53 protein-coding genes (1 of these 53 running past the window's edge) are annotated in these 55400 nt (G+C 60.7%); 20 read left to right on the forward strand and 33 right to left on the reverse strand.

The features are described from left to right. The first annotated feature begins 641 nt into the window (after positions 1-641). The 6 genes from AC1ROR_RS16265 (at position 642) to AC1ROR_RS16290 (ending at position 8422) form a co-directional block, all read left to right on the forward strand. Positions 642-2021 carry a GH1 family beta-glucosidase gene (locus AC1ROR_RS16265; RefSeq protein ID WP_498590046.1) on the forward strand — a complete coding sequence of 460 codons (1380 nt, stop codon included), beginning with the start codon at positions 642-644 and terminating at the stop codon, positions 2019-2021. Positions 2022-2436: 415 nt separating this feature from the next. After that, positions 2437-3066, forward strand: a complete 630-nt coding sequence (locus tag AC1ROR_RS16270) for an NAD(P)H-dependent oxidoreductase (protein WP_498590047.1) — start codon at positions 2437-2439, stop codon at positions 3064-3066. Between the two features lie 309 nt (positions 3067-3375). After that, the gene (locus AC1ROR_RS16275) at positions 3376-4491 is read left to right on the forward strand and encodes a methionine ABC transporter ATP-binding protein (protein ID WP_208612416.1); all 1116 of its coding nucleotides are present in this window, start codon (positions 3376-3378) and stop codon (positions 4489-4491) included. Then, positions 4481-5149, forward strand: coding sequence for a methionine ABC transporter permease (locus tag AC1ROR_RS16280; RefSeq protein ID WP_035226075.1), 669 nt, complete (start codon positions 4481-4483; stop codon positions 5147-5149). Before AC1ROR_RS16275 ends, AC1ROR_RS16280 begins: the two co-directional genes overlap by 11 nt. A 53-nt stretch (positions 5150-5202) precedes the next feature. Beyond that, on the forward strand, positions 5203-5982 hold the full coding sequence (locus AC1ROR_RS16285) for a MetQ/NlpA family ABC transporter substrate-binding protein (protein ID WP_142170202.1): 780 nt from the start codon (positions 5203-5205) through the stop codon (positions 5980-5982). A gap of 196 nt (positions 5983-6178) precedes the next feature. Continuing rightward, positions 6179-8422: a putative bifunctional diguanylate cyclase/phosphodiesterase gene (locus AC1ROR_RS16290; RefSeq protein WP_498590048.1), complete on the forward strand. Its 2244-nt coding sequence runs from the start codon at positions 6179-6181 to the stop codon at positions 8420-8422. Between the two features lie 118 nt (positions 8423-8540). Here AC1ROR_RS16290 and AC1ROR_RS16295 read toward each other — a convergent pair whose 3' ends face one another. Next, positions 8541-10052, reverse strand: a complete 1512-nt coding sequence (locus tag AC1ROR_RS16295; RefSeq protein ID WP_035226082.1) for an aldehyde dehydrogenase (NADP(+)) — start codon at positions 10050-10052, stop codon at positions 8541-8543. A gap of 244 nt (positions 10053-10296) precedes the next feature. On the opposite strand from AC1ROR_RS16295, the gene AC1ROR_RS16300 reads away from it, so the two are divergent. Next, the gene (locus AC1ROR_RS16300) at positions 10297-10683 is read left to right on the forward strand and encodes an antibiotic resistance protein VanZ (RefSeq protein WP_498590049.1); all 387 of its coding nucleotides are present in this window, start codon (positions 10297-10299) and stop codon (positions 10681-10683) included. A 46-nt stretch (positions 10684-10729) separates the two neighbouring features. On the opposite strand, the gene AC1ROR_RS16305 is transcribed toward AC1ROR_RS16300, so the two are convergent. Both AC1ROR_RS16305 and AC1ROR_RS16310 read right to left on the reverse strand, forming a co-directional pair. Further along, positions 10730-11638, reverse strand: a complete 909-nt coding sequence (locus AC1ROR_RS16305; protein ID WP_498590050.1) for a CHAD domain-containing protein — start codon at positions 11636-11638, stop codon at positions 10730-10732. Continuing rightward, positions 11622-12110, reverse strand: coding sequence for a CYTH domain-containing protein (locus AC1ROR_RS16310; RefSeq protein WP_035226088.1), 489 nt, complete (start codon positions 12108-12110; stop codon positions 11622-11624). The genes AC1ROR_RS16305 and AC1ROR_RS16310 overlap by 17 nt, the downstream gene beginning before the upstream one ends. Before the next feature lie 172 nt (positions 12111-12282). Here AC1ROR_RS16310 and AC1ROR_RS16315 point away from each other — a divergent pair, with 172 nt between their 5' ends. The 4 genes from AC1ROR_RS16315 to AC1ROR_RS16330 all read left to right on the forward strand — a co-directional run bounded on the left by AC1ROR_RS16315 (position 12283) and on the right by AC1ROR_RS16330 (position 14928). Beyond that, positions 12283-12921 (forward strand): 2-dehydro-3-deoxy-phosphogluconate aldolase, encoded by a 639-nt coding sequence (locus AC1ROR_RS16315; RefSeq protein WP_035226090.1) that lies wholly within the window; start codon positions 12283-12285, stop codon positions 12919-12921. 108 nt (positions 12922-13029) lie between these two features. Then, positions 13030-13725 carry a tellurite resistance TerB family protein gene (locus AC1ROR_RS16320; protein WP_443406372.1) on the forward strand — a complete coding sequence of 232 codons (696 nt, stop codon included), beginning with the start codon at positions 13030-13032 and terminating at the stop codon, positions 13723-13725. A 278-nt stretch (positions 13726-14003) separates the two neighbouring features. Continuing rightward, entirely contained in the window at positions 14004-14696 is a 693-nt protein-coding gene (locus AC1ROR_RS16325; protein ID WP_498590051.1) for a GNAT family N-acetyltransferase, read from the forward strand. Continuing rightward, the gene (locus AC1ROR_RS16330; protein WP_498590052.1) at positions 14683-14928 is read left to right on the forward strand and encodes a hypothetical protein; all 246 of its coding nucleotides are present in this window, start codon (positions 14683-14685) and stop codon (positions 14926-14928) included. Before AC1ROR_RS16325 ends, AC1ROR_RS16330 begins: the two co-directional genes overlap by 14 nt. On the opposite strand, the gene AC1ROR_RS16335 is transcribed toward AC1ROR_RS16330, so the two are convergent. From AC1ROR_RS16335 to AC1ROR_RS16345, 3 genes are all read right to left on the reverse strand, one after another. Further along, positions 14925-15974, reverse strand: a complete 1050-nt coding sequence (locus tag AC1ROR_RS16335) for a nickel/cobalt transporter (RefSeq protein WP_142170213.1) — start codon at positions 15972-15974, stop codon at positions 14925-14927. The genes AC1ROR_RS16330 and AC1ROR_RS16335 overlap by 4 nt on opposite strands. Beyond that, a complete protein-coding gene (locus AC1ROR_RS16340) occupies positions 15968-16609 on the reverse strand; it encodes a DUF1007 family protein (RefSeq protein ID WP_035226100.1) in 642 nt (213 codons plus the stop codon). Before AC1ROR_RS16340 ends, AC1ROR_RS16335 begins: the two co-directional genes overlap by 7 nt. A gap of 107 nt (positions 16610-16716) precedes the next feature. Beyond that, positions 16717-17895, reverse strand: coding sequence for a hypothetical protein (locus AC1ROR_RS16345; protein WP_498590053.1), 1179 nt, complete (start codon positions 17893-17895; stop codon positions 16717-16719). Positions 17896-18166: 271 nt separating this feature from the next. Here AC1ROR_RS16345 and AC1ROR_RS16350 point away from each other — a divergent pair, with 271 nt between their 5' ends. After that, on the forward strand, positions 18167-18454 hold the full coding sequence (locus tag AC1ROR_RS16350; protein WP_004433441.1) for a hypothetical protein: 288 nt from the start codon (positions 18167-18169) through the stop codon (positions 18452-18454). Positions 18455-18719: 265 nt separating this feature from the next. After that, positions 18720-19901 (forward strand): MFS transporter, encoded by a 1182-nt coding sequence (locus tag AC1ROR_RS16355; protein ID WP_498590054.1) that lies wholly within the window; start codon positions 18720-18722, stop codon positions 19899-19901. Between the two features lie 133 nt (positions 19902-20034). On the opposite strand, the gene AC1ROR_RS16360 is transcribed toward AC1ROR_RS16355, so the two are convergent. From AC1ROR_RS16360 to AC1ROR_RS16370, 3 genes are all read right to left on the reverse strand, one after another. After that, positions 20035-21027: a WD40 repeat domain-containing protein gene (locus tag AC1ROR_RS16360; protein WP_498590055.1), complete on the reverse strand. Its 993-nt coding sequence runs from the start codon at positions 21025-21027 to the stop codon at positions 20035-20037. A gap of 280 nt (positions 21028-21307) precedes the next feature. Next, a complete protein-coding gene (locus AC1ROR_RS16365; RefSeq protein ID WP_498590056.1) occupies positions 21308-22426 on the reverse strand; it encodes a CobW family GTP-binding protein in 1119 nt (372 codons plus the stop codon). A 113-nt stretch (positions 22427-22539) separates the two neighbouring features. Beyond that, the gene (locus AC1ROR_RS16370; RefSeq protein WP_498590057.1) at positions 22540-23340 is read right to left on the reverse strand and encodes a creatininase family protein; all 801 of its coding nucleotides are present in this window, start codon (positions 23338-23340) and stop codon (positions 22540-22542) included. A gap of 79 nt (positions 23341-23419) precedes the next feature. Between AC1ROR_RS16370 and AC1ROR_RS16375 the strand changes: the two genes are divergently transcribed. The 3 genes from AC1ROR_RS16375 to AC1ROR_RS16385 all read left to right on the forward strand — a co-directional run bounded on the left by AC1ROR_RS16375 (position 23420) and on the right by AC1ROR_RS16385 (position 26385). Then, on the forward strand, positions 23420-23929 hold the full coding sequence (locus tag AC1ROR_RS16375) for a MarR family winged helix-turn-helix transcriptional regulator (protein WP_498590058.1): 510 nt from the start codon (positions 23420-23422) through the stop codon (positions 23927-23929). Positions 23930-24060: 131 nt separating this feature from the next. Beyond that, positions 24061-25083, forward strand: a complete 1023-nt coding sequence (locus AC1ROR_RS16380) for a LacI family DNA-binding transcriptional regulator (RefSeq protein WP_003499171.1) — start codon at positions 24061-24063, stop codon at positions 25081-25083. Between the two features lie 339 nt (positions 25084-25422). After that, the gene (locus tag AC1ROR_RS16385) at positions 25423-26385 is read left to right on the forward strand and encodes a 2-hydroxyacid dehydrogenase (protein WP_498590059.1); all 963 of its coding nucleotides are present in this window, start codon (positions 25423-25425) and stop codon (positions 26383-26385) included. 162 nt (positions 26386-26547) lie between these two features. On the opposite strand, the gene AC1ROR_RS16390 is transcribed toward AC1ROR_RS16385, so the two are convergent. The 6 genes from AC1ROR_RS16390 to AC1ROR_RS16415 all read right to left on the reverse strand — a co-directional run bounded on the left by AC1ROR_RS16390 (position 26548) and on the right by AC1ROR_RS16415 (position 34612). Further along, positions 26548-27675 (reverse strand): Gfo/Idh/MocA family protein, encoded by a 1128-nt coding sequence (locus tag AC1ROR_RS16390; RefSeq protein ID WP_498590060.1) that lies wholly within the window; start codon positions 27673-27675, stop codon positions 26548-26550. Positions 27676-27890: 215 nt separating this feature from the next. Continuing rightward, the gene (gene iolB, locus AC1ROR_RS16395) at positions 27891-28703 is read right to left on the reverse strand and encodes a 5-deoxy-glucuronate isomerase (RefSeq protein WP_498590061.1); all 813 of its coding nucleotides are present in this window, start codon (positions 28701-28703) and stop codon (positions 27891-27893) included. 235 nt (positions 28704-28938) lie between these two features. After that, complete coding sequence (iolE, locus tag AC1ROR_RS16400) at positions 28939-29847, reverse strand: myo-inosose-2 dehydratase (RefSeq protein ID WP_498590062.1); 909 nt, start codon at positions 29845-29847, stop codon at positions 28939-28941. Position 29848: 1 nt separating this feature from the next. After that, complete coding sequence (gene iolD / locus AC1ROR_RS16405) at positions 29849-31675, reverse strand: 3D-(3,5/4)-trihydroxycyclohexane-1,2-dione acylhydrolase (decyclizing) (RefSeq protein WP_498590063.1); 1827 nt, start codon at positions 31673-31675, stop codon at positions 29849-29851. Beyond that, positions 31672-33588, reverse strand: a complete 1917-nt coding sequence (locus AC1ROR_RS16410; protein ID WP_498590064.1) for a bifunctional 5-dehydro-2-deoxygluconokinase/5-dehydro-2-deoxyphosphogluconate aldolase — start codon at positions 33586-33588, stop codon at positions 31672-31674. The genes iolD and AC1ROR_RS16410 overlap by 4 nt, the downstream gene beginning before the upstream one ends. 208 nt (positions 33589-33796) lie before the next feature. Next, a complete protein-coding gene (locus AC1ROR_RS16415) occupies positions 33797-34612 on the reverse strand; it encodes a MurR/RpiR family transcriptional regulator (RefSeq protein ID WP_003519830.1) in 816 nt (271 codons plus the stop codon). 310 nt (positions 34613-34922) lie between these two features. Between AC1ROR_RS16415 and AC1ROR_RS16420 the strand changes: the two genes are divergently transcribed. Next, complete coding sequence (locus AC1ROR_RS16420) at positions 34923-35213, forward strand: GIY-YIG nuclease family protein (RefSeq protein WP_035226125.1); 291 nt, start codon at positions 34923-34925, stop codon at positions 35211-35213. 170 nt (positions 35214-35383) lie between these two features. Here the strand turns inward: AC1ROR_RS16420 and AC1ROR_RS16425 are convergent, their stop codons facing one another. From AC1ROR_RS16425 to AC1ROR_RS16445, 5 genes are all read right to left on the reverse strand, one after another. After that, positions 35384-36100, reverse strand: coding sequence for an ABC transporter ATP-binding protein (locus AC1ROR_RS16425; protein ID WP_003519829.1), 717 nt, complete (start codon positions 36098-36100; stop codon positions 35384-35386). After that, the gene (locus AC1ROR_RS16430; protein WP_295984793.1) at positions 36081-36845 is read right to left on the reverse strand and encodes an ABC transporter ATP-binding protein; all 765 of its coding nucleotides are present in this window, start codon (positions 36843-36845) and stop codon (positions 36081-36083) included. Before AC1ROR_RS16430 ends, AC1ROR_RS16425 begins: the two co-directional genes overlap by 20 nt. After that, positions 36842-37849 carry a branched-chain amino acid ABC transporter permease gene (locus tag AC1ROR_RS16435; protein WP_498590065.1) on the reverse strand — a complete coding sequence of 336 codons (1008 nt, stop codon included), beginning with the start codon at positions 37847-37849 and terminating at the stop codon, positions 36842-36844. Before AC1ROR_RS16435 ends, AC1ROR_RS16430 begins: the two co-directional genes overlap by 4 nt. A gap of 1 nt (position 37850) precedes the next feature. Then, positions 37851-38714 carry a branched-chain amino acid ABC transporter permease gene (locus tag AC1ROR_RS16440; RefSeq protein WP_003519826.1) on the reverse strand — a complete coding sequence of 288 codons (864 nt, stop codon included), beginning with the start codon at positions 38712-38714 and terminating at the stop codon, positions 37851-37853. A 90-nt stretch (positions 38715-38804) separates the two neighbouring features. After that, entirely contained in the window at positions 38805-39977 is a 1173-nt protein-coding gene (locus AC1ROR_RS16445; protein ID WP_498590066.1) for an ABC transporter substrate-binding protein, read from the reverse strand. 377 nt (positions 39978-40354) lie between these two features. Between AC1ROR_RS16445 and AC1ROR_RS16450 the strand changes: the two genes are divergently transcribed. Next, a complete protein-coding gene (locus AC1ROR_RS16450; RefSeq protein ID WP_035226135.1) occupies positions 40355-40726 on the forward strand; it encodes a hypothetical protein in 372 nt (123 codons plus the stop codon). Between the two features lie 27 nt (positions 40727-40753). On the opposite strand, the gene AC1ROR_RS16455 is transcribed toward AC1ROR_RS16450, so the two are convergent. The 6 genes from AC1ROR_RS16455 to AC1ROR_RS16480 form a co-directional block, all read right to left on the reverse strand. Further along, positions 40754-42487, reverse strand: a complete 1734-nt coding sequence (locus tag AC1ROR_RS16455) for a M14 family metallopeptidase (RefSeq protein WP_498590067.1) — start codon at positions 42485-42487, stop codon at positions 40754-40756. A gap of 5 nt (positions 42488-42492) precedes the next feature. Continuing rightward, positions 42493-43341: an ABC transporter permease gene (locus tag AC1ROR_RS16460; protein ID WP_059758452.1), complete on the reverse strand. Its 849-nt coding sequence runs from the start codon at positions 43339-43341 to the stop codon at positions 42493-42495. A 6-nt stretch (positions 43342-43347) separates the two neighbouring features. Continuing rightward, positions 43348-44271: an ABC transporter permease gene (locus AC1ROR_RS16465; RefSeq protein WP_279658277.1), complete on the reverse strand. Its 924-nt coding sequence runs from the start codon at positions 44269-44271 to the stop codon at positions 43348-43350. An 89-nt stretch (positions 44272-44360) separates the two neighbouring features. Further along, entirely contained in the window at positions 44361-45896 is a 1536-nt protein-coding gene (locus AC1ROR_RS16470) for an ABC transporter substrate-binding protein (RefSeq protein WP_498590068.1), read from the reverse strand. Positions 45897-45937: 41 nt separating this feature from the next. Next, complete coding sequence (locus tag AC1ROR_RS16475) at positions 45938-47758, reverse strand: ABC transporter ATP-binding protein (protein ID WP_498590069.1); 1821 nt, start codon at positions 47756-47758, stop codon at positions 45938-45940. Positions 47759-47897: 139 nt separating this feature from the next. Then, complete coding sequence (locus tag AC1ROR_RS16480; RefSeq protein WP_498590070.1) at positions 47898-48035, reverse strand: hypothetical protein; 138 nt, start codon at positions 48033-48035, stop codon at positions 47898-47900. Positions 48036-48332: 297 nt separating this feature from the next. On the opposite strand from AC1ROR_RS16480, the gene AC1ROR_RS16485 reads away from it, so the two are divergent. Continuing rightward, a complete protein-coding gene (locus AC1ROR_RS16485) occupies positions 48333-48626 on the forward strand; it encodes a putative quinol monooxygenase (protein ID WP_498590071.1) in 294 nt (97 codons plus the stop codon). Positions 48627-48705: 79 nt separating this feature from the next. Here the strand turns inward: AC1ROR_RS16485 and AC1ROR_RS16490 are convergent, their stop codons facing one another. After that, positions 48706-50607: a bifunctional sugar phosphate isomerase/epimerase/4-hydroxyphenylpyruvate dioxygenase family protein gene (locus tag AC1ROR_RS16490; protein WP_035226319.1), complete on the reverse strand. Its 1902-nt coding sequence runs from the start codon at positions 50605-50607 to the stop codon at positions 48706-48708. A gap of 122 nt (positions 50608-50729) precedes the next feature. Here AC1ROR_RS16490 and AC1ROR_RS16495 point away from each other — a divergent pair, with 122 nt between their 5' ends. Beyond that, complete coding sequence (locus AC1ROR_RS16495) at positions 50730-51422, forward strand: TetR/AcrR family transcriptional regulator (RefSeq protein ID WP_080840446.1); 693 nt, start codon at positions 50730-50732, stop codon at positions 51420-51422. On the opposite strand, the gene aroQ is transcribed toward AC1ROR_RS16495, so the two are convergent. From aroQ to AC1ROR_RS16525, 6 genes are all read right to left on the reverse strand, one after another. Further along, complete coding sequence (aroQ, locus tag AC1ROR_RS16500) at positions 51397-51840, reverse strand: type II 3-dehydroquinate dehydratase (protein WP_035226151.1); 444 nt, start codon at positions 51838-51840, stop codon at positions 51397-51399. The genes AC1ROR_RS16495 and aroQ overlap by 26 nt on opposite strands. Further along, on the reverse strand, positions 51837-52706 hold the full coding sequence (locus tag AC1ROR_RS16505) for a shikimate dehydrogenase (RefSeq protein WP_498590072.1): 870 nt from the start codon (positions 52704-52706) through the stop codon (positions 51837-51839). The genes aroQ and AC1ROR_RS16505 overlap by 4 nt, the downstream gene beginning before the upstream one ends. Positions 52707-52915: 209 nt before the next feature. Beyond that, positions 52916-53677, reverse strand: coding sequence for an amino acid ABC transporter ATP-binding protein (locus AC1ROR_RS16510; protein ID WP_003499216.1), 762 nt, complete (start codon positions 53675-53677; stop codon positions 52916-52918). A 13-nt stretch (positions 53678-53690) separates the two neighbouring features. Next, entirely contained in the window at positions 53691-54530 is an 840-nt protein-coding gene (locus tag AC1ROR_RS16515; protein WP_035226158.1) for a transporter substrate-binding domain-containing protein, read from the reverse strand. Between the two features lie 42 nt (positions 54531-54572). Beyond that, entirely contained in the window at positions 54573-55223 is a 651-nt protein-coding gene (locus AC1ROR_RS16520) for an amino acid ABC transporter permease (protein ID WP_498590073.1), read from the reverse strand. 10 nt (positions 55224-55233) lie between these two features. Further along, positions 55234-55400, reverse strand: partial view of an amino acid ABC transporter permease gene (locus AC1ROR_RS16525; protein WP_003499222.1) — the 3' end only. It continues 502 nt past the right edge of the window; only the last 167 of its 669 coding nucleotides appear in the window; its start codon lies beyond the right edge, outside the window; it ends in the stop codon at positions 55234-55236.

The raw sequence follows: 55400 nt of genomic DNA on the forward strand, positions 1-55400 counted from the left end.
TGCATCAGCCGGGCTTGCGCTGCCAGGCTGATGCATCCAGTAAACCACAAATCGTCCACACAAGCCCGAGGATGACGTCGAGGTTGCGGGTCAAGTTGAGCGTCATCTCTGTCAGGCGCGGACAGTCTCGCTCCGCACATCCTTTCTCTCCAGTCACTTACCGCAAAATATCTCCCCTTCCATTCCCACCCACCCATTCCGTCGCATCATTCCCCTGCAACCGGAACGGAAGGGCGATACGCGCGGCGCCTTTTGCGGACCGGCGGCCGGCATCGACAAGCATGGTTCTGGCAGACCGTGTTCCGGAAAGGCATCCCGCCGGGCCAGAGGCGGGAGGGGCTGAACCGGTAGGTGCCGTGAAAAGGCTGAAACCAACGGGCCGGCGACGGTCCGAAGATACGGCCCGGCAATTGCACGACTTTCACCACACTGATTTGCACCCGCATTTGCCGGGCCATTTCCCTTCTGCCGCCACGGCGGCGCCGTTGTGGCGCCCGTGCATCTAAAGCGCTTTGGATTGACGGCGACGCGCTGCTGAAACGTTGCAGATTTTGCTCATTCGCTTCTGTACCTATTTCCCCACATGGTCTAAACCGCTGCTGATCTTTTCCCGCTCGATGGATGATGAAAGGGCCTCTCCGATGACCGATCCCAAAGCGCTAGCAGCCCGTTTCCCCGGTGATTTCCTGTTTGGAGTCGCAACCGCCTCCTTTCAGATCGAAGGCTCGACTAGGGCAGATGGCCGCAAACCTTCCATATGGGATGCCTTCTGCAACATGCCGGGTCACGTCTTCGAGCGGCACAATGGCGATATAGCCTGCGATCACTATAATCGCTGGGAGCAGGATCTCGATCTCATCAAGGACATGGGCGTCGAGGCCTATCGTTTTTCCATCGCCTGGCCGCGCATCATTCCGGATGGCTTCGGGCCGATCAACGAGAAGGGGCTGGATTTTTACGACCGCCTCGTCGATGGCTGCAAGGCGCGCGGTATCAAGACCTATGCGACACTTTACCATTGGGACCTGCCGCTGACGCTGATGGGCGATGGCGGCTGGGCCTCGCGTTCCACCGCGCACGCCTTCCAGCGATACGCCAAGACGGTCATGGCTAGGCTCGGCGACCGGCTGGATGCGGTGGCGACCTTCAACGAGCCCTGGTGCGCGGTCTGGCTCAGCCATCTCTACGGCATTCACGCGCCGGGCGAGCGCAACATGGAGGCCGCCCTTGCCGCCATGCATCACATCAATCTCGCCCATGGTTTCGGTGTCGAGGCATCCCGCCATGTGGCGCCGAAAGTGCCTGTGGGGCTGGTTCTCAACGCCCATTCCGTCATTCCCGCCTCCGACAGCGAGGCCGATCTCAAGGCCGCTGAGCGGGCATTCCAGTTCCACAATGGCGCCTTCTTCGATCCGGTCTTCAAGGGTGAATATCCGGCCGAGATGATGGAAGCACTGGGTGGCCGCATGCCGGTGGTGGAGGCGGAAGACCTTTCCATCATCAGCCAGAAGCTAGACTGGTGGGGCCTGAATTATTATACGCCGATGCGCGTCGCCGACGACGCTACCGAAGGTGCGGAATTCCCTGCCACCACACCGGCCCCGGCTATCAGCGACGTGAAGACCGATATCGGATGGGAGGTCTATGCCCCGGCGCTCAAGTCGCTGGTGGAAGACCTCTACAAGCGCTATGAGCTGCCGGATTGCTACATCACCGAAAACGGCGCCTGCTATAATATGGGTGTCGAAAATGGCGTGGTGGATGACCAGCCGCGGCTGGATTATTATGCCGAACACCTCGGCATCGTCGCCGATCTGGTGAAGGACGGCTACCCGATGCGCGGTTATTTCGCCTGGAGCCTGATGGACAATTTCGAATGGGCCGAGGGATATCGCATGCGCTTCGGCCTCGTGCATGTGGATTATGATACGCAGGTGCGGACGCTGAAGAACAGCGGCAAATGGTACAGCGCCTTGGCGTCGGGCTTTCCGAAGGGAAACCATGGGGTGGCCAAGGGGTGAGGCGACGCCCTAGGGCACCGGTCTCTCGCCATGGTCAGCATTCGAACAATGCGCCTCCTCATCCCTGTGCTCGTCACAGGGATCCAGTCAGCCCAAGTCCTTGGGCTGAGAGAAGTCTTTCCGCCACGCAGACGCGTGTCGGCTGGATTCCTGTGACGAGCACAGGAATGAGGGTTGGGGGGGCGGCCGTGCATGAACTTTACGCCCCGCATCCGGTAGCAGGCGACGTGCCAGCGCCCGCCGCCATAAAGTTCTTTCCCCTTATTATAAGTTTTCCAAACTTTTTTATCGGTTACCCCGCGGTGCCTGCTTGCGTCCGCCATCCCGCCTCCTATGTCAGACGGGCTACGAAGGCGTAGCACCCGTTCTGGCATCCAAGGGGCAGGGCGGGTTGGTCCTCCCAGGGAAAACGAACATGCTTATCGAAAAACTCAACTGGCGTTACGCCACCAAGAAAATGGACCCTTCCAAGACTGTTAAGGAAGACAAGGTCGAGCGCATCGTCGAGGCGGCGCGGCTTGCGCCCACGTCCAGCGGTCTGCAGCCGTTCGAAGTGATCGTCGTCACCGATCCGGAAGTGCGCGCAAAGATCCGCGAGATCGCCTGGAACCAGGCGCAGGTTACCGAGGGTTCGCATCTTCTGGTGTTTGCGGCGTGGGATAATTACACCGAAGAGCGGATCAACCACATGTTCGATCTGGTCAATGAGGAACGCGGTATCCGGAATGAGGGATGGGAATCCTATCGCCAGATGCTGCTCTCTTCCTATCCGCAGCGTGACGAACAGGTGAATTTCGAACATGCCGCCCGTCAGGCCTATATTGGTTTCGGCATGGCGGTGGCTCAGGCCGCTTTCGAGGGCGTCGATTCCACCCCGATGGAAGGTTTCGATCCGGCAAAGCTGGATGAAATCCTTGGTCTTCGTGCAAAGGGCCTGCGCTCCGTCACCATCCTGCCGCTCGGATATCGCCAGCCGGAAGGCGACTGGCTGGTGAACCTGAAGAAGGTCCGCCGCCCGATCGAGGAATTTGCGAGCCGCGTCTGATTTCCAAGGCACTCGCAAAGTCTTGACCGCCGCAAGGCCGCAATGACGGCTTTGCGGTAGATTTTTCCTCTGATTTCAGATAATTGAAAAATCATCCCTGTTAAAAGATGGCGCCTGCGGGCAAGTATGCGCCATCGAAATGCCGATCCCCGGCATCTCTTGAGTGAAAGCCTGACGAAATGACCCGGACAGTCACCCGGAAAATCAGCTGTCATCGAATGTGCCATCCGGCCGCATGAAGAGAGCGGCTGTCTGCCGCAACAGGATTTTTTGAGACCCGATCCGTCACGCGTTTTCCCAGAGTTTTCAATGAGTTTTCAATCCAGCGCGGCATCGCCCGCGACCCCGCCGAAGGCGGTTTCAGAACTGGCGGTCAAGGACCCGATGGTCGCGTTCGAAGGCGTGACCAAGACATTTGGCGGTGCTGATGGCAAGCCGGGCTTCGCAGCCCTTGCCGGCATCGACTATGTTGTGCCGAAGGGCTCCATCACCGGCATCATCGGCCGTTCCGGTGCGGGTAAATCCACCCTTATCCGTCTTGCCAACGGTCTTGAGAAACCCTCTTCCGGCCGCGTCATCGTTGATGGCGTCGATGTTGCGGCCCTTGATGAGAAGAGCCTGCGGACGCTGCGCCGTTCCGTCGGCATGATCTTCCAGCATTTCAATCTCCTGTCGTCGCGCACCGCTTTCGACAATGTGGCGCTGCCGCTCGAAATCGCCGGTCTCGGCAAGAGGGAGATAGAAACCAGGGTTGCACCGCTGCTCGATCTCGTCGGCCTTTCCGACAAGGCCAAGCGTTATCCGGCGGAACTTTCCGGTGGTCAGAAGCAGCGTGTCGGCATCGCCCGCGCGCTTGCCACGCAACCCAAGCTGCTCCTGTCCGACGAGGCGACGTCGGCGCTCGACCCGGAGACGACCCAGTCCATCCTCGAGCTTCTGAAGCGCATCAATGCCGAACTGGGGCTCACCGTTCTGCTCATCACTCATGAGATGGAGGTGGTGAAGACCATCGCCTCGCAGGTGGCGGTCATCGACAGGGGCCTGATCGTCGAGCAAGGCCGTACCTTCGACATCTTCACCGCACCGAAACACGAGACGACCCGCAGCCTGCTGTCGTCCTCGGTCGGCGTGAAGCTGCCGCATTGGGTGACTTCGGGCTTAAAGCCGGAAGCTGCGGAAGGTGACCGCGTTCTCGTGCGGCTGGTGTTCTTCGGCGAAACGGCTTTCCAGCCGCTGACCGCCCGGCTTGTGGCCGAGATCGGCCCCGATGTGAACATCCTTGCCGGCACCATCGAGGAAATTTCCGGCGAACCCTTCGGCTCGCTGGTTGTCTCCTATCCGGCCACAGCGGAAATCACCGCCCGCGCCAGCCGCTTTTATACTGAGACCGGTCTTCACACGGAGGTGCTCGGTTATGTCGCCTGATATGATTTTCAACCTTCTATTGAAGGGCCTTCTGCAAACGCTGCACATGGTCGCGGTCGCCGGCATCGTCGGCTCGATCATCGGTGTGCCGATGGGCGTTTTCCTCGCCACCAGCGGCAAGGGCGAACTGTTCCCCGCGCCGATGACGAACCGCATTCTCGGCCTCGTCGTCAACGCGGCGCGCTCCACGCCCTTCATCATTCTGGTGGTGGCGATCATTCCCTTCACCCGTCTCGTGGCCGGCACTTCCATCGGCACCAGCGCCGCCATCGTGCCGCTCACGGTCGCCACCGTGCCTTTCATTGCAAGGCTGGTGGAGGCGGCGATCCGCGAGGTGGACAAGGGCCTGATCGAGGCCGCCCGCGCCATGGGCGCGACACCGTTGCAGATCGTCACGAAAGTCCTGCTGGCCGAAGCCAAGCCCGGCATCACGCTGGCGCTGACACTCACGCTCGTCAGCCTTATCGGTTATTCGGCGATGGTCGGCGCTGTCGGCGGCGGCGGGTTGGGAGACCTCGGCATTCGCTACGGTTACCAGCGTTTCATGCCTGACGTGATGCTGGCCGTGGTTCTGGTGCTCATCGTGCTGGTGCAGCTGGTGCAGAGCGCCGGTGACCGGCTCGCCCGCAGCTTCGACAAGCGGACCCGCAAAAACTGATAAAGCCGTTCAAGAACAACAATCCCAAGAATAACAAACCCAAGGAGACACCCATGAAGAAAATCATCCTCGCGGCTTCGCTCGCCGCTCTCTTCACCGCCGGTCAGGCGCTGGCCGAGACCATCAAGATCGGCGTAACCCCCGCCGAGCACGCGCAGATCATGGAGCAGGTCAAGAAGATCGCGGCGACCAAGGGTCTGGACATCGACATCGTCGAATTCTCCGATTATGTCGTGCCGAACCAAGCGCTGAACGATGGCGAACTTCAGGCCAACTCCTTCCAGCACCAGCCTTACCTCGACAACCAGATCGCCGACCGCAAGTTCGATCTCGTCAGCGTCGGCACCACCATCACCACCCCGATGGGCGTTTATTCGAAGAAGGTGAAGAACCTTGACGAGCTGAAGGACGGCGCGACCGTCGGTATTCCGAACGACCCGACCAATGGCGGCCGCGCGCTGCTGGTTCTCGCTTCCAAGGGCGTGATCAAGGTCAAGGAAGAAGCCGGCCTGAAGGTAACACCTGCCGACATCACCGAAAACCCGAAGAACATCCAGATCGTCGAGCTTGATGCTGCCCAGCTGCCGCGCTCGCTTGACGACACCGATGCTTCGGTCATCAACACCAACTATGCGACGGCTGCCGGCCTGAACCCGAAGAAGGACGCCATCGCCATCGAAAGCGAAAAGTCCCCTTACGCCAACATCATCGCCGTACGCGCGCAGGACAAGGACAAGCCCTGGGTGAAGACGCTGGTGGAATCCTACCACAGCCCGGAAGTGAAGGCCTTCATTCTGGAGAAGTACAACGGCACGGTCATCCCGTCCTGGTAATCCTGTCGGTTACGGCAAAAATGACGACCTCTCCCGGTTACGGGGGAGGTTTTTTGTTTTTGGGCCCGTGTGCAACCACGTTTTCTGAAAACCCCCCATGATTTCGGGGAAGGATTTTTCAGGTTTTTACCCTGACTGTCGTTTTATACCCGTTGTTTTTTGGGGCTGCGTCACAATCCGGTTTAACGGCTTCTGAATGTTTCCTTCGCAAGATGATGCTTTCGAAGGGGATTTTATGCGGATTGCGCCGCGAAACATTGGGGAATACCTGCCGGTCGGGCGTAGAACGGCCGTGGGCGTCGTATTGTCCACATTCGCGCTCGTGCTTCTCATCGTCACCGCGCTCGTCCTGTCCGCCTTGAGCCAGGTCAGGGAAAAGGCGAATTTGCTCGACAACGCCCGTTCGCGCGAGACGACGGCCGGCGCGCTCGTCACCTTCCGCGAACAGCTCGGCGCGACCCTGAACGACTATGCCGCCTGGGACGATGCGGCGGAATATGTGTATGCCCCTGACCGCTTCGACTGGGTGGCCAGTAATTATGGCGACATGACGGTCAACAACGATCTTTTCGATACCGCCGTCGTTCTTGATGAAGACCGCAAGGTCCGCATGGCCTATCAGAACGGCAAGCCGGTCTCGTGGACGCCGGATGTCTATTTCGCAAGGGGCCTGAAGGAAATGATCGAGCGTGTGCAGTCCATGCGCGCCGATATCACCTCTCAGGTTACCGGTTTCGTGAAAACCAGCGATGGCATCGCCGCTGCGGGCGTGGCGCTGGTGCGGCTCAAATCCGGCGCATTGCCGCCGGTCGGGGCCGAGCGGCGCTATCTGATCTTCGCCCGTCATCTCAGGCAGGCGACCGTGGACAAGCTTGCCCGCAACTACGTCATTGACGGGCTGGAGCTGCAATATGGCGATGGGCCTGCCGAAAACCACGTGGACATCGTCAACCCGCTGGGCGATGTGCTTGCGCGGCTCACCTGGCGCTCGCATCTGCCGGGAGACGTCAGTTTTCACGATGCGCGGCCGGTCGTCTTTACTGCGCTGGGCATTGCCGGCACCTTCTTTCTCGTCCTTCTCATCATCGGCTCGGCCACACTTGACCGGCTGAAGGCCGACGAGGCGGCGGCAAGGGAAGAGGCCCTGCGTGATCGCCTGAGCGGGCTCAATAACCGCGCCGGCCTGTTTGCCAAGCTGAACCGCATGGTCGGCAAGGCCCGCCATGACAAGACGGATATCAAGCTGCTCTATCTCGATCTCGACGGTTTCAAGGAGATCAACGATTCCTACGGCCACGCCGCGGGCGACAGGCTGATCAAGGGTGTGGCGGCCGCGCTCAGGGTGCTGATGCCGGAAGGCGCCGTGCTGGCGCGGCTTGGCGGCGACGAATTCGCCATCGCCATTCAGGGCAATGACGTGTGGTCGGAAGGCCGCAAGCTCTGTCAGGCGCTGCTGGAACTTTTCACCGAGCCCTTCAGCATCGGGGAGCGGGTGGCGAGCATCGGTTGCAGCATCGGCACATCCGTTTCCAGGTCTGGCGATATCAATGGCGAAGAACTGCTGCGCCGCGCCGACATGGCCATGTATCAGGCCAAGGAAAACGGCCGCGGCCGTTACGTGTCCTACGAGCTGAAAATGGATGCGCTGCGCGAGGAAAAGCTGCAGCTTGAGGCGGATCTGCGCCACGCCATTCTGAATGACGAAATAACGGTGGTCTACCAGCCGGTCGTCAGCGCCGCCACGCGCTGCATCACCGGGGTGGAGGCCCTTGCCCGCTGGCAGAGGCCGGGATACGGCTTTGTACCGCCGGATATCTTCATCGCCGCCGCCGAGACCAGCGGCCTTATCGACCGGCTCGGCCTTGTTGTCCTGCACAAGGCCTGCGAGACGGCGGCACAATGGCCTTCGATCAAGCTTTCGGTGAATATCTCACCCGTGCAGTTCCGCAATCCCGCCTTCTCCCGTCACGTGGCGGATATTCTCGCGGCCACCCAGACGCCGACCGAGAGGCTGCGGCTGGAGATGACGGAAGGGTATTTCATCCAGCATCCGGAACGGGCAAGTGCCGCGATCGACAAGCTGAAACAGCTTGGCCTGCATATAGCGCTCGATGATTTCGGTGCCGGTTTCGCAAGTGTGGGATATCTGCGCCGCTTCGGTTTCGACCGGATGAAGATCGACCGGTCGCTGATCATGGCCCTCGATAAGGGCGGGCGTTCGCTGGAAATGCTGCAGGCGACGGTGGCGCTGGCGAAATCGCTCGATATTCCGGTCACGGCGGAGGGTGTCGAGACCGAGGAGCAGGCGGCCATACTGCATCTGTGCGGCTGTGACGAATTGCAGGGTTACCTGTTCTCAAAACCTGTCGCTGCCGAGGTGATTACGATCATGCTGGACGAGCAGACTGCACCGCTCTTCGCGCTTCGGGCTGGGGCCTGAGCGCCCTCGACGGTCATCAATACCCGACGCTGATATCGCCCACGGAAGACCGAGGAATGTGCCGGAAAATTGCGGGCCGTCGAAGGCAGGCGCGTTGCCGCGCCTGCCTTGTCGGTGATTAGCGGATGTCCTCAGGCAGAACGTCCGAAGGAATGTTCTGGTAGGAAACCGGGCGCATGAAGCGGCGGATCGACATGGTGCCGACCGAGGTTGCGCCGAAGTTGGTCGACGCCGGGTAGGGGCCGCCATGAACCATGGCCTCGGAGACTTCCACGCCGGTCGGGAAACCGTTGGCGAGAACGCGGCCGGCCTTGCGCTCCAGGATCGGCAGCAGCTTGCGGCCGAGTTCCGCGTCGCCGGCATCCAGATGCAGGGTGGCGGTCAGCTGGCCTTCGAAGCTCTTGGCCACTTCCAGCATTTCGTCTGCACTGTCGACCGTCACGATCAGGCCGAGCGGTCCGAAGACCTCTTCGGCAAGCGCGTGGTTCGCCACCCAGTCCTTGCCCGCAACGCGGAACAGGTAAGGCGTTGCGTTACGCAGATCGCAGGTGGTGGTCAGCACGTCGCGCACGCCATTGCCGGCGGCGATACGGTCGCGGCCGTCACGATAGGCAGAAGCGATACCGTCCGTCAGCATGACCTGCGGACCGACTTCGGAGAGAGCCGCACGTGCGGTTTCAGCGACAGCATCCGCCTGCGAGGCGAGAATGACGGCAATGCCCGGATTGGTGCAGAACTGGCCCGCACCCATGGTGAGCGAACCTGCCCAGCCCTTGGCGATGGCCTCGCCACGGGCGGCAACGGCTTCCGGCAGCAGGAACATCGGGTTGACGGAACCGAGTTCGCCAAAGAAGGGGATCGGCTCGGGGCGCTGGGCGCAGAGATCGAACAGCGCGCGGCCGCCGGCGAGCGAACCGGTAAAACCGACTGCCTTGATGCGCGGATGCTGCACGAGCGCGGAGCCGACATCGCGGCGGCCGCCCTGGATCAGCGAGAAGACGCCGGGATGCAGATTGTGCTTCTTGACGGCGGCGAGAACCGCTTCGGCGACGATTTCGCCGGTGCCGGGATGGGCGGAATGGCCCTTGACGACGACGGGGCAGCCGGCTGCCAGAGCGGCGGCGGTGTCACCACCGGCTGTCGAGAAGGCGAGCGGGAAGTTGGAGGCGCCGAAGACCGCAACGGGACCGATCGGACGCTGCATCAGGCGGATATCCGGGCGCGGCAGCGGCTGGCGATCCGGCAGCGCTTCGTCGTGGCGGCGGTCGAGGTAATCACCCTTGCGGATATGCGATGCGAAAAGGCGCAGCTGGCCAACGGTGCGGCCGCGTTCCCCCTGCAGGCGTCCTGCGGGCAGGCCGGTCTCGGACGAGCCGATTTCGGTGATGGCGTCGGCGCGGGCTTCGATCTCATCGGCGATGGTGTCGAGGAACGCGGCGCGCTCTTCGCGGGTGGTGTAACCATAGCTCCAGAAGGCGTCTTCGGCTGCTTCACAGGCCGCATTCACCAGATCGACGGTGCCGACCGAAAAATCGAAAGCTTCGCCATGTGCAGGCTCGCTGCGGAATTTTGCTTCCGTTGCGACCCATTCTCCTGCAACCAGATGTTTGCCATGCGGCTTGAAACTCATTGTGCTCTTCCCTGAAAATCTGATCCTGTGTGGACAATCCACCCGACACCGTGACATTGCACCGAAAGGCGACAGCGCAAACGCCATCAGCCGCGATCCGCGCCCGGTTGCCCTCTGCCTTAGCCCGTGTGCGGCCTGAGCGAAAGCCGGTTTTTCAACTATCTGACCAAAAAGTGTGATTAATCGGGCGAGGCGTGAAAAAGACGCGCTTCCGTTTACATGCCGCACGCTCTATTGTGACGCCATGATGACAAATAGACTTCCGAAATACGTCGCCTGGTCGGTTTTTCTGCTGATCGTGATCGTTACAGTTTGCCCCATCGGCTTTCGTCCACACACGCTGACGACGGTGGGCATAGACCGCGCCGCCGCCTTCGCCTTCTGTTCGGCCGCCTTCGTGCTGGCCTATCCGCGTTACTGGCTCGTGGTCATCGTTGCCGGTGTTGCGGCGGCTTTCGGCATCGAGGCGCTGCAATTCCTGTCCCCCACGCGCCATCCGCATTTGACGGATGCCGTGGTGAAAGCCGCCGGCGCTATCACCGGCGGGCTTGTCACTTTTTCTTATCTTCAGTTCAGGACGCGGTTGGCCGCAGCTTCTCTCATCCGTCAGCCCGGCTTAAGGTCGGAATGACGGAAACCGGCGCGTAAAGGCCCAGGAAACTTCTTTACCTGCCATGCTACTTCCCCGCATGCCGCCACAAAAGGCCGACGATGCGGCTTTCCGTGCTGGCGGATTCGGAAAAGACCTCGTTTGCCAGTTGCAGGCCTTCTGCGCGCAGCGCCTGCTGCCGCTGGATAATGGCGTCGAGAAGCAGGGCCAGCCGTTCGCCATTGCCGAAACGGTCCGGCTCCCGGTCGGCGACGGCGGCAAGGACCGAAAGATCGTGCTCGTGACCGAGTATGTCGACCAGCCGCTTGGTATCGGCCCTTTTCGCGCGCATGGCGGAGGGCCAGATGCGGCGCAGGAGACCGAGATGCATCCAGTAGGCTTGCCCGGCCTTGCGCAATTCGTGAAAATGTTCGACGTCGGCATGGTCGTGGCAGTCGGTGAGCGCCTGGCGCGCACGCTTCCGCTGCTTTGACCAGCCGGTTCTCACCAGCCGCGCTGTTTGCTTCAGGTCATCGGGCAGCGACAGCGCCTCCAGCCTCTCGCGTGCATCCTCGCAGCCGGCAATGGCTGCCGAAATGGCGTCGTTCAGACCCGCTTCGTGTTCAATGGCGTAATCGCGGCGTTCGCGCAGCATGGCCGCGATGGAGCGCAGCGCCTCGCCCTGAGCGTCGGAGAGCGCGAAAGGCTCGAGATAATCCGCCGTCTCCACCAGCGCCGTCGCATCGCGAGCGAAGGCAAGCGAGCGGGCAATGTCGCGGAAGCGGGCATTTTCACGATTGCTGAAATCGGGCGCGGCCTTCCTGATCAGGCGATAGAGCGCGCGCAGCCGCTTGAACCGCTTGCGGGCGTCGTGCACCGCTTCGTGCGGGCCGGACGGCTGGTCGCGAAGGATTGTTATCGCATCGTCAATCAGTTCCAGCCCGGCGCGACGAATTTCGTCGTCAAAGGGCTTTTTCGGATCAATTCTGAAAGGCATCCGACAATTCTCCATGCGGATTGTCCATGGCGAGCGACTGGTTGGAAAAGCGGCGGTCACCCGTGACCTCCCTGCCCAGCCAGGACGGCAGATCGGGATCGGCATTTTCGTCGTCCATCTCCACTTCCGCCACGACCAGTCCCTGATATCGGCCCTCAAAAACATCCACTTCCCAGGTGAAACCGTTGTGATCGACCGTATGGCGCGTTTTTTCGATCACCACGCCCGGCGCGCTCGCCATCAGCTCTTCGGCGTCCTTGAGGGGTATGGAATATTCATATTCGTCGCGGACAAGCGCGCTTGCACCGATCTTGATGGTCAAGGTCGCATCGCGCTGGTCGACGATCCTGACCCGGACCGAGCGATTTTCCATCGAGGCGACATATGCCTGCCGGAAAGCCATGCTATGCGTGACCTCATTGCGCCATTCACCGCCTGCAACAAGAAACTTCCGTTCAATTTCCTTGGCCATGCTGTCTCCGCGAACTGGGGCGTCAGATTATCGCAAGAGGGCTCCATGAAGAAGCGAATTGATTGAAGTATCTGGATAAAAAATGGCCCTGCCATGCCTCGACATGAAAGCCGAGGCAGGCTAATCGGTAGACGGAATTTCAATCGTTTCAATTGCGCAAGGGAGGCTCATCTTGGCCCAGGACTCCGAAAAACTGCTCTCCATCCTCAAGCTCCAGCCGGTCGTGCCGGTGCTGATCGTGGATGACGCCGCTTCCGCCGTGCCGCTCGCACGCGCTTTGGTCGCAGGTGGCCTGAAGGCAATCGAGATCACCATGCGCACGCCGGCAGCATTGGATGCCATCCGCGCGGTTGCAGCCGAAGTGGAGGGCGCCAATGTCGGCGCCGGCACCATTCTCAATGCCCGGGATTTCGAAGCGGCGGCGGAAGCCGGCTCCACCTTCATCGTCAGCCCCGGTATCAATAAAAGCGTGCTGGAAGCCGCGCGCGGTTCCAAAGTGCCGCTGCTTCCGGGTGCGGCCACCGCCAGCGAAGTCATGGCGCTGCGCGACGAGGGGTACAAGGTGCTGAAGTTCTTCCCGGCCGAACAGGCCGGCGGCGCGCCTTACCTCAAGGCGCTGTCCTCGCCGCTCGCCGGCACGGTCTTCTGCCCGACCGGCAGCGTCTCGCTCAAGAACGCCAATGATTATCTCTCCCTGCCGAACGTCGTCTGCGTCGGCGGCTCCTGGGTTGCCCCGCGCGAACTGGTGGCGACGGGTGACTGGGCGGGCATCACCAAGCTTGCCGCCGAAGCCGCCGCACTGCGCGGCTGATTTGCATCCTGTCAAACCCGTTCACGAAGGCGTGAGCGGGTTTGACATTTGTTTTCGGCCCACGGCTTCCTATCTCCCCTGTAGATTTGACCTCTACAGGAGATTTTGATGTTCGACGCCAAGAAGCTTCTTGAACAATTCCTCGGCTCGCAGGTGCCGGGCCTTTCGGGAAGCGTCCGTGACAGAGCCGGGCAGGCCGCCGATATCGCAAAGAATAATCCGCTCAAGGCCGGCGCGCTCGCCGCCGCCATTCTGGGCACCAAGACCGGCCGCAAGCTCGCTGGCAATGTCGCCACCATCGGCGGCGTGGCCGCCATCGCCGGCCTCGGTTACCTCGCCTACAAGAATTACAAGTCCGGCCAGGCGCCTGAAGTTGCGCCGAAACCCGAGCCGGAGCTTCTCGCCCCGCCCGCCGATTCCGCCTTCCACCCGCAATCGCCAGCCCTTTCCAATGATTTTGCGCTGAAGCTTATCCAGGCGATGATCGCCGCCGCCAAGGCGGACGGCCATATCGACGAGAAGGAGCGCGCCAATATCATGGACAAGGTGCAGGTCTCCGGCCTCGATGACGAAGCCGAAAGGTTCCTGGAAAAGGAGCTGGCCGATCCGCTCGACATCGACGCGCTGGTGGCTGCTGCCCGCACGGAAGAGCAGAAGGTAGAGCTTTACACCGCCTCGCGGCTTGCCATCGAGGCCGATACGCGGGCGGAGCGGGGCTATCTCGACCTTCTGGCCGGGCGGCTTGGGCTACCGGATGCGCTGGTCGATCATATCGAGGCGACGGTGGTGGCGGCGAAGGTTTGAGGTTAGCCTCGGCGGGCGTGGTTAACCCCCCTCTGCCCTGCCGGGCATCTCCCCCTCAAGGGGGGAGATCAGCCAGAAGGAAACACTCGCTCACTCGCAACGTTGAAGATGGCCGAGAGGTCGCCGCAGGTCGATCTCCCCCCTTGAGGGGGAGATGCCCGGCAGGGCAGAGGGGGGGTGAACCGCACCCACCAGGGCCACCGCATCCCACCCCCACATGCACTGTTGTCATCCCGCCCCGCTTGCCCTAATCCTTCTCCCAGCAAATGGGGAAGAGAATGCGCGATCTGAGTGATTTTAGGGGATGTCCGCCGCCGCAGCCGGTAGTGTTGAAGGGCCGTTACGTGACGGCGGAGCCGTTCGATCGCGAAAAACATCTCGCAAGGCTCTGGGCCGCACTTGGCGGCGAGGGCGTGAATGCGCTGCTCAAATATTTCCCGCAAAGCGCCTTTCCCGATGCCGACGCTTTCGGTGACTGGCTCATTGGCGCGGGGCAGAAGCTCAACTGGGTCACGCTGGTCTTCGTTGAAAACGCCACCGGCGATATCGTCGGCATGGCGAGCTATATGCGGCCCGATCCCGCCAATGGCGTGGTCGAGGTGGGCTCCGTCGCCCATGGCGCGAAGATGAAGCGCTCGCCTCTTTCTACCGAGGCGCATTACCTGATGGCAAAACATGTTTTCGAGGATCTGGGGTATCGCCGTTACGAGTGGAAATGCCACAATGAAAACGAGCCCTCCAAGATAACGGCGAAGCGTTATGGCTTCACCTTCGAGGGTGTCTTCCGCCAGCATATGATCTCGAAGGGCCAGAACCGCGATACGGCGTGGTTTTCCATGATCGACGGCGAATGGCCGCTGATCGGCAAGGCCTTCGAAGCCTGGCTTGCGCCGGAGAATTTTGCGGCCGACGGCGCGCAGAAGCGCAAGCTTGAGGATATCCGTGCGGAGTTTGCCGATGCCATTGCCTGAAAACCCGGCGTCTGAAAACCCGAGCCCGGACAAGAAGGATTGGTCGCCGGCCATCGCCGCCGCCCTCATCATTGTCGGTTTCGGGCTGGTCTTCTTCGTCATGCCGAAGATCATGCTGTGGCTGGGCGATTATTCACCCTGGCTCGCCGCTGCCTTCGGCACCGTGGCGGTGCTGTGTTTCTTCCTGCTGTTCTGGCTGCGCGCGCGTTACCAGCGTCGCCGTGACGGTTAGAGCTTAAGCGACGCGCCGAGCAGCAACAGCCCCATGATGAGCACGAACAGCGCACCGGCGATCTCGATCGCATGGCTGATGCCGGCTGCCCTGCGGCTGCCGGGGCCGGCGAAACGCACGGCGAGGCCTTTTGCCGAGACGGCCATGATGGCGAGCAGCGATACCGTTATCGCCGTGCCGAGCGACATGGCGAGGACGGAGAGCACACCGCCGAGATAAAGCCCGTTCAGAAGCGCGAAGCTCATGACGATGATCGCGCCAGAGCAGGGCCTGAGCCCGACCGCGATGATGGCGGACCATGCCTCGTGCAGGCTGAAGTTCTTGCCCTTCAGCAACATGGGATCCGGTGCATGGGATTTACCGCAGGCGGTGCAGAGATCGCCGGTGCCGTCATGGTCGTGATCTGCAAAGACCGGCTTGCCCTGGAACCGCAGCCCTGTGCCCATGCCGCTGGTTCGGGCCACCGATGCCTCGCCCGCCGTGGCGAAGACGGGAACGGGTTCCCGCCGGATGCGCAGTGACCAGAGCTTTCGCACCAGCAGCCAGGCGCCGAACAGCGCCACCATGGCGAAGCTGGCGATCTCCATCGCCTGCGTCGCCTTCGTCATGGTGATGGAGGTGCCGCGCAGTACCAGCCAGGCCGCACCGACAAGGCCGATGGCGACCGCACCCTGAAGGAGCGCCGAGACGAAGGAAATGAGAATGCCGCGTTTCAGCTGCGTCTCATTGGCGATCATATAGGACGAAATGACCGCCTTGCCGTGGCCGGGGCCGGCGGCGTGGAAAACGCCATAAGCAAAAGAGAGGCCGATCAGCGAGCTGAGCGCCCAGCCATCCTCGCGCATGGCCTTCAACGCGCCGGTCAGCGCACGGTAGAACATCTGCTGGTGCACATTGATCCATTGCATCAGCGGCGCGAAGGGGCCGCCGACGGAAAAGGAAGGTTCGGCCGAGCCGATGCCGAGCGGCGACTGCGCATGGGCGGCACCGGCCACGGCAATAAGGCCGATGGCGACGGCGAAGAGGCCGGCCCTGCGGCTCAGCATGTCACCTCCAGCCGGGTGGCGAAGAGCTTGGTCATGTCGGTGCCGGTCGGATCGTTGAAGAAGGCGTCGGTCAGCGAACTCTGGTTCTGCGAGATCACCTCGTCGGGATCGGGGCGCACCACGTGGTGCTTGCAGGCATTCAGATCCTTACCCTGCGTGGCGATATCGCCGTCCTTGGCGAAATCGATCGCCGTATACATGGTTGGATCCCAGGCGCCGAAGCTGAGCTTGCCCTTGACGGCCAGAGGCTTGGCCGGCTTCACGGAGAAGAACATCAGGATCTGCTGGTCCTTGTAGTCCACGTGAATGGCCTCGGGCTTGGAAAATTCCACCGGTTTTCCATTGGCGGTGATAAAGGTGTAGTAGGAATATTCGGCGAGCGATTCCAGGACGGTATTGCCAATCTCGGCCAGCTCGTCCTTGTCGAGCTTCAGATCGCTGTTCTTGTCGTAATCCATCACCACGCTTGCCGAGAACATCTCGTCGAAACGCCAGATATTGCGTACTTCCTGAACGGTGCCGTTCGGCCCCTCGACGATTTCCATGCGGGCTTCGGCAAAGATATGCGGGTGCGCCGCCGCGGCGACGGGAACGCAGGCAAGGCCGGCCGCGAGGAGCAAAAAGCGTCTGTTCATTATCCGGTCTGTCCTGCCTTCGAATCTGGAAGGCCTGACTCTAGCAGAAATTGGGACCGAATTTCGACCTGATGCGTCCGATCCTTCGCGCGGGCTGACACTAAATTTCAGAAGGTGCCGCTGAAACGCGAGGTGATGCTGGAGCCGCTATAGGCAAGATCGGTATCGCGCTCGCCATGCAGCAGGCGGTTGAACTCCACCTCCAGCTTGCTGTTCTTGCCGGTATCGAAGGAAAGCGTCGCGACCAGCCGGCGCTCGCTGGTGTCGTAATTATAATAGATCCAGTCCTTGTGGATCCGGTGCAGCGCAAGATCGAGCCCCACCTTTTCGGTGAGCCTGCTTTTCATGACGAATTGAAAGCGGCGATGGAATTCGGCAATCGGGTCATCCGGGTCGAAAAGCGCATAGTCCTGCGAAAAGCCCACGCCGAAGGCGATGCGATCGGTGGCCTTCACCTCGGCCTCGGCCCGCAGATAGGGGCGGGTGCGTTTTACCTTGTCGCTGATTTCATCGCCGGAAATGGAGGTGAAGCCCGCTTCGGCCAGAACTGCGAAACGGTCGGAGAACCTGTAACCATAGGCCAGAGAACCTCGCAGCGTGTTGGCCGGGAAACGTTCATATTTTTCCTGCTGCCCCTCAGGCACGGCGATGCGGTCGTAAGCAAGCGTCAGCCCCGCCTCGCCGCCGCCGAGCGATCGTGCATGTTCCGCCTTCAGCGATAAAAGCGCCTCGTTCGCTTCCAGTCGGGTGGGCAGGAAATAGGCCGGGCGGAACCGCGCCTTGCCTTTCATCAGGCTGGCGAGGCTTGCCGTCAGCGTGTTCTTGCCGCCAAGGGCGAGGATGCCGAGCTGGGAGGACGCCTCGAGCTTGTGATCCAGCTGCCGGTAACCAATGTCTTCTTCCGGCAGGTGCAGGAATATATCGCCGGCATCGCTGCGAGTGCCGCGCAGCTCAAGGGCCCATTCCAGCTTTTCGGAAAATCGTTTCGTCAGCCCCAGGGCCGCGATGGTGTTATGTTCATTGGCGAAACGATAACGGGGCAGGCGAACCTCTTCCTGCTCGAGCGAATAACGCAGCTCTGCCCCTTCCAGCGCGATCTTGCCATTGAGCCCGAAGCCGGCGCGCAGCGAAATCGCGCTCAGCCGGTTGGTGTCGGCGAAATAATTGCTGTCATAAGCAATGCCGGATTTATAGGTGACATTGTGCTTATCGGCCTTTTCCCCCGCCCGTGCGCCATAGGCGCAGGCAAGCCCGAGAACAAGCGCGATATATCCCCCCACCCGCATTCGCATCTCCGGTCTCTAATTAAGCAATATCTTATATTTGGATGGTTAACAAAGTTTCCTGCGCCGCTTTTACTGTCGCAGCACAGGTGGTGACCGGCATTGTTTGAGCAAGGGACGGGTGCGCGAAGTCGCGATATGTAAAATTTGATTAAAATCACAAGTATTAGTGTTAATCGTTTATTGTAATATTAGCCTTTGCTTGAATTAGAATCCTCTAAATATACAGTTCGGTTACGCCAGAGGGCGTGATCAAACAAAAGAGGAGAGAGAAATGATTGCAAAGTTCGCTTGTGTAGCCGCTATTCTTACTGTCGCTTCCGTTGGTCAGGCCAATGCGGGCGGTCTTCTGGGAGGCATCCTGTCCGGCAACAGCAACAAGGGCGGCGCCCTTGTCGTCGTCTCGCCCAGCATCGATCTCGGTGTCAGCGGCATCCTGTCCAATAACGGGATTCTGAATGGCAACAAGACCGGCATCCTGAACGGTGTGCTGAACGGCAACAAGACGTCCGTCGATGTCATCGACAACAAGAATGACGGCGGCAAGAAGCGCCGGCACTAGACAATCCAGATCGAAAATCGACAGGGATTTTCGACGAAAACGATGCGCACAGGACATAAGCCGGGAACAAGCCTTGAGTTGCGTGTGTATGACGCATGCTGCTTCCGGCAAGAACAAACGGCGCATCGCACGACTGGAAGGGGGCCTTGCGGCCCCCTTTTTTTGTCTCCGCTCCCTGGAAATGAAACTGTGAACGGGCTTGAATGGCGGGACGTTTTGGTGTGAAGGTGAGTTTCACGACCTCCAGGCTTCCAGTCGATTCTCCATGCTACAGAAACGCGCTTCGCCGGACGCATTTGATCGTCAGGCCTATTTGATCGCGCTACTGGTCTTTCTCGCCGGCAGCACGAATGCGGCTGTCGTGCCGTTTATCGGTTTTTATATCATCCAGGTGCTTGGCCATGCACCGGCGACGCTCGGTCTTTACAGCGTCGCGGCAATGGTTGCCTCTATTGTTGCCAGCCGCATTTATGGCGAGCGTGTCGATGCCGGCGTGCGGGTGCGGCCTTTGCTGCTTCTCTCCGTCCTGGGTGCCTTTGTCGCGGCGGCGGCGGCGACCTTCGGGAACCTGGCGCTGCTGGTGGCGATAACGGCAACTGGCATGGGGCTTTCCAATGCCGCCAGCACCCTCGTTTTCAGCTACGGCCGTTATCACGGACGGGTAAAGTCACTCGATACGGCGTCCTATAACGCCTTTCTGCGAATGATGGTGTCGCTGGCCTGGATGCTGCTTCCCGCTGCCGCCTATCTGATCGTCGATCTGGCCGGCGCGAAAGCGGTGTTCATCAACGCCATGCTGATGGCCACCATCTGGGGCGGGCTTGCGCTTGCCATCGTGCCGCGCGGCCAGACATGCCCGATGGAGCGGCGCGAGGAGGGGCAAACCGACACCGGACGCAACCTGCCGCTGCTTCTGGCGGCCACGGCGAGCTTCTGCATGTCCTTTGCCCATTCCCTGTGCGCTTCCGCCCTGCCGGTGTTTCTGGTGCGGGAAGTGGGCCTGCCAGACTATGCGCCTGGTCTGTCGCTCAGCGTGAAATGCGCGATGGAGGTTCTGCTGATCCTGCTTGCGCCAAGGATCATGCGGCGGGTCAGCGCCCGTATCCTTCTCTGCATCGCGGCGGTGATGGCGATCATTGCCTTCAACATCATTGCCTCGGTCGAAACCCTGCCTGCCATGATCGTCGGCGCGGCGATGGAGGGGGCCTATTACGGCCTTTTCGCCGGTACAAGCCTGACTTTCATTCAGGGTTTTGCGCGTGGCCGCACGGCGCGGGCGACGGCGCTTTACATGAATTCCATCTTCCTTGCCGCATTGTTTGCTGTGCCGCTGATGGGGTTTGTGGCGCAATATGCCAGCTTCGGCGTATCGATCCGGCTTGCCTCGGTGGGTGCCGGTGCGGGGTTGCTGCTGCTGTTCCTCACGCGCCGTCAGGTGGGTGAGTAGAGGGCTAACGAAGCCCAACATCTCTCTTCCGTCATGCCGGCCTTTAGCCGGCATCCAGCCACGGCGCATCTGCGCCATGAAGGGACTCTTTCACGGTCAGGGACCTGATGACGGGTGCTTTACCCGTCATCCCTCAAGCCGAAATATCGATGATCCCGCAATCGCCCGCTTCGGAGGCGAAGGCAAGCAGCTTGCCGGTGGCGCTCCAGTCCATGCTGGTGATGGCGCCCTTGCCGGGGCGGCGCAGCAGGGCTTCCTTGCCGTCCGCGAGCCTCACACCGAGGATCATGCCGTCGATGAAGCCGATGGCGAGCACATCTTCCACAGGGTGGAAGGCGACATTGGTGACCATGATGTTGGCGCGGCTGCCCAGTTCTTCCGGGGCTTTGCCCATCGGGCCGTCCTTGCCGGCAAACGGCCAGACGATGGCGGCCGGCGCGCCGGAAGAGGCGAGCCATTTGCCCTTTGCCGACCAGGAAATCGATTTGACCTTGGCGGGATAACCCGTCATGCGCATGTGGCGGGCTTCCATGCCGCCCTTGGTGGCTTCCATCTTCCAGCCGTGCAGGGCGTTTTCCTGCATGGTGGTGACCAGGAACTTGCCATCGGGCGAGAAGGTGACGCCGGTATGCGCACCCTTCCATTCCAGATCAACGGGGTCGCCGGCGGTTGCCACCCAGTGCAGCGTCACACCGTTATAACGGGCCACCGCAATGCGCAGGCCCTTTGGCGCGAAGGCGATCGCCTCCACCGTGCGCTCTTCCTTGAATTCCTTGACCGTGCCGTCCGACAGCCGGACGAAACTGGATTTGCCGACGCCATAAGCGACAGCCTTCTGCGGCCCGCCGGCAACAACGCCCACCCATTTGCGCGGCACGTTGGCGATCTCGCTGATGCTGCCATCATGACCGATGCGCAGCACACGGCCGTCCTCGCCACCCGAAAGCAGCGTGGCGCTATAGGGATCGCGCACGCAGGTCAGAAGCCCGTCATGCGCCTCAGTCACCTTCTCGCCGCCATCCAGCCGATGAATGGTGCCGGCGGCGGTGGCAAACAGGGGAATGTCGCCGAGAAAATGGGTCGAGACCACGTGGCCTTCGATATCAAGCGGGGCAACAGTCGGCATGGGGCATCGGTCTTTCGTATGTGTGTCGGATTGGCGGGGGCGTTTCTCCCGCTCGCTGGCATGGTTCTAGAGCATTTCCGGCAAAAGCGGAACCGCTTTACATCCATTCAACCTCATTCCTGTGCTTGTCACAGAGATCCAGCCGACGCGCGTCTGCGCGGCGAGAAAAGTTCCTTCAGCCCAAGGACTTGGGCTGGCTGGATCTCTGTGACAAGCACAGAGATGAGGGAAGGAAACGGTGACACCCCGGCTCAGGGCCGGGGTGAAAGAGGGAGAGCGATCAGGCCGTCGCGAGGCAGGCGTTGAAGCTCTTTTCGAGCTTCTCACGATCCAGTTCGCGGCCGATGAAGACGAGGCGGCTTTCGCGTTTTTCGTCTTCCTTCCACGGGCGCTGGTGATCGCCCTCGATGATCATGTGCACGCCCTGCACCACGTAACGTTCCGCATCGCCCTTGAAGGCGATGATGCCCTTGAGGCGCAGAATGTTCGGGCCGTCGGTCTGGGTGACCTTCTGGATCCATGGGAAGAACCGCTCGGGGTTCATCTCGCCGCCGCGCAGCGAGACCGACTGCACCGTCACGTCATGGATCGGCGAAACCGCGCCATGGTGGTGATGATCGTGGCCATGATCATGCCCATGGTCGTGGTGATGATGCCCGTGATCGTGGTCGTGATGATGGTGATCATGATCGTGGTGGTGATGGTCGCAATCGGGGCCGCAGACGTGGTCGTCATGGCCGTGCTCGAGGAAATGCGGATCGTTTTCGAGCGCGCGCTCCAGATTGAAGGCGCCCTGATCGAGAACCCGGGCAAGATCGACACCGGAACGGGTGGTCTTGTAGATGCGCGCGGAAGGATTGATGGCGCGCACGATATCCTCGATGCGGGCCACTTCCTCCGGCGAAACGAGATCGGTCTTGTTGACGACGACGACATCGGCAAAGGCGATCTGGTCTTCGGCCTCGCGGCTGTCCTTCAGGCGCAGCGGCAGGTGCTTGGCGTCAACGAGGGCAACGACGGCGTCAAGCTCGGTCTTGGCGCGCACGTCGTCATCCATGAAGAAGGTCTGGGCGACGGGAACCGGATCGGCAAGACCTGTCGTCTCGACGATGATGCCGTCGAAACGACCGGGGCGGCGCATCAGGCCTTCCACGACGCGGATCAGGTCGCCGCGCACCGTGCAGCACACGCAGCCATTGTTCATTTCGTAGATTTCTTCATCAGACTCGACGATCAGATCGTTGTCGATGCCGATCTCGCCGAATTCATTGACGATGACAGCGTATTTCTTGCCGTGGTTCTCGGAGAGAATGCGGTTGAGAAGCGTCGTTTTGCCGGCGCCGAGATATCCCGTCAGGACGGTGACTGGAATGGGCTTGGTTATAGCTGTTTCGGTCATGGAAAACCCCGCGTGGAGAGAGGCCGTCAGGCCTCAGGAAGATGTGTCGTCGTCCATATAGGCGCGACGTCCTGGCAGTTCAAAGAGATTTTGGCCGAATTCGGCCATGGCACTCAAATTTTGTTATGAAATAACGTTATGTCAAAAGCGTGGATATCTTCAAGCAGTTCGACAAGGCCTTTTACGGCGTGGGAAATCAGCCTTTCGCCCTTTTCCACGGTGGCGGCGGCAGCGTTTCCGGCAACGCCGTCGGGGTTCAGATCGCTCATCAGCCAGCCGAAGGCATGTGGACCATAGGCGCGCAGGTGTTTGAAGCGGCTGGCGAAATCGCTCTGGCGGGAGGGGAAGTTTTCGGCCTTCTGCATCGCCACCCGTTCGGGATGAAGCGCCAGCATGACCGATGTTTCGATATCGCCGCCATGGATGTCGATCGCCTTGTCCTCGGGTTTCACGATATCCGCCGGCACGCCGAAACGGGTCCAGCTTGTGGCGACCGCCAGCATGCCGAAACGGGCGCGGGCCTCGGTGGCGACGACGGTCATCAGCGGTGAATTGCCGCCATGGGCATTCAGCATCACGAATTTGCGCACGCCCTTTTTATATTCCGCCTCGGCGATGCCGAGCCAGCGCTCGATGGCCTCATCGTAACGCAGCGTTTTCGTACCCGGCACATTCATGTGTTCGATGGAATAGCCGACCGGTTCCACCGGCAGGAAGGAGACGGGCAGGTAAGCGGGCAGGGCGGCGGCGAGACGGGCGGCGACACCTTCGGCAATCAGCGTATCGGTCTCGAACGGCAGGTGCGGCCCATGCTGTTCATGTGCGCCGAGCGGCAGCACGGAAATTGCAGCTGTTGCGCGAAGATGCGGGTCTGTTACGTTTTCGTCGTGATAATGCGTGTATGAGTTTGGCATCTGGCAGTCCGCGCGTGCATTCGGTAAGGATTTCCAGCAACATATATCGGTTCCGCCACAGGGTAAAAGGCACTCGCATATGAGCAAGGATAAAACTGGGCATAAGGACAAGGGCGCCAAGAAGGAAAAGAGTGGCAAGAAAATAAAGGACGCCAAAAAAAGGGATGAGAATTTCAACCCTGAGGAACTGGCGCAATCCATTACCCAGGCCGCCCGCTCCATGCGCACGGCGCTGAGCCACAGCCTTGCCGAAAGCGGGCTTTATGCCGGGCAGGACGGCGTTATTCTGGCGCTGGCGCAGGAAGGCAGCCTGACGCCGGGGCAGATCGCCCAGAAACTCGGCGTCAAGGCGCCCACCATGACGCGCACCATCGGCCGCATGGAGGCCCAGGGCTTCGTGGAACGCAGCGGTGACGACGAGGATGGCCGCGTGACGCTTGTGAAGCTGACGGAAGCCGGCCTGAAAAGCGTCGAACATATCAATGTCTCGATTGCCAATTGCGGCGCCCGTGCCATTGAGGGGCTTTCGGCCAAGGATGTGCGCACCGTGGTTAAACTTCTCAAGGTGATCGACACCAATCTTCAATAATTTGTTGAAATTTTTAAAAATAAAACTCTGTTTTGTGGGTATCTCTTAAACGGGTTGCGGATTTTGTTTAAATTGTTTAATTGCAATTTAAACAGATACGTCGTCAACGACATGCGTTTGGGAGGAATGCCGTGGCCCAAAAGGTCAAACTGTCCACGATTGCCGAAAGTCTCGGCCTTTCGACCGCCACCATTTCCCTCGCTTTGCGTGACAGTCCGCTGGTTGCCTCCGACACGCGCGACAAGATCAAGGAACAGGCGCGGGCGCTGGGTTACATCTACAACCGCCGGGCGGCCAGCCTGCGCACCTCGCGTTCCGGCATTGTCGGCGTGGTGTTCCATGATGTGATGAACCCCTTCTATGGCGAAATTCTCAAAGCCATCGAAAGCGAGCTGGACCGCAGCCGGCAGACCTTCATTCTTTCCAACCACTACGATTCGGTGGAAAAGCAGCGCACCTTCATCGAAACGCTGCTGCAGCTCGGCTCGGACGGCATCATCATGTCGCCCGCCATCGGCACGCCGATCGAGGATATGACGCTGGCCGAGGAAAACGGCATGCCCGCCATTCTGGTGGCCCGTTCCCTGGATGGCGTCGACATGCCGACCTATCGCGGCGACGACAGCTATGGCATTTCGCTCGCCACCAATCACCTTATCAGCCTCGGCCACCGCACCATCGCCATGGTTGGCGGCACCGACCAGACCTCGACCGGCCGTGACCGTTATCAGGGGTATGTCAATGCGCTGCGCAAGGCCGGCATCGAGGTCGACCCGAACCTGCGCATCCCCGGCCCTCGCTCCAAACAGGGCGGTTTCGAGGCTGCGGTGCATTTCCTCTCCCTGCCGCAGAAGCCGACGGCGGCCGTCTGCTGGAACGATCTCGTCGCCATCGGTCTCATGAACGGCATTTCCCGCGCCGGTCTGGTGCCGGGTGTCGATATTTCCGTCACTGGCTACGACGATCTGGAAGAGGCGGCGATTGCCACGCCGGCGCTGACCACCGTGTCCAACGGCCAGGCCGAGGTGGGGCGTCTCGCTGCGCGCGCGCTGCTGGACAGGCTGGCGGGCAGCCACGAGCCTGACGGGATTCACCTCATCAAGCCGGAAATGCGCATCCGGCAATCGACCGGGCCGGTGCGGCCGCGGGTGTGAGGCTTCTGACGATGGGAAATGGTGCGCGTTCTGTGCATTGCACCTTTCCGTCATTCCGGCCTTGAGCCGGAATCCAGCCACCGCGTGTCCACGCGGTGAAAAAGACCTTCTCAGCCCAAGGACTTGGGCTGGCTGGATGCCGGATCAAGTCCGGCATGACGGGGAGGGCGCTTAAAAAAATCGGCATGAAACTTCCGTCTGCCCCCATAGCATCCCCTTATTGCCCTTTTCACGGCCGTCTTTGTTTGAAAGGATCGCCGCCCAGAGGAGTGGGATGGCGAAAGGTTCGCCTGAAGCCCGCTCCGGCTATCGGAATGTTATCAGGAGGAATATCCGCTCATGTCTGACAAAAAGGCCGTCGTTCTCGTTCCCGGCAAGATAAACCCGCGCGTTCTCGAACGCCTCGAAGGCAAGGTCGAGATCGTGACTGTGCCTGCCGGTGCCGAGCCGGTTCTGCCTGAGGGTGCAGCCGAGCGCGTCAATGCCATCGCTGTTTCCGGCGTCGTCAACGCCAAATGGATCGATGCGCTGCCGAAGCTCGAGATCATCGCCAATTTCGGCGTGGGTTATGACGGCGTCGACGCCAAACATGCCGCCACGCGCGGCATTGTGGTGACGAATACGCCTGACGTGCTGAACGACGAGGTTGCCGATACGACGATTGCGCTTTTGATCAACACCGTGCGCCGGCTCTATCAGGCCGAGACCTGGTTGCGCGATGGCAAATGGGTTGGCGAAGGTCCGTTCGCGCTGTCGCCGTTTTCTCTGCGCGGCCGCAAGGTGGGTCTCTTTGGCATGGGCCGCATCGGGCAGGAAATCGCCAAGCGGCTGGAGCCCTTCAAGGTGGAGATCGGATACCACACCCGCAGCAAGCGGGATGGCCTCCCTTACACCTATTACGGCTCGCTGAAGGAGATGGCGGAAGCGGTCGATATATTGATCTGCATCGTGCCCGGTACGCCGGAAACGCATAAGGCGATCAATGCGGAAATCCTCTCCGCGCTTGGGCCGCAGGGCGTGTTCATCAATGTCGGTCGCGGCTCCAGCGTCGATGAGGATGCGCTTTTGCAGGCGCTTAAGAGCGGTGCTGTGGGTGCTGCCGGTCTTGATGTGTTTTATGCCGAGCCGAAGGTGCCGGAGGCCTTCCTGTCGCTGCCGAATGTCTCCCTGCTGCCGCATGTTGCCTCCGCCTCGGTTCCGACGCGCAATGCCATGGCCGATCTGGTGGCCGATAATATTCTCGGCTGGTTCAGGGATGGCAAGGTGCTGACGCCGGTGCCGGAAACGCCGGTCAAGGGGTGAGGCCGGAACCTCCACGCACCGTCACCCCGGACTTGATCCGGGGTCCAGCATGATCAAGTCTTTGATCATAAAAGACTCCAGCCACGGCGCAGACGCGCCGTGGCTGGATGCCGGATCAAGTCCGGCATGACGGAGGAGACGTTTTCGCCCTTTGTGGGCGTTCTATTCCGCAATCTCCGCGCTTCCCACCCAGCGCCCTTCGGCGAAAGACCGGGCCATGGCGTGGATGCTGCGCTCGATCTTCAGCCCTTCCTCGAAATCGATGATATGGGCCTTCTTCCCCTCGATAGCCGCGATCAGTTCCCGGCATTCGATCACCTTCAGATCGTTGAAGCCGAGGCCGTGGCCGGGGGCGGGGATGAAGCGGTCATAGGGCTTGTGGTGCGGCGCGGTGAGGATTGTTCTGAAACCCTGCTCCTCCGGGCGTCCATCCGTGGTGTAAAGCTGGAACTCGTTCATCCGCTCCTGATCGAACAGGATCGAGCCGGTGGAGCCGTAGATCTGGATGGCGATGCGGCCCTTGCGGCCCCAGGCGGAACGGTTGGCGATGAGCACGGCGGAAATGCCGCCTTCGAGCTTCAAGAGCATGCTGGCAAGATCATGTGTCTCGACGGCGCGCTCGCCACCGCCGGCAAGCGGGCGGGTTTCGTAAGGTTTCACCATGTCGGTGATGGCGCTTTCGGCATGACCGAAGAGGGCGAAGAGCAGCGATAGCGGGTGCACGGCAAAATCATCCAGCGCGCCATAACCGGATGAAGCTTCGCTCTTCCAGTAGAAGGGCTGGGTGGCATCGGCCATGAAGTCCTCGTCCATTTCGGCGCGAACATGATAGACCTTGCCGATGGCGCCTTCGTCGATCAGGCGGCGGATGTGGCGGATGACGGGGTTCTGGATGTAATTGTAGCCCATCGCCGCGGCCTTGCCGGAACGGCGGGCCGCATCGCGCATCTTCACCGCATCTGCAAAGGCGGGCGCCATCGGCTTTTCACACCAGACATGTTTGCCGGCCTCAAGGGCGGCAATCGCCATTTCCGGGTGGAAGGCGTTGGGCGTGGTGACTGAGATGACGTCGATCTCGGGGTCGGACAGCAGGTCGCGCCAGTTGCCTGTCGAGCGGGCAAAACCGAACTCGGCGGCTTTCTTCGCGGCAAGCTCGGGATTGACTTCCGCGAGTGTCACGAGGCGGGGGCGTTCCACATCACCGAAGACGCTGGTGACATTGTTCCACGCCAGCGCGTGGCATTTGCCCATGTAACCGGTGCCGATAAGGCCCACGCCAAGAGCGGCCATGGTATTCTCCTCCCGAGAGTTTTAGAATGAAATCAATGTATTGAGCGCTTATTGAAATGTGACAGGCGAAACAAAGCCCCTCCGCCCTCATCCCTGTGCTTGTCACAGGGACCCAGCCAGCCCAAGTCCTTGGGCTGGGAAGACTCTCCCCGTCGCGCAGACGCGCGCCGGCTGGATTCCTGTGACAAGCACAGGAATGAGGACAGGTGAGTGAATTACGGATTATCCCGTTTGAAAATCCAGTCGTGAGCCGGGTGGTTCTTGAAGCGCCATTTGCGCATCGGTCCCGCCATCACGTTCAGATAATACATCTCATAGCCATAGGGCGCGCCGCAGGGGTGGTGGCCCTTGGGCACCAGCACGACATCGCCGTCCGACACCGCCATGGTCTCATCCAGCGAACCGTCTTCGGTAAAGACGCGCTGGAAGCCGAAACCCTGCGCCGGGTTGAGGCGATGATAATAGGTCTCCTCCAGATAGGTCATGTCGGGATAATTATCCTCATCATGCCGGTGCGGCGGATAGGAGGACCAGTTGCCCGACGGCGTGAAGACTTCCGTTACCAGCAGGCTGTCGGCCACATCGCGCTCTTCCATGGCGATGGGGAAGATGTAACGCGTATTGGCGCCCTTGCCACGCTCCGTCAGCTGCACGCCATTGGGACCGATCTGCTGCGCCTCGCGGCTGCCTTTTTCGCCGGGTGCGGTGCAGACGCCGATGGTGCAGTCGGTCGTGGCGGTCAGCGACCATTCGGAGCCTGCGGGCACGTAGACGCAGTGCGGCGGCTTACGTTCGAACACATTCATGCGGTCGCCGAGTTCCCCGAAATCCTTCCCGCCGGCGGAAATCGTCGCCTTGCCTTCGACCAGCACGAGGATGACTTCGGTATCGCCGGTGTTTTCCGCCGCCGTTTCGCCCGGCTTCAGGCGGTAGAGGCCGAAACCGACATAACCCCAATCCGCGCTTTGGGGCGTGATGTCGTGCACCTTGCCGCTGGTCGCGATCGGCTTGCGCAGAAGTGAGGTCATGGTGGTGTTCCTTTTTGGTCAGTCGTTCAATTTATCGGGCGGCTATTCCCGCGTTTCCCTCATCCCTGTGCTCGTCACAGGGATCCAGCCAGCCCAAGTCCTTGGGCTGAGAGGAGTCTTCCCGCCGCGCCGACGCGCGTCGGCTGGATTCCTGTGACAAGCACAGGAATGAGGGAGGAGGGGGTGCACCGGAACATACGATTCTGGATATATGGACGAATGCCCCCCTCTCAGCTCAAGCAGCCTGAGCCTTGTCCAGCCCTGCTTCGCGCGCAAAAGCCTTCAGCGATTTAAGCCCGAGGCTCTGATATTCGAACGGGTTGCGGACATCCGGGTCCTGTTCCGCCTCGATCACCAGCCAGCCGCTGTAACCATGCTCGGCCGCCACCTTCAGCACCGGCTGGAAGTTCACGCCGCCTTCGCTGTCGCCCGGCACGGTGAAGACGCCGCGGCGAACGCCTTCGAGGAAGGAGAGCCGCTCATTGCGCACCTGATCGGCAATGACCGGACGCACATTCTTGGCGTGGATATGGCCGACACGACCCATGTATTTCTGCGCAACGCGCACGGGATCGCCGCCGCCGAACAGGCAATGGCCGGTATCGAGCAGCAGATGCGTCTTCGGGCCGGTATGCTTCATCAGGAGATCGATTTCCTCTTCGCTCTCGACCACCGTTCCCATGTGGTGGTGATAAACGAGGGTGATGCCCTGTTCTGCGGCAAAAGCGGCCAGTGCTTCGACACCCGCACCGAATTTCGCCCAGTCCTCGGCCGCAAGGCGCGGACGGTCAACCAGCGCCTTGTCATCGGCACCATGGATGGCATTGGAGGTTTCGCAGACGATGATGACCTTCGAGCCCATGGCTTTCAGCAGGTCAAGCGCCGGCTGCATCGCCTTCTTTTCGGATTCGATGTCGTCGGTCAGAAGGTTCAGCGAATGCCAGCCGGAGACGAAGGAGAGGCCGCGCGGCGAAAGCACGCCCTTCAGGCCTTCCGGCTCCGTCGGGAACTTGTGGCCTTTTTCGATGCCGTCGAAACCGATCTTGGCGGTTTCATCGAGGCATTGTTCCAGGCTGATATGTGCGCCCAGCGTACGGTCGTCGTCGTTGGACCAGGCAATCGGGTTGGTACCGTAACGGATCATCTTATTGTCTTTCCTTGAGATGGTTTTCATAACGAGCGCGCGCATCGGCGACTTCAGCGCGATCAGAGGTTTCAGGCACCGCGACATCCCACCAGTGACCGCCGGCCTGCGGCGTCGGGTAAGGATCGGTATCGATGACGATGACGGTGGTGCGGCTGGAGGCGCGGGCTGCGGCAAGCGCCTCTTCCAGCTCGCTTATGGTGGAAACCTTGCGCGCATCCGCCCCCATCGAGCCGGCATGGGCCACGAAATCGATGGCGATCGGGTTGACGTTGGTATGGGCGTAGAGATTGTTGAACTCCGCGCCGCCGGTTTCCATCTGCAGCCGATTGATGCAGCCGTAACCCCTGTTGTCGGTGATGACGAGCGTGATCTTGACGCCCATGGCAACCGAGGTCGCAAGCTCGGAATTCATCATCATGTATGAGCCGTCGCCGACCATGACGATCACGTCGCGGTCCGGTTCCGCCATCTTGATGCCGAGGCCGCCGGCCACTTCATAACCCATGCAGGAGAAGCCGTATTCCATGTGATAGGAAAGCGGCAGCTTGGATTTCCACAGCTGGTGAAGCTCGCCCGGCATGGTGCCTGCGGCGCACATGACGACGGTATTGTCACGCGACTGGCGCTGCACCGCGCCGATGACCTGCATGTCGGTGGGCAGGCTGTTGGCATTGTCTTCGCCCGGCGCTGCCGTATCGGCATCGGCCTTTTTAAACCATGCAGCCTTGAGACCGGCATCCGGCGCCGCAAAACGGTGGCTGCCAAGCGCTGCGGAAAGTTTCTCAAGTCCGATCTTCGCATCCGCCGTCAGGCTGATGGCATCGTGCTTGGCGCTGTCATAGGGCTGAACGTTAAGCGCCAGGATTTTGCGGTTCGGGTTCTTGAACAGCGCCCAGGAGCCAGTGGTGAAATCCTGAAAACGGGTGCCGACACCGAAGACCAGGTCGGCCTTTTCGCTGACGATATTGGCGCTTTCAGCACCGGTGACACCGACCGGGCCGAAATTCAGATCATGATCCCAGGCGAGGGCCGATTTACCGGCCTGCGTTTCGACGACGGGAATGGAATGGGTTTCGGCAAAGCGCTTCAGGGTTTCGGTTGCGCCGGCAAAATGCACGCCGCCACCGGCAACGATGATCGGGTTCTTCGCCGCCTTCAGCGCAGCGACGGCTTCATCGAATTCCACCACGTCCGGCTCGGGGCGGCGCTGACGCCAGACACGCTTTTCGAAGAAGCTCTCGGGGTAATCATAGGCTTCCGCCTGCACATCCTGGCAGAAGGCGAGCGTGACGGGGCCGCAATCGGCCGGGTCCGTCATGGTGCGCATGGCGCGAGGAAGCGCTGTCAGCAACTGTTCCGGCCGCATGATGCGGTCGAAATAACGGCTGACAGGGCGGAAGCAGTCATTGACCGTCATCGTGCCATCGCCGAAATCTTCCAGCTGCTGCAGCACAGGGTCCGGGCCGCGATTGGCGAAGACATCGCCGGGGATCAACAGCACCGGCAGGCGGTTGACATGCGCGAGCGCCGCAGCCGTCACCATATTGGCCGCACCGGGGCCGATGGAGGAGGTGACCGCCATGGCGCGGCGGCGGCGCAGCTGCTTCGAATAGGCAATGGCCGCATGGGCCATGGACTGCTCGTTCTGGCCACGATAGGTCGGCAGTTCGTCGCGGATGCCATAAAGCGCTTCGCCGATGCCGGCGACATTGCCATGGCCGAAAATGGCCCACATGCCGGCGATATAGGTTTCGCCGTGTTCATTCATCTGCGCTGCCAGGTAACGAACCATGGCCTGCGCAGCCGTCATTCTGATTGTCTTCACGCTGCCTCTCCCTTTTTGGCGCGCGCCTCATCCCAAATGCGGCACAGGCTGGTATAGCGCTGCGCCATATCCTTTACCGCTTCCTCATCGGTCATCTTGCCACCGAGCCAACTGCGGGCGGCATCCGCGAAAATCGTGCGGCCAACGGCGAAACCTTTGACCAGATCGAAACCGGCGGCAAGGCGGAAGCTCTCCTCCAGTTCGCTTTGCGGTGCGTCGAGACCGAGAACGACGATGCCCCGAACGTAAGGATCGTTGCGATGCACGGCGTCGCAGGCGTTTTTCCACGCAGCACGGGTCTTCATTGGCTCCAGCTTCCACCAGTCGGGATAGACCCCGATCTCGTAAAAGCGCTCGATGATTCGGGCGGCGGTCAAATCGTCGGTCGGGCCTACCTTGGAGGGAATGACCTCCAGCAGCATTTCCAGCCGGTTGCGGCGTGTCGCCTGGAACAGACGCATGACCGTCTCTTCCTGCGCGGTGCGCATCTCATCCGTATCGTCGGGATGATAGAAACACAGAACCTTGACGACATTTTCAAGCGGCCATTCGGAAAGACCGCCGAAATCCTTGCCGAGATCGGGTTCCAGCGTCAGCGGGCGCGAACCTGGCCATTCCACCGGGCGGCCGATCCACAGGCCCGAGCCGCTGGCGGCAAAAAGGGCGTCACGGCCAAGGCGGCCATCGCAGAGAATGCCGTAACCCGGCCTGTCGCCGGCAACCTGCTGCGCGGCCTGAAGGCAGAGCTTCTTGAAAGCGCCGATCTGCTCGTGCTTCACGCCAAGCTCGTCGGCGATGGCTTCCAGCTGCATGCGGTGGTCGAAGGCGAAGACGCGCATCGTGTCCCAGTCGCCCTTGCGGTTGGTCGACCAGTGCACCTGCTCCAGCGCCTCGTCCTTGCGCAGCGCCTTGTTGCGAATGCCGGCCTTGAAGAAATATTGCAGCTCTTCCCAGCTCGGATAGGCGGGCGTGCAGCCATGGCGGGAGACGGCGAAAGCGCCGCAGGCATTGGCGTATTTCAGCGTCGTCGGCCAGTCTTCGCCGCGCAGCCAGCCACGGAACAGCCCGGCCATGAAGCCATCGCCGGCACCCAGAACGTTGAAGACCTCGATCGGGAAACCTTCGCCCGTCTCGCCATCGTCGAGGCTGGAAGGAATTTCACCGGCGAAAACCGAAGCACCCATCGGCCCGCGCTTGCACACCAGCGTCGCATTCGAAACCTTGCGTACGGCGTTCAGCGCGGTCAGCGTATCGGTGGAGCCGCCGGCAATGTGGAACTCTTCCTCGGTGCCGACAATCAGGTCGAAGAGATGCAGGGTGGATTGCAGCTTGGCGGTGACCTTCTGCGATTCGACGAAACGGCTCTCGCCATCGCCATGGCCGGCCACACCCCAGAGGTTGGGCCGGTAATCGATATCGAGCGCGGTCTTTGCGCCATTTTCGCGGGCGAGTTTCAGCGCCTTCAGCACGGCCGCTTCCGTCTTCGGATGCGACAGATGCGTGCCGGTGGCGCAGACGCAGCCGGCTTCGGCAATGAAGGCGGGATCGATATCGCCTTCGCTGAGCGCCATGTCGGCGCAGTTTTCGCGGTAGAAGATCAGCGGGAACTGGTTCTGGTCGCGAATGCCGAGCAGCACCAGCGCGGTCAGCCGCTCCGGATCGGTCTTTACGCCGCGCACGTCGACGCCTTCGCGCACCAGCTGTTCGCGGATGAAGCGGCCCATGTGTTCATCGCCGACGCGGGTGATGACGGCGCTGTTGAGCCCGAGGCGGGCAGCGCCGGCTGCGATATTGGTGGGAGAGCCGCCGATATATTTGGCAAAGGAGGCCATGTCCTCCAGACGGCCGCCGACCTGCGAACCGTACAGATCGACAGACGAGCGCCCGATCGTGATGAGATCAAGTTTTTTCAAAAGGTTCCTCCTTAGCACCGCACCTCGGTACGGTCTGCCTCACATGTCTGGAGCGGCATTCAGGCGACGATCGCCCGCATCTTTCGCCGTCCCGCTCCGATGAGCCTCCTCCGCTCATTTTCGTTCGTCACGAGACGGACGATTATGGAATGCCCGTTTCATGGATTTGGATCATAAATTCTATTTTTTCCGTTTTCAATAAAAATATTCAGGCTGTTTTGCGAGTTCCCACAGCCACGGCCAGCGTAATGGCCAGACAGAGCGTGGCGGAAAGCGAGCGGAACGCGCCGAAATCGATCTCGGTGACGGTCAGCAGCGTCGCACCGGATTTGCGCAGCGGATTGACAGCGGAATCGGAGAGCGCCACGACCGGAATACCGTTGGCGCGGGCGTTTTCCGCCAGCTCCAGCGTTTCGGCGGAATAGGGAGAAAAGGTGATCGCGATCAGGGCGTCGTCGCGGGAAATGGCGCTGATATTGCCGAGCCCGCCGACCGCACTGTGCAGAACCGCCGGCACCTTCATTTTCTCAAAGGCGTAAGCGAGATAGCTGGCAATCGGGAAAGAGCGCCGCAGACCGATGATATGCACGGTGCGCGCCTTCGCCAGGGCCGAAACCGCTTCGTCAAGCTGGCGTGTATCGACCGATTTGAGCAGCATTTCCAGCGAGGAACGGCCGGCCTCCACGAATTCGGCAAGCAGGCCGGACGCGCTTTCATCGCCCTTCTCCCGCAAATGGTCGAGCCGCGTGGCATAATCCGGCCAGCCGCCGACATAGGAATCACGGAACAGCCGCTGCATTTCCGAAAAGCCGGAAAAGCCCATGATCTGGCAAAAACGCATGAAGGCCGAGGGCTGTACGCCAGCCCCTTCCGCCATTTCGGCGACGGTGGAAACGGCGATGCGATCCTGATTGGAGGCGACATAATCGGCGCATTGCCGCAATCGTTTCGGCAAACCCTCCGCGACCTGGAGCAGCCGCTCCTCAAAAGCCTTTACGGATTCTGGCGCCTCGATTGCCGTCATTGTCGTTCCTTTGTGCAGACTGAAATCGTGTGCACTTTAACTGCAGTGGAATTTTTATTCCATTGGGTTTTTTGAGGTATGAGTGATGGACGGCATTTGGGGCAGTAATGGCCAGCATACTCTCCTCATCCCTGTTCCCCGGAACAAGCCCGAGGATGTCACAGGGATCCAGCCGCCGCGCGTCTGCGCGGCGAGAGAGCCCTTCCAGCCCAAGGACTTGGGCTGACTGGATTCCTGTGACGAGCACAGGAATGAGGGGAGCGCGGGTTTTCCCTTGTGAAGTAATCGAGAAAGATGCACGTTCATTTACATGAAGGGTTACGTTTATATTTTAGCATCCAAACGAAACGGCACGCTCTATACTGGTGTGACGAAGGATTTACCGAACAGGATTTTCGAACATCAGAATGAACTAACACCCGGCTTTACTTCGCGATATGGCGTGAAGATGCTCGTGTGGTTCGAGGAATACGACCTGTTGACGAGCGCTATTACGCGCGAAAAAACGATCAAGAAATGGCCGCGGCAATGGAAGCTCAATCTGATTGAAAGCACCAATCCGGATTGGGGTGATATATCTGCTCATCTGCATGGCCTGTGACCCACGCCTTATGACCAAGCCACCGACGGTCACCACACACTCACCTCATCCCTGTGCTTGTCACAGGGATCCAGCCGACGCGCGTCTGCGCGGCGAGAGACTCGTTCCAGCCCAAGGACTTGGGCTGGCTGGATTCCTGTGACAAGCACAGGAATGAGGGTGGGGTGGACTCAGTGCAGCCCGCCAACGCCAAGATGCGTATCGATAATATCCGGGTTCTCAGCAAGGTCGCTGGATGGCCCCTCCCAGACGATGCGGCCGCGTTCCATGATGATGGCGTGGTCGGCGAAGTCGATGGCCATCTGGATGCGTTGTTCGACGAGGAGAATGGTCATTTCGCCCGATTGCGCCAGTTTGGAGAAGGCCGCCATCAGCTCCTCGCAGATGACGGGGGCGAGGCCTTCCAGCGGTTCATCGAGCAGCAGCACGCGCGGCTGGCCGAGAATCGTGCGGGCGGTGGAAAGCATTTGCTGTTCGCCGCCGGAAAGTTGCGAGCCGAGATTGCGGCGGCGCTCCTTCAGGCGCGGAAACAGCGTGTAGGCTTCCTCGATGGCCGATTTCGGCCGGGCCTTGAGGCCGACGAACAGGTTCTCCTCGACGGTCAGCGTCGGGAAAACGTCACGCGTCTGCGGCACGTAGCCGAGGCCGGCTTTGGCGCGGGCGGCACTCGGCAGAGCGGCGATGTCCTGCCCGCCGATGCGGATATCGCCGGCGAAACGTTTCGTCTGGCCGGCCAGCGTGGCGAAAAGGCTGGTCTTGCCAACGCCGTTGCGGCCGAGAACCGCGAAACGCGAGCCCGACGGCACGGAAAGCGACAGGCCCTCGATGACGCGGGTGGGGCCATAACCGGCGGTGAGGTTGACGATTTCAAGCGGCGCTGCGGGCATCGGCGTAACTTCCCAGATAGGCTTGGCGGACTTCCGCATTGCTGGTGACGTCATCAGGCGAACCGTCGAAGATGACGGCGCCTGCGGCGAGTACCACCACACGTTTGGCAAAACGGAAGACCAGATCCATGTCGTGCTCGATCATCAATATGGCGAGATCGGCCGGCAGCCGGTCGAGCGCCTGTTCGATGCGCGCGGTTTCCGTGGAAGGCACGCCGGCGGCCGGTTCGTCCAGCAGCAGGATTTTCGGGCGAAGCGCCATGGCAAGCGCGATCTCGATCAGCCGCTGCTGGCCATAGGCGATTTCGCGCACGCGGGTTTCTGCAAGGGCCAGAAGACCGAGCGTGCCGAGAATGTCGCGGGCTTCGCTCATCACCGCAGGCATGGCGCGGTAACGGCCGAAAATCCGGCCCGTCTTGCCTTCGCGCTGGAGAATGGCAAGCGCCACATGTTCCTCCGGCGTCATGTCCTGAAACAGCCTTGTGACCTGGAAGGAGCGGACGAGGCCGCGCTTCACCCGCTGGCTGGCGCTGAGGCCGGTCACATCCTCGCCGGCGATGCGCACCGTGCCGGCCGAGGGCTTGATATTGCCGGTGACCAGATTGACGAAGGTGGTCTTGCCGGCGCCATTCGGGCCGATCAGCACCGTGCGGTCTCCCGGCGACAGCGACAGCGAGACATTGTTGGTGACGACGAGGCCGCCGAAATTCTTCTTGAGGCCGGAGACTTCGAAAATGGCGCTCATTTGCGACCTCCACGGATGCGCGCGATGATCTGCTCACCCGCGCCATAAAGCCCGCGCGGCGCAAACAGCACGACGGCAATCAGCAGCAGGCCGACAATGGTGAGCCAGTGGAACGGATTGGCGGCGGAAACGACATCTTCGAACCACATGAAGGTGACGGTGCCGATCAGCGCGCCGTAAAGCGAACCCGCGCCGCCGAGCACCAGCATGACCAGCGCTTCGGCCGAAAGCGTGAAACTGAGGCTATCGAGACCGACGACCTGGGTGGAGATGGCATTCAGCGCACCGCCAATGCCGGCGACGATGCCCGATATGACGAACATCTTCAAAATCGTGCCGTTGACGGCGCCGCCCATGGCCTGAATGCGGATGCTGTCCTGTTTGACGCCGCGGCACAACATGCCGAAGGGCGAATTGACCACGACCCTGAGGGCGAGGAAGACGACCAGCAGCAGACAGACGCCGTAAATATAGGCGGTGCGGCCGAAAAGGTCGAATTCGAAGGTGCCGAACAGCGCGTCCGGGGAAACGCCGGCAAGACCGTCGCTGCCGCCCGTCCAGCCCGATGCCTTGTTGGCAGCCTCGTGGAACAGGTGGATGACGGCGATGGAAAGAACGAGCTGCGGCAGGCCGTGGGCGCGCAACAGAACCGTCCCGGAGACCAGCCCGGCCACGCCGCCCGCAGCCGCGCCGATCACGGTCATCAGCAGCGGATCGGTAATCTCGAAATGGGCGGCGGCAATGCCGGCGGCATAGGCGCCCGCGCCGAAGAGCGCGGCATGGCCAAGCGTTGCGACGCCACAATAGCCGGTGACGAGATCGATCGACAGCACGAGAAGCGCAATGGCGATGATGCGGGTCAGAAGCGCCAGATTATCCGGAAACAGGTAATAACCGGCAAGCGCGGCGGCGATGATGAGGAGCGGTCCCGCGAGCGTGCGCAGCGGTGAGCGTGCCTTCGGGGTGTCTGCCGTTTCAGTCACGTCGTTCATGAGCACCGCCATCTCATTTCGCCCTTCCGAGAAGGCCGCGCGGGAACAGCGTGATGATCACGATGACCGCCAGGTAAAAGAAGAATTCGCCATATTCGGGCGCGAGATAGCGCCCGGTCGTATCGATGGCGCCGAGCAGCAGGCAGGCGATCAGCGCGCCGGGAATGGAGCCCGCGCCGCCGACCGAGACCACCACGAGGAAGGTCACCATATAACGCAGCGCATAATAGGGTTCGACCGGCAGCAATTCCGCGCCGATGACGCCGCCCATGGCGGCAAGGCCGACGGCGATGGCGAAGCTGACGGCATAGATAACCTCGGTGCGAACGCCGAGTGCGGCCGCCATGGCGGCATTATCGACAGCAGCGCGCAGCTTGATACCGAAGGCGGTCTTTTCGAAGGTGAACCACAATGCACCCGCCACGGCAAGACCGCAGGCAATGGCGAAGATGCGATGCGTGGCGATGGTGCGGAAGCCGAGATCGGTGGGGCCGGCCAGCTGCTGCGGCAGCGGAATGGTCTTCAGCGTCGGGCCGAAGACGAAATTGGCGATGCCGATGATGCAGAACGTGATGCCGATGGTCATCAGCACCTGCGTCAATTCCGGCGCGCCATAGATGCGGCGATAGAGAAAACGCTCAAGCGGAATGGCAATGACGATGGTTCCGACGATGGCGACGAGGATCGCCACGGCATAACCGAGTCCGAGGCCATGGGCGGCATAGGAGGCGAGATAACCGCCGATCATGGCGAAGGCGCCATGCGCTAGATTGACCACCCGCATCAGCCCCATCGTCACCGAAAGGCCGATGGAGATGATGAACAGGACCATGCCATAGGCAAGCGCATCGACAAGGATGCTGAAGACCGTCTGCATGCTGAAAAATTCCTCCCGGTGCTGCAATGCCCATCCGGGCCGGAGACGGGCCGCTATTGGCGGCCCGACAACGTCTTTTAAAAGCTGCCGTTACTTCGCGGCGGCAAGGCCCGGATCGCCCTGTTTTTCGAAGGTCTGGACTTCCTTGTTGTAATAATTGCCGTCATCACCCTTTGCCACTTCGCGCAGATAGATGTTCTGCGTGATGTGGCGGCTTTCCGGATCGATGCTGACAGGGCCGCGCGGGCTTGTCCAGGAAAGGCCCTTCACCGCGTCCACTGCCTTTTCCGCATCCTGTTTGCCGCCGGTGGCCTCAATCATCTTGCTGATGACATACATGCCGTCAAAGGCGCCGACGGAAGGGAAGGAGAGCTCCTTCGGATTGCCGATCGCTTTGGCGGCGGCCTCCACGAAGGTCTTGTTCTCAGGGGAATCATGCGAGACGGCGTAATGGAAGGTCGTCTGCATGCCGAGTGCGGCTTCGCCAAGCGCCGGCAGGTCGGATTCCTGCGTCAGATCGCCCGGTGCGAAGAGTTTGACGCCTGCGGATTTCAGGCCGTTATCGTTGAAGGCCTTGACGAAACCGAGCGTGGTCGGGCCCGACGGCAGGAAGGCGAAAACGCCTTGCGCGCCGGAATCCTTCACGCGCTGCATGATCGGGCTGAAATCATTGGTGGAAAGCGGCATGCGGATGCTTTCGACAACCTCGCCGCCGGCGGCGGTGAAGGCCGCCTTGAAGGCGTTCTCGGCATCGACGCCCGGGCCATAATCGCTGACCAGTGAGATGACCTTCTTCACGCCGCCATCAAAGGCCACTTTGGCGATGGGGGTGGAGGTCTGCCAGGTGGTGAACGAGGTGCGCACCACATAGGGGCTCTTGGTCACGATGGCCGAAGTGGCGGCATTCATGATGACCATCGGTACGTTGCCCTGCTTCAGCAAAGGCGTGACGGCCATGGCGTCGGGGGTGAAATAGAAGCCGGCGAGATATTGCACGCCTTCCTTGACCACCAGCTCCTGCGCCAGCGCCTTGGACTGTGCCGGATCGGCCTGCGGCACATCGCGATAGACGACCTCGATCGTATCGTCGCCGACCTTGTTGCCGTGCAGGGCGAACCAGGCATCGATGCCGGCCTTGAAGTTCTTGCCCTGCAGCGCGAAGGGGCCGGAGAACGGACCGACCACGCCGACCTTGATGGTCTCGGCATAAGCGGCAGTACTGAAGCAGATGGCCGCGATGGCGGCGGTGATCCGTAATTTCATGATTTCCTCCCAATTGATCCGTGGCTCCCATCCACCGATCCAGGCTGCCAGATTGATGAGTGCGGTGGCCAAAGTAAAATGAAATAAGGGGGGTGATAAATAACCTGACGGTTATCAATACCCGTCCCGCAGGGTTTGTCTCATGCGAGATCGCACAATAGTGATCATCCCGTGATTCTCAATGTATAGCGCCGCCGCAGCCATCACGACCGGTGTTTTCGCGGCACGTGGTATCGAAATGCTTCCTCATGAAAACCAGCTTTTGTGGCATGTTTCGAAAAGGACGGTCATACCCGCGCAAGCCTCGTGCCTTAACCAGTTCTAAGGGGATTGTTTGTAGCCTCGCGAAGCATATTGTGAACTTTATTTGGTGTCTGATGGGCGAATATCAAAATAGAGTTGTTGAGTTGATGCGAGATCGCGTTGGCGAAAGTATACTCAACAACAAGATCGAGCGCCGCGAAGCATTTCTTCGCAAGGCGCTGGCGCTGTATCACGTCATGGGCGGAGACGCGCAAGGCATGCATGCTGCGGTGGAGGATGTGGTCAACCTGCAAAAGCCGAGTGTCGATGTCGCTATTGGCGACGTGATGCATGAGCTGGCAGCAATCGGTCACGTTGCCGATCTTGATATTATTCAGGCCGGGTACAACAAGCTTGATGCCGCTAATATGCATATTCTGAGCAAGGGCAAGAGGCTTTTGCAGAAGCAGCGGGACCAAAAACTCGCCGGCACGGCGGGAAAATAGGCCGCCCATCGAGGGCGGCCTGCAATATCAGGCGACTTCCCCGACGAGAATCTCCTGCCAGGCATCATAGGCGGAGAGAACCGTTTCCATCTGCGCGGTGTGGCCGGTGATGAAGTCGTTGCCGTAGATCGTCTCGTCCGGATATTCGGTGATCAGCGTCATCGGCACGGTGTGGCGGTCGTCGACGGAGGACAGGCACGGGAAACCGTTGATGATGCGGAAACCGGTTTCGCCGGCGTGGATTTCATAAAGCGCGATCTGTCGATTGTTGTAATCGAGCAGGCCGGGAATGGCGCCGAGATGGCGGGTCACCCGGTCGAGCAGGGCTTCGGCCTGCCTTTCCCAGTCCGCATGGTGGCGGATGATGAGGAAGAACCCCTTCGGCAGCGTCCACATGGCAAAATTGCGCGGTACATAGCCGGAAAGCGGCCTGGTCCATTCATGGGATGGATAACCGTGCAGGTTCACATGCAGGCTGGCGCCGCTCATTTCCTGCGCCTTGAAACGGATCGCCTTCTCGTTGAGGTGGACGCCCGAATTCTCCCGCGTGCGATATTCGAGATCGTCGCCGAGCGCCGTGTAACGCGCCGCGTGATGCATGTGGCGCGGATTGTCGGCTCTCAGCCGTTGATGCAGGGCGTAACCGTCAGGATTTTCCAGCGGCGAAATGGTGAAATGTGCGCCCTTGCGGTCTGCGAGTTTGCGGGCAGCGCGGATGGCGCCGACGATGCCTGTGGTCTCGTTGGGGTGCTGGCCGCCGCTGATCATCACCGCGGCATCGCTGCCGGCGACATAACGGGCGGCAAGAATACGGCCGGAACGGGAGCAGGCCTCGAAGGCTTCGCCGCCGATTTCTTCAAGCAGTTTCGCGAGCTGGCCTGCCGCAACCGGTTCGCTGGCCGTATCGATCTGCTGTTCACGGCCATCGAGAAAGGCGGTGGTGAGCGTGCGGGCCTCGATGCGCACGGAGACTTCACCTTCGCTTTTCACGATTTCCGGCACGATCTGGCCGGGCTTCAGGCCCCGGTCGCCCAGCGGCCGGCCCGACTTTTTCTGGAAGAACTCCAGCAGCGAGAAATAGAAATCTTCATGCAGGGCTTCGCGCAGGCTGACGACCTCATCGCCAAGGGAGAGCGGCAGATCTTCGGCCGGATGCGCGACGCGGATGTTCAGTTCCTCGAAATAGGGCTCTTCATCGCCCCAGCCGTGGTTGGCGACGGCATGAATCGCGGCTTCGAAAAGCCGTTCGTAATCCGTTTCCAGCCGCTCACCCACAGTGTCGCCGGCAAGCCGGAACCAGCCCGTGGGTGAAACATTGGTTTCGCCGACGATATCGGTGTGCACCCGGTTTGGCGCCAGAATCTTCAGTGTTTCCTTCTTGCCGTTGCGGCTCAGGGTAACATCATAATGGAAGGCGTCGTCTTTTCGGGCGACGAAGTCGATCGTCGCACCGCCCACCAGCGCGGCCAGCGGATAGGCTTCCAGCCGGAAACGATTGGCGGGTGCGTTGGCGTGCACCGGATAACGCACCTCGATGGTGTCGACGCCATCCAGATTGATCTCTTCCAGAAAGGTGAAGAGAAGCGGCTTGTAGGCGCTGCGGATGCGGGCGCTGACGCCTTTTTTCTTCAGCCGGTTTTCCGCTTCGCGGCGGCTTTTGGCGTCATCGAAGCTCCATGCCTCGAAGGACTGGCCGGGCTCGGCATTGGCGAGAAGCGCATCCAGCGTGCGTTCAAAAGTCTGGTCGAAAATCTGGCTCATCGCTGTTACCTCGAGGTTCTGCCGGTGGGGTCGAGGCTGTCGCGCAGCCAGTCGCCGAGAAGGTTGAGGCCAAGCACCGTCAGAAGGATGGCAAGACCCGGGAAGACGCTGACCCACCATGCCGTCTGCAAATAGGTCCGTCCATCCGCCAGCATGCCGCCCCAGCTCGGAATGGTCGGATCGACGCCGAGGCCGAGGAAGGTGAGGCTGCTTTCCAGCAGGATATTGTTGGCGACATTGAGCGTCATCAGCACGATGACAGGACCGATGAGGTTCGGCAGCAGGTGCTGGAGAATGATGCGCCAGTCCTTCACGCCGATGGCGCGGGCGGAAAGGATGAATTCCCGCTCCCGCAGCGTCAGCACCGAGCCGCGCACGAGGCGGGCATATTGCACCCATTGCGAGACGATCAGCAGGATGATGGTGTTGGTGAGGCTGCCGCCGACAATGGCGATGAAGGTGATGGCGAGCAGAATGAAGGGCATGGCGAGCTGGATATCGGCAAAGCGCATGACCAGCATATCCCAGAAGCCGCGATAATAACCGGCGACCAGGCCGACCGCGACGCCGAAGATGACCGCGCCGATGACCGAGGTGAAACCGACCAGCAGCGAAATCTTGCCGCCGGCGACGACGCGGGCGAGCACGTCACGGCCCAGCGGATCGGTGCCGAGCGGATGGGCGGCATTGGCAAAGGGCTTCGCAAGGCGCGCCATCAGGTCGATCTTGTCCGCGCCGCCCGGAAACAGCACGTCGGAAAAGACGACGGCAAGGCAGATGACTACGGTGAGGAACGCGCCGAGGACGAATTCGAGATTGGTGAAGCGCGCGAGACGCGAGGTTTTGGCAGCCATCGTCACTTACTCCGTGCGGATGCGCGGATCGACAAGCCCATAGGCGATATCGACCAGAAGGTTGATGCCGACGATCATCAGCGACAGTACGGTGATGACGGCCTGAAGCACGGGATAATCGCGCGCGCCGACCGCATCGAAGGCCAGCGTGCCGAGGCCCGGCCAGTTGAAGACACGTTCGATGACGACGATACCGCCGAGCAGCCCACCGAATTGCAGGCCGAAATAGGTGATGAGCGGAATGGCGCAGTTGCGCAGCGCATGCTTGTAGAGAACCTTGTTTTCGCTGAGGCCCTTGGCGCGCGCCACCATGATGTATTGCGAGCGCAGCGTATCGAGCATGGCGGTGCGCACGAGGCGGACATTGGTGGCGGTGAGGATGACGCCCATGGTGACAGCGGGCATGATGTAGCTTGCGAAACCGCCCATGCCGCTGGGCGGCAGCCAGCCGAGCGTGATGGAGAACAAGAGCACCAGCATGGTGGCCAGCCAGAAATTCGGGAAGGACAGGCCGACGAGCGAAAAGATGCGGATCACCTGATCGGCCGTCTTGCCGCGCGAGGTCGCCGCCTTGATGCCGAGCGGGATGGAAAGCGCGATCGACACTGCCATCGAGATGAAGGCGAGCAAAAGCGTGGCGGGCAGGGCATCGGCGATGAGGCGCGAGACCGGCGTACTGCCGGTAAAGCTGCGGCCGAAATCGAGCGTCACAAGGCCCTTCAGGAAGCTGAAATATTGCACGAAGAACGGCCGGTCGGTGCCCAGCGCCGCGCGGATGCGCGCCAGATCGTCTTCCGTCATGCTGCCGCCGCCCTGGAACATGGTGACAGCCGGATCGCCGGTGAGGCGAATGGCGAAGGAAACGAGAAGGGTGATGGCGATGACGACAAAAATCGCCTGCAGCAATCGCTTGATGAGGAAACCGGCCACGTTTTTTACCTTGCGAGGAAACGGGGGAAGAGAAATCCGCCTTGCCCGCGAGAGACGGACAAGGCGGCGTGTTCACAGGATTAACCCGCTTATTCGACGGTGACGTCGGTCAGCTTCAGGCGGTTATCCGGCGGTGCGACGAAACCCTTGACCCGCTTGTTGATGCCGTAAATGGCATTGGTGTTGTAAAGCGGGATTTCCAGCGCGCGTTCGGCGGTATAGCTGCCGATTTCCTTGAGGATTTTTTCGCGCGCGGCACGGTCGGTCAGCGGACGCTGGGATTCCAGCAGCTTGTCCAGCTTCTCGTCCTTGTCGTAAGGGTTCCACTTTTCACCGGAGTGGTACATGGAATAGGCCGTGTTGTCGTAATCGAAGGTCCAGCCGCCCCATTTCTGCTGGAACATCGCGCCGGTCTTGCCCTGCGGGATGATGTCGTTCAGCAGAACGTTGGTTTCATAGGGCTTGATGGTGGCGGTGATGCCGACCATGGAGAGGTAGCTGGAAATGACCTGCGCCACTTCGTTCATCGTCGCGTCATTGCCGCGGATATCGATCTGCAGCGCCGCGCCTGCCTTGACGCCGGCTTCCGCAAGCAGCTTTTTCGCGCCTTCCGGATCGTAAGGCAGCGGCTTCAGTTCCGGATCGTAACCGAAGGACAGCGCGCTCTGGAAGCTCGCGATTTCCGATGCCTGGCCGGCAAGGATCGACTTGACGATGGTGCCGCGATCGACGGCCATGATGATCGCCTTGCGCACTTTCGGATCGGCGGTGATGCCGTCGCGGGTGTTGAAACGCAGCGCATCGACCGTCGGGCCGGGCACGCTGACGATCTCAAGCTTGGAATCGCCTTGGATAACCGGGATCATGCCAATCGGGATGGTGGGCGGAATGACGAGATCGACGCGGCCGGCCTGCAATTCGGCAACGGCGGTCGCCGGCTCGGCGATGAAGCGATATTCAAGCTCGGAAAGCTTCGGTGCGCCGCCCCAGTAATCCGGGTTGGCTTCGAGCTTGATATTGGTCTTCGGTGCGTAGGAAACGAATTTGAACGCGCCGGTGCCGACAGGGTTGAGGTTGAAATTATCCTCGCCCTTTTCCTGAATGTATTTCGGCGGAACGATCATGCCGCCATAACCGGCAAGCTTGGTCAGCAGCACCGGATCCGGCGCCTTCAGCTTCATGTCGACGGTGTAGTCATCAATGACATCGACGCTTTCAATGGCGACATAGTTGGAGCGCTGCGGGCCCTTGGCACCCTGTTCGCCAAGAAGGCGCTCGAAGGTGAACTTGACGGCGGCGGCGTTGAAGGGCTCACCATTGTGGAACTTGACGTTCTGGCGCAGCTTGAAGCGGATGCGCTTGCCCTCATCCAGCTCTTCCCAGGATTCGGCAAGGCCGGGCACGACCTTCAGGTCCGGGCCGCGATAGGTCAGGCCATCGAAAATGTTGGTGGCGACGGCAGCCCATTGCACGAGGAAGGTGTCGATCGGATCCCAGCTGCCCGGGTCCTGCGGGCTGGAAATGGTCATCTTGCCGGCGGCGAAAGCCGGTGCGGCGGTAAAGGCCGTGGCGGCCATGGCAAGCGCGACGAACGTTGTCGTCATCCCCTTCTTGATCATTGTCATCTACCTGTTCCTCTTCAGATGGTTGTGGGTCTGGTTGTTATTCAGGCGCTCTTCGCGATGAAGTGGCCTGGATTGATTTCCTCATGGGCGAGAATGGCCGGCTCATCGCCGACACGGCGCACGGGATTGGGAATTTCGCCTTCGATCATGGCGGTGTGGCGCTCAATGGTCGGATCGGCGACCGGCACGGCCGAAAGCAGGCGGCGGGTATAATCATGCGTCGGCGTTTCGAAGACCTGCCGGCGGCTGCCCATTTCCATGATCTGGCCGAGATAAAGCACGGCGACGCGGTGGCTCATCTTTTCCACCACCGCCATGTCATGGCTGATGAAGAGATAAGCGAGACCGCGTTCGGCCTGCAGGTCCATGAACAGATTGATGATCTGCGCCTGAATGGAGACGTCGAGCGCCGAGAGTGCCTCGTCCGCGATGATGAGTTTCGGATCGGAAGCCAGCGCACGGGCAATGCAGACGCGCTGGCGCTGGCCGCCCGAAAACTCGTGCGGATAACGTGCGGCATGTTCGGAGCTGAGGCCCACACGCTCCAGCAATTCATCCACGCGCCGCTTTACTGCCTTCTGATCGTTGATCAAACCGTGGGTGTTGATCGGCTCGGCAATGGAAAAACCGACCGTCTTGCGCGGATCGAGCGAGGCGAAGGGGTCCTGGAAGATATATTGCACTTCCTGGCGCATGCGGAAGCGCTCCGCCGCCGACATCTGCGAATAGCTGCGTCCGTTGAAGGCGATTTCGCCTGATACGGTGGTTTGCAGCTGCTGGATGGTGCGGCCGATGGTGGATTTGCCGGACCCGGATTCGCCCACCAGCGCCAGCGTTTCGCCGGCGTGAATATCGAAGCTTACCTTCTGCACGGCGTTGCAACGGTGCGTCGCCTTGCCGAACAGGTTCTTGCGGATATCGAAGCGGACGAACAGGTCCTTGACCGACAGCAGCGGCTTGGCGTCGTATTTCGCGGTGTTTTGCACGCGTTCCTCGCCGATCACGACCGGCTGGCCGTCCTGCAAGACGGTGAGCGGCAGGCGCTTGGGAAACTCTTCGCCTTCCATGCTGCCGAGGCGCGGAACGGCGGAAAGCAGGGCGCGCGTATAGGGGTGCTGCGGATTGGCGAAGATATCCTTGACCGGACCTTCCTCCACCTTCTTGCCCTTCCACATGACGACCACGTCATCGGCCATTTCCGCCACCACGCCCATATCATGGGTGATGAAGACCATGCCCATGCCGAGTTTCTTCTGCAGGTCGCGCATGATGTTGAGGATCTGCGCCTGAATGGTGACATCCAACGCCGTCGTCGGTTCGTCGGCGATCAAAAGCTTTGGCCGACAGGCGAGCGCCATGGCGATCATCACGCGCTGGCGCATGCCGCCGGAAAGCTGGTGCGGATACCGTTTCAGAAGCTCGGCCGCGTCGGGCAGCCGTACCATTTCGAGGAGTTTCTGCGCTTCCGCAATCGCCGCCTGCTTGCCTGTCTTCTCGTGCAGCATCAGCACTTCGCAGATCTGGTCGCCGATGGTGAAGACGGGGTTGAGCGACGTCATCGGCTCCTGGAAGATCATGGCGATCTCCTTGCCGCGGATCGAGCGCATCTCCTTCTGCGAGGCTTTCAACAGGTCCCTGCCTTCGAACAGGATGCGGCCGGCGGGGTACTTGGCGCCCATCATGTCGGCAAGACGCATGGTGGAAAGCGAGGTGACGGATTTTCCCGACCCGGATTCACCGACGATCGCCACCGTCCTGCCTGCCTCCACGGCAAAGGAAATATCGTCCACGACGCGGCTGTCGCCGAACTCAACGCTCAGGTTTTCAACCGAGAGGAGGGCGTTGCGGTTTGCGGCAGTCATATCAGCGTCTCCGGCTTGGCATGCGCGGAATTTCCGGCGCTGCCATCTGAAATTGGGAAGTGCGAAGGGCGGGGGATAAGGGGGCGGTCTGCGGCGTTGCGCCAGAGAACGGGAATGTCGCAGAGAGGCGCATGACGTCTTACGCCGCCTTGAGGGCGCAATGCGCATCGGTTGCTGTCGGCGGATGCAGATATCGCGATCCTGTGCAGGCTTTTAAAGCAACCCCGTCGGTGCCGGCAAAATGCCTGGCATCGGTTTCGGAATCGATGATGCGCATGAAACTGTATTCCCCACCCTTGTTTTACAAAAAAGCTAACAAAACCGGACAATCATGTCCATAGTGTTGAACAATTTTTGTGTAATGCTCTACAAATACGCAGCTGCATTTATTTTGGGCGTGGGTGCCGGAGATCGATAACGGCTCCGATATATTCGACGCCATCCTCGGGCTTGACCCGAGGATGGCGGAGGAAGGATAAGCGGGCAAATTTTGCCGCGATGTCGAAATGGGAGGCGATTGTATCGCTCCCCGTGTTACAGGGTGAATAAAGAATACCCAAAAAGGATACCGAATATGACGAATAGGACAGGTGCGGTCAGGCTATCCGGCTTCCTGCGTTGTGCATCAATGGAGGATGTCGAACTGGTCGTGCGTCATCTGCCTGAGCATATCCGCCTGACGAGAGCGGAGCCGGGCTGTCTTTCCTTCGAGGTATCTCAGACCGACGATCCGCTGATCTGGCGGGTGGAAGAGCTTTTTATCGATCGGGACGCCTTTGATTTTCACCAGCAGCGGACACGCGCGTCTCAGTGGTTCGTTGCGACCTCCGCCATTCCACGGGACTATGAGATAACGACACTGGCGTGAATGAGGGCCGGCCGAGGAGGCATGCCTGCGGCTGCGGCTCGATTGAATATCGGCGATGCCGGTGGGCAGGCGTCCATGCCTATTCCCGCGGCATGCCGACCGGAGGCGCAAGGCGCCTTTGCGCGGCGATGCGGAAGGGCGCATTCATGGCGCCATAACCGCCATAGGCCCCACGTCTCTCGATGATTTCGAAGAAGAAACCTTCGCCAAAGGTGCGGCTGTATATCTGGAAATATTCGCCGTTGTCGTCGCGGTCGTAGAGAATGCTTGCCGCCCGCAGCGCATCGGAAAATTCCGGCTCCAGCCCGAAGCGCGCCTCGAGGTCGTCGTAATAATTGCGTGAGATGGGCAGTGCCTGAAACCCCCGGGCCCGCAACGCTCCTGCGGTGGCGAAGATATCGCTTGTAGCAAAGGCGATATGCTGGATGCTGGTGCCAAAACCTTCGGCCAAAAATTTGCCGGCGAAAGTCTTGCGATTGTCCGCGCCGTTCATGGTCAGGCGAAAATGCGGTGAAGGCACGCTTTCAATCGCCTGGCTGCGCACCAGCCCGCCGGGATCGACCACATCGACCATCGGCGTGCGGCGGGAGGAAAACAGCGACGTGTAAAACAGAAGCCAGGTCAGCATTTCATCGTAATGCGTTGTTTGCGCAAGATGATCGATACGGGTGAGATGAGCGTCGCCTTTCCCGGTCTGACCTTCTGCCGGCACAAATTCATTGTCCCAGATGGAAGCGAGTGCCGGGGAGCCGTCGAGGAAATAGATAACGCCATTGCCCACACCCTGAATGGCGGGGACGGCGACCTCGCCCGATCGGCGCGGCTCGGCAAAGGTTGGTGCACCGAGCGCTTCCGCACGGGCAAGGGCAGCCTGCGCGTCCGCGACCTTGAGTCCGAAAGCATAGGCATTGGTGCCGTGGATGGAATAGGACGCGCCGGCGAAACTGTCGCCGGTGCCGCCGGTATTGATGACGATACGGATATCGCCCTGTGTATGGAGATCAACGTCACGGTTGCGATGCCTTGCGGTTTTTTCAAAGCCGAGCGTGGCGAGCAGCGCTTCCAGATTTGCCTTTTCTTCGGGTGCAGTGGTGAATTCGACGAATTCCACGCCTTGTGTCTCGACCCGTTCGGGCATGGCGGGCACATCGATGCGGATATCCGGCTCGAGGCGGCGCACCTGATCCATGAGGTTGACCAGCGAACGGTGGCCATCTTCGGCAAGCAGGCGGGCCGAGCCGCCGCGGAACTGGTCGTTGAAGATTTCGAGCGACAGCGGGCCGCTATAGCCGGTGGCGGCGACAGCGCGCATGAAATCCACGACAGGCAGATCGCCTTCGCCCGGCATGTTGCGGAAATGGCGGCTCCAGTAGAGCAGGTCCATGTCGATCAGCGGCGCATCGGCCAGCTGCACGATGAAGATCTTGTCGCCGGGAATGGAGCGGATCGAATTCGGATCGATCTTGCGCGACAGCGTGTGGAAACTATCGAGAATGATGCCGACATTGGCGTGATCGGCGCGGCGCACCACCTCCCAGGCATCGCGGTGATCGCTGATATGGCGACCCCAGGCCAGCGCCTCGTAACCGACGCGCACGCCATGTTTGGCCGCAAGTTCCCCCAGTTGCTGGAAATCGGCGGCGGCGCGGTCGATGCCGCCGAGCGAGACCGGCGAGACATTGGAGCAGATCAGCATCAGATCGGTGCCGAGCTCGCCCATGATGTCAAATTTCCGCTCGGCACGCTCGAAGGCGCGGGCGCGGTGCGGTTCCGGCATGCCTTCAAAATCGCGGAATGGCTGGAACAGGGTAATGTCCAGCCCGTGATCGGCCACCAACGCCTTTACCTCGCGCGGGGAGGCGTCATAGGTCAGGAAATCGTTTTCGAAAATTTCCACGCCGGTAAAACCGGCCTTGGCGATGGCGGCCAGTTTTTCGGGAAATTCGCCGCTGATCGATACGGTTGCAATGGATGTGCGCATTGGCATGCTGTGTCTGCCTGTGTCATAGCTCGCCATATTGCCTTCCTTTTCAGCCTTATGTACTGATTGGTTAATAATCAGGGCGTGGCGACAGGCCAGCCGCCCCACCGATGGAATGGATCATGACCAAAAGCGCGACTTCGAACGGAACCCGAGACAGCCGGCAGGCGAAGCGCGATCCGGAGGGGGTTCGCCGCGACATTCTTTCGGTGGCCATGGAAGAGTTTTCGCAGAACGGCCTTTCCGGCGCCCGCATCGATGAAATCGCTGCCCGCACGCGCACGTCCAAGCGCATGATCTATTATTATTTCAGCGATAAGGAGAGCCTTTACCAGCGCGTGCTTGAGGAAGCCTATGCCAAGGTGCGCGGCGGCGAGAGCGATCTGGAGCTCGACGACCTTGAGCCGGCTGCGGCGCTCGACAAGCTCTGTCGGTTCACCTTCGACCACCACCGTCGCAATCCGGCCTTCATCCGCATGGTGATGATCGAAAACATCCATCACGGCCGACATATGCAATCGTCGGAGACGATCCGTCAGCTCAACAGGCCGGCCATCGACGCGCTGGAAAGCGTGCTGCTGCGCGGGCAGAAGCGCGGCATCTTCCGTAACGGCATCGATGCGCTGGAGCTGCACTGGCAGATCAGCGCGCTGTCTTTTTTCAACGTCTCGAACGTCGCGACCTTCTCGTTCATCTTCGGCGATAATCTGTTCACCGATGAGGGGCAGGACACACTGTCGCGGCATGTCAGCGACATGGTGCTGCGTTATGTGCTGACGCCCGGTCATATCACGACGATCGGGAAAGACGGTTGATCAGGTGGCGTAAAGCCACCTCATAACCTTCGACGCCGAGCCCGGCGATCACGCCTTCGGCGCGGGTCGAGACATAGGAATGGTGGCGGAAAACCTCGCGTTTGTGGATGTTGGAAATATGGACCTCGATGACAGGCGCTTCGAAGGCGTTCAGCGCGTCGAGGATCGCCACTGACGTGTGGGTAAAGGCACCGGGATTGATGGCTATGCCTGATGATTTGCCCCGCGCTTCGTGAATCCAGTCGATCAACTCATATTCGCGGTTGCTCTGGGCAAAGAACAGTTCGTGGCCGGCGGCTTCGGCTATCCCACGGCAATTGGCTTCGATATCGGCCAGGGTCTCATAGCCATAGATTTCCGGCTGGCGCTGGCCGAGCAGGTTGAGGTTCGGGCCATTGAGGATGGTGAAAAGGCTCATGCCACACCCTCAGCCATGCAAAGTTCGGTGAAATGCGCCGTCATGCGCTGTGCATCCGGCTCGCGACCGCAGAAGAGGCGGAATGCGCCGACGGCCTGAAACACCGTCATGCCGCCGCCCGGCAGGGTGCGACAGCCCTTTTTCGCCGCCGTCGCCAGAAGTTCGGTGACGAGCGGCATATAGACGATATCGGCTACCCAGTGCCGCTGTTCGATGAGATCGGCTGAAACCGGCATGCCGGGATGGGCGGGCATGCCCATCGGGGTGGCATGGATGAGACCATCGGCGAAGGGCAGGGAGGCGGACGGGTCCTCAACGGCAAAGGCGCGGCCTTCGCCGAAGCGGGCATTGAGCTCGAGAGCCAGTCGCTCGGCCCTTTCGAACTCGCGGTCGAATATGTCGAGGCGAGCGATATCAAGCTTCAGCGCGGCATGCGCCACCGCAACACCCGCCCCACCCGCGCCGACGAGCAGCGCGCGATCCCGCTTCGCATCCGGCAAGCCACGTACGAAGCTTTCGTAAAAACCGTACCAGTCGGTATTGTGGCCGATGCGGCGACCGTCCTTGAAGGCGACGGTGTTGACCGCGCCCAGCATGCGGGCATCTTCCGACAATTCATGCAGGTGCGGAATGACCGCCTGCTTGAATGGGTGGGTGATGTTGGTGCCGGCAAAACCGCGCGCTTCCAACTCGTCGAGCAGGGCGGGGAGGGCGCTGGCCGGGAGCTTGCGGGCAGTGACATCCACCAGCTCATAGGAATAATCGAGGCCATGGGCAGCCCCTTCGCGCATATGCAGCGCGGGCGATTTGGAAAGCTGGATATCGGCGCCAATCAGGCCGACCTTGAAAGCGGTTTTATCTGTCATGATCCGGTGTCGTTCGTCGGTTCGGGGCGGGCTCCGCCTGCCTTCGGGTTGCTGGCGGGGTACTAAACCCCTCCTTCGTCATCCTCGTCCTCGGGTTAGACCCGAGGATTGATCATCCGCTGAAACTCATGGGTCCTCGGGGGCGAGCCCGAGGATGACGTCGTGTATGTCGAGAGGTCGCCACATGTCCGAGGGCAGACAGGCGAGCCTCAATGGTGGGCGAGAATTTCGCCGAGGAAGGTACGGGTGCGCTGGTGCTTGGGATCGCTGAAGAATTCTTCCGGCGGGCCTTCCTCGATGATCTCGCCTTCCGACATGAAGACCACGCGGTCGGCCACCTGCCGGGCGAAGCCCATTTCATGGGTCACGCAGATCATCGTCATGCCGTCACGGGCAAGCCCGATCATGGTGTCGAGCACTTCCTTCACCATTTCCGGATCGAGCGCCGAGGTCGGCTCGTCAAACAGCATGGCTTTCGGCTCCATGCACAGTGCCCGGGCAATCGCCGCGCGCTGCTGCTGGCCGCCGGAAAGCTGGGCCGGGTATTTATCGGCCTGATTGAGAATGCGCACGCGCTCGAGATATTTGCGCGCCGTCGCCTCCGCATCGGCTTTGGACAAGCCCTTCACCCGCATTGGCGCCAGCGTGCAGTTTTCCATGATTGTCTTGTGCGGGAAGAGATTAAAGCTCTGGAACACCATGCCCACCTCGCGGCGAACCGCATCGATGGCGCGGCTCGAATCCGAAAGCGTGGTCCCTTCGACCGTGATCTTGCCCTCCTGGATTTCCTCCAGATGGTTGATGCAGCGGATCAGGGTGGATTTTCCCGAACCGGACGGGCCGCAAAGGACGATTTTTTCACCCTTGCGAACCGTCATGTCGATATTCTTTAGCGCGTGGAAGGCTCCATACCACTTTCCGACCCCTTGAAGGGCGATAAGCGGAACCTCGGCAGTGGCGGATTGCGGCATGGAAACCTCCTGCTTATTTCACGGTGAAGGGGATGTCGGGCAGGCTGTCCGGGAAGGCCGGAACGTCGCGCTTCATCCACTTGTCGTAGATCTTGGCCAGCTGGCCGTCGGACTTGATCTTGTCGAGGAAGGCGTTGACGGTCTCGTTCCAGTCCTTTTCACCCGGACGCGTGCCGGCGCCGTTATAGAGCGTCGTCAGATCGAACTTCGGCTCGTATTTGCCTTCGGCCGCCTTGTTCAGACGGTCGCCATAAAACTGGTTGCCGCCGACAACCTCGACCTGGCCGGAGATGAGCGCCTGAATATTGGCGGCGTCATCATCAAAGCGCAGGATATTGGCCTTCGAGCCAGCGCCTGCGGTGATCGAGGTGTCCATCGCGCTCGACTTCGGCACGCCGACGGAAACACCGGTCAGATCGTCATAGCCGGCGATTTTCTTGTCTTTGGGGCCGTAGACGGAAAGAACATTGCCGGCATAGGGCTTGGAATATTGAATGGTCTTGGCGCGTTCGGCGGTCATGCCCATGGTTGCGAAAAGCAGGTCGACCTTGCCGGTCAGAAGGGCGGGAATACGGTTTGCCACGGCAAGCGGCACGAATTCGACCTTGACGCCGAGATAGTCGGCAAAGGCCTTGCCGATATCGGCATCGAGACCATCCTGCACGCCGCTGGAATTGACGAAGCCCCATGGCGAATTGTCACCCTGAATGCCGATGACGACCTTGCCCTTGGCCTTGGCCTCTTCCACCGTGCCAGCGAAAGCATCGACCGGCGCGACAAAGGGCAGGGCGACGGTTGCTGCGGCAAGCGCGAGCAGGGTGCGACGTGAGAATTTCATAGTTCTGGTTTTCATCTTTTGCTCCTCCTTACAAAGCTGATGAGATGGTCGTGACATTTAGCGGGATGCGGCCTGCAGCCGCTTTTCGACACCGGCGCCCCACAGGGAAAGCGGCCAGCAGATCAGGAAATAGATGATGCCGACGATGGCGAAGACGGTGAGCGGGCGGAACGTCTGGTTGGAGACGATCTGGCCGGCACGGGACAGCTCAACGAAGCCGACGATGGCCGCAAGCGAGGTGCCCTTGATGAGCTGCACCAGAAAACCGATGGTGGCGGGCAGCGAAATCTTGAAGGCCTGTGGCAGGATCACATCCTTCATGCGGGAGACATAATGCAGGCCGAGCGCATTGGCGGCTTCCGTCTGGCCCTTCGGCACGGCCTGAATGCCACCCCGCCAGATTTCACCGAGAAAGGCGCTGGCATGCAGCGTGAAGGCGATGGCGACGGCAATCCAGGCGTCGACATTGAGGCCAGCCAGCGCCACGCCGTAATAAACCACGAAAAGCTGCATCAGGAGCGGCGTGCCCTGAAACACGGCGATATAACCGGTGCTGGCGCGCTGGATCGCAGGGCTTTCGGCAACGCGGGCAAGCGCCACGCAAAGCCCGAAGACGCCGCCGCCGATGAAGCCGATCACGGTCAGCGCAAGCGTCCATTTCAGGCCTTGCAGCAGGAAGAAGAATTCGTTGGGACCGATGGATTCCATTGTCTTTTCCTCACTTGACCGGATAGCTGAACGATGCGCGGGAGATGAGCGAGAAAATGCCCATCATTAGCGAGGAAATGACCAGATAGAGCAGCGTGATCGAGAAATAGACCTCGAAGGACCGGAAGGTGTCCGCCTCGATCTTCTGGGCCACTGACGTCAGTTCGTAAGCGGCGA

Source organism: Agrobacterium sp. GW821-FHT14E08 (genome assembly GCF_058803865.1).

What these genes read in the sequence shown, in the direction of transcription:
- AC1ROR_RS16300 (WP_498590049.1), top strand. Translation starts at nt 10,297, where the DNA reads ATGATGACAAATAGACTTCCGAAATACGTCGCCTGGTCGGTTTTTCTG.
- AC1ROR_RS16460 (WP_059758452.1), bottom strand. Translation starts at nt 43,341, where the DNA reads ATGGCTGCCAAAACCTCGCGTCTCGCGCGCTTCACCAATCTCGAATTC.
- AC1ROR_RS16450 (WP_035226135.1), top strand. Translation starts at nt 40,355, where the DNA reads ATGGGCGAATATCAAAATAGAGTTGTTGAGTTGATGCGAGATCGCGTT.
- AC1ROR_RS16425 (WP_003519829.1), bottom strand. Translation starts at nt 36,100, where the DNA reads ATGCCCGCAGCGCCGCTTGAAATCGTCAACCTCACCGCCGGTTATGGC.
- AC1ROR_RS16365 (WP_498590056.1), bottom strand. Translation starts at nt 22,426, where the DNA reads ATGACCGAAACAGCTATAACCAAGCCCATTCCAGTCACCGTCCTGACG.
- AC1ROR_RS16420 (WP_035226125.1), top strand. Translation starts at nt 34,923, where the DNA reads ATGAAGGGTTACGTTTATATTTTAGCATCCAAACGAAACGGCACGCTC.
- AC1ROR_RS16340 (WP_035226100.1), bottom strand. Translation starts at nt 16,609, where the DNA reads ATGAACAGACGCTTTTTGCTCCTCGCGGCCGGCCTTGCCTGCGTTCCC.
- AC1ROR_RS16475 (WP_498590069.1), bottom strand. Translation starts at nt 47,758, where the DNA reads ATGACTGCCGCAAACCGCAACGCCCTCCTCTCGGTTGAAAACCTGAGC.
- AC1ROR_RS16325 (WP_498590051.1), top strand. Translation starts at nt 14,004, where the DNA reads ATGCGCGATCTGAGTGATTTTAGGGGATGTCCGCCGCCGCAGCCGGTA.
- AC1ROR_RS16455 (WP_498590067.1), bottom strand. Translation starts at nt 42,487, where the DNA reads ATGAGCCAGATTTTCGACCAGACTTTTGAACGCACGCTGGATGCGCTT.
- AC1ROR_RS16495 (WP_080840446.1), top strand. Translation starts at nt 50,730, where the DNA reads ATGACCAAAAGCGCGACTTCGAACGGAACCCGAGACAGCCGGCAGGCG.
- AC1ROR_RS16485 (WP_498590071.1), top strand. Translation starts at nt 48,333, where the DNA reads ATGACGAATAGGACAGGTGCGGTCAGGCTATCCGGCTTCCTGCGTTGT.
- AC1ROR_RS16335 (WP_142170213.1), bottom strand. Translation starts at nt 15,974, where the DNA reads ATGCTGAGCCGCAGGGCCGGCCTCTTCGCCGTCGCCATCGGCCTTATT.
- aroQ (WP_035226151.1), bottom strand. Translation starts at nt 51,840, where the DNA reads ATGAGCCTTTTCACCATCCTCAATGGCCCGAACCTCAACCTGCTCGGC.
- AC1ROR_RS16285 (WP_142170202.1), top strand. Translation starts at nt 5,203, where the DNA reads ATGAAGAAAATCATCCTCGCGGCTTCGCTCGCCGCTCTCTTCACCGCC.
- AC1ROR_RS16265 (WP_498590046.1), top strand. Translation starts at nt 642, where the DNA reads ATGACCGATCCCAAAGCGCTAGCAGCCCGTTTCCCCGGTGATTTCCTG.
- AC1ROR_RS16435 (WP_498590065.1), bottom strand. Translation starts at nt 37,849, where the DNA reads ATGGCGGTGCTCATGAACGACGTGACTGAAACGGCAGACACCCCGAAG.
- AC1ROR_RS16320 (WP_443406372.1), top strand. Translation starts at nt 13,030, where the DNA reads ATGTTCGACGCCAAGAAGCTTCTTGAACAATTCCTCGGCTCGCAGGTG.
- AC1ROR_RS16385 (WP_498590059.1), top strand. Translation starts at nt 25,423, where the DNA reads ATGTCTGACAAAAAGGCCGTCGTTCTCGTTCCCGGCAAGATAAACCCG.
- AC1ROR_RS16510 (WP_003499216.1), bottom strand. Translation starts at nt 53,677, where the DNA reads ATGCCGCAATCCGCCACTGCCGAGGTTCCGCTTATCGCCCTTCAAGGG.
- AC1ROR_RS16445 (WP_498590066.1), bottom strand. Translation starts at nt 39,977, where the DNA reads ATGAAATTACGGATCACCGCCGCCATCGCGGCCATCTGCTTCAGTACT.
- AC1ROR_RS16305 (WP_498590050.1), bottom strand. Translation starts at nt 11,638, where the DNA reads ATGCCTTTCAGAATTGATCCGAAAAAGCCCTTTGACGACGAAATTCGT.
- AC1ROR_RS16440 (WP_003519826.1), bottom strand. Translation starts at nt 38,714, where the DNA reads ATGCAGACGGTCTTCAGCATCCTTGTCGATGCGCTTGCCTATGGCATG.
- AC1ROR_RS16515 (WP_035226158.1), bottom strand. Translation starts at nt 54,530, where the DNA reads ATGAAAACCAGAACTATGAAATTCTCACGTCGCACCCTGCTCGCGCTT.
- AC1ROR_RS16350 (WP_004433441.1), top strand. Translation starts at nt 18,167, where the DNA reads ATGATTGCAAAGTTCGCTTGTGTAGCCGCTATTCTTACTGTCGCTTCC.
- iolB (WP_498590061.1), bottom strand. Translation starts at nt 28,703, where the DNA reads ATGACCTCACTTCTGCGCAAGCCGATCGCGACCAGCGGCAAGGTGCAC.
- AC1ROR_RS16275 (WP_208612416.1), top strand. Translation starts at nt 3,376, where the DNA reads ATGAGTTTTCAATCCAGCGCGGCATCGCCCGCGACCCCGCCGAAGGCG.
- AC1ROR_RS16360 (WP_498590055.1), bottom strand. Translation starts at nt 21,027, where the DNA reads ATGCCGACTGTTGCCCCGCTTGATATCGAAGGCCACGTGGTCTCGACC.
- AC1ROR_RS16330 (WP_498590052.1), top strand. Translation starts at nt 14,683, where the DNA reads ATGCCATTGCCTGAAAACCCGGCGTCTGAAAACCCGAGCCCGGACAAG.
- AC1ROR_RS16470 (WP_498590068.1), bottom strand. Translation starts at nt 45,896, where the DNA reads ATGACAATGATCAAGAAGGGGATGACGACAACGTTCGTCGCGCTTGCC.
- AC1ROR_RS16370 (WP_498590057.1), bottom strand. Translation starts at nt 23,340, where the DNA reads ATGCCAAACTCATACACGCATTATCACGACGAAAACGTAACAGACCCG.
- AC1ROR_RS16520 (WP_498590073.1), bottom strand. Translation starts at nt 55,223, where the DNA reads ATGGAATCCATCGGTCCCAACGAATTCTTCTTCCTGCTGCAAGGCCTG.
- AC1ROR_RS16490 (WP_035226319.1), bottom strand. Translation starts at nt 50,607, where the DNA reads ATGCGCACATCCATTGCAACCGTATCGATCAGCGGCGAATTTCCCGAA.
- AC1ROR_RS16270 (WP_498590047.1), top strand. Translation starts at nt 2,437, where the DNA reads ATGCTTATCGAAAAACTCAACTGGCGTTACGCCACCAAGAAAATGGAC.
- AC1ROR_RS16390 (WP_498590060.1), bottom strand. Translation starts at nt 27,675, where the DNA reads ATGGCCGCTCTTGGCGTGGGCCTTATCGGCACCGGTTACATGGGCAAA.
- AC1ROR_RS16430 (WP_295984793.1), bottom strand. Translation starts at nt 36,845, where the DNA reads ATGAGCGCCATTTTCGAAGTCTCCGGCCTCAAGAAGAATTTCGGCGGC.
- iolE (WP_498590062.1), bottom strand. Translation starts at nt 29,847, where the DNA reads ATGATCCGTTACGGTACCAACCCGATTGCCTGGTCCAACGACGACGAC.
- AC1ROR_RS16280 (WP_035226075.1), top strand. Translation starts at nt 4,481, where the DNA reads ATGTCGCCTGATATGATTTTCAACCTTCTATTGAAGGGCCTTCTGCAA.
- AC1ROR_RS16290 (WP_498590048.1), top strand. Translation starts at nt 6,179, where the DNA reads ATGTTTCCTTCGCAAGATGATGCTTTCGAAGGGGATTTTATGCGGATT.
- AC1ROR_RS16480 (WP_498590070.1), bottom strand. Translation starts at nt 48,035, where the DNA reads ATGCGCATCATCGATTCCGAAACCGATGCCAGGCATTTTGCCGGCACC.
- AC1ROR_RS16375 (WP_498590058.1), top strand. Translation starts at nt 23,420, where the DNA reads ATGAGCAAGGATAAAACTGGGCATAAGGACAAGGGCGCCAAGAAGGAA.
- AC1ROR_RS16345 (WP_498590053.1), bottom strand. Translation starts at nt 17,895, where the DNA reads ATGCGGGTGGGGGGATATATCGCGCTTGTTCTCGGGCTTGCCTGCGCC.
- AC1ROR_RS16310 (WP_035226088.1), bottom strand. Translation starts at nt 12,110, where the DNA reads ATGGCCAAGGAAATTGAACGGAAGTTTCTTGTTGCAGGCGGTGAATGG.
- AC1ROR_RS16505 (WP_498590072.1), bottom strand. Translation starts at nt 52,706, where the DNA reads ATGACAGATAAAACCGCTTTCAAGGTCGGCCTGATTGGCGCCGATATC.
- AC1ROR_RS16355 (WP_498590054.1), top strand. Translation starts at nt 18,720, where the DNA reads ATGCTACAGAAACGCGCTTCGCCGGACGCATTTGATCGTCAGGCCTAT.
- AC1ROR_RS16415 (WP_003519830.1), bottom strand. Translation starts at nt 34,612, where the DNA reads ATGACGGCAATCGAGGCGCCAGAATCCGTAAAGGCTTTTGAGGAGCGG.
- AC1ROR_RS16295 (WP_035226082.1), bottom strand. Translation starts at nt 10,052, where the DNA reads ATGAGTTTCAAGCCGCATGGCAAACATCTGGTTGCAGGAGAATGGGTC.